At 70.6% G+C, this 55,123-nt stretch carries 60 protein-coding genes and 1 pseudogene (1 of these 61 running past the window's edge); 34 read left to right on the forward strand and 27 right to left on the reverse strand.

The window, feature by feature from the left end:
• Window positions 1-30: 30 nt before the first annotated feature.
• Window positions 31-270 (reverse strand): annotated as a pseudogene (locus FCN18_RS19480) (NAD(P)H-binding protein); the annotation flags it as partial.
• 48 nt (window positions 271-318) lie between these two features.
• Between FCN18_RS19480 and FCN18_RS19485 the strand changes: the two are divergent.
• Window positions 319-690, forward strand: a complete 372-nt coding sequence (locus FCN18_RS19485) for a winged helix-turn-helix transcriptional regulator (protein ID WP_137095777.1) — start codon at window positions 319-321, stop codon at window positions 688-690.
• Between the two features lie 443 nt (window positions 691-1,133).
• On the opposite strand, the gene FCN18_RS19490 is transcribed toward FCN18_RS19485, so the two are convergent.
• Complete coding sequence (locus tag FCN18_RS19490) at window positions 1,134-2,423, reverse strand: bifunctional 3,4-dihydroxy-2-butanone-4-phosphate synthase/GTP cyclohydrolase II (protein ID WP_137095778.1); 1,290 nt, start codon at window positions 2,421-2,423, stop codon at window positions 1,134-1,136.
• Window positions 2,424-2,662: 239 nt separating this feature from the next.
• Here FCN18_RS19490 and FCN18_RS19495 point away from each other — a divergent pair, with 239 nt between their 5' ends.
• The gene (locus FCN18_RS19495) at window positions 2,663-4,228 is read left to right on the forward strand and encodes an acyl--CoA ligase family protein (protein WP_137095779.1); all 1,566 of its coding nucleotides are present in this window, start codon (window positions 2,663-2,665) and stop codon (window positions 4,226-4,228) included.
• A 44-nt stretch (window positions 4,229-4,272) separates the two neighbouring features.
• On the opposite strand, the gene FCN18_RS39780 is transcribed toward FCN18_RS19495, so the two are convergent.
• The 5 genes from FCN18_RS39780 to FCN18_RS19520 form a co-directional block, all read right to left on the reverse strand.
• The gene (locus FCN18_RS39780; RefSeq protein WP_228714043.1) at window positions 4,273-4,632 is read right to left on the reverse strand and encodes a MarR family winged helix-turn-helix transcriptional regulator; all 360 of its coding nucleotides are present in this window, start codon (window positions 4,630-4,632) and stop codon (window positions 4,273-4,275) included.
• A gap of 128 nt (window positions 4,633-4,760) precedes the next feature.
• The gene (locus FCN18_RS40570) at window positions 4,761-4,883 is read right to left on the reverse strand and encodes a hypothetical protein (RefSeq protein WP_267285369.1); all 123 of its coding nucleotides are present in this window, start codon (window positions 4,881-4,883) and stop codon (window positions 4,761-4,763) included.
• Between the two features lie 335 nt (window positions 4,884-5,218).
• Window positions 5,219-6,517, reverse strand: coding sequence for an MFS transporter (locus tag FCN18_RS19510; RefSeq protein WP_112268428.1), 1,299 nt, complete (start codon window positions 6,515-6,517; stop codon window positions 5,219-5,221).
• Between the two features lie 196 nt (window positions 6,518-6,713).
• Complete coding sequence (locus tag FCN18_RS19515; protein ID WP_112268431.1) at window positions 6,714-7,316, reverse strand: TetR/AcrR family transcriptional regulator; 603 nt, start codon at window positions 7,314-7,316, stop codon at window positions 6,714-6,716.
• 9 nt (window positions 7,317-7,325) lie between these two features.
• Complete coding sequence (locus tag FCN18_RS19520) at window positions 7,326-8,093, reverse strand: creatininase family protein (protein ID WP_206077943.1); 768 nt, start codon at window positions 8,091-8,093, stop codon at window positions 7,326-7,328.
• A gap of 146 nt (window positions 8,094-8,239) precedes the next feature.
• On the opposite strand from FCN18_RS19520, the gene FCN18_RS19525 reads away from it, so the two are divergent.
• The 6 genes from FCN18_RS19525 to FCN18_RS19550 all read left to right on the forward strand — a co-directional run bounded on the left by FCN18_RS19525 (window position 8,240) and on the right by FCN18_RS19550 (window position 14,442).
• Entirely contained in the window at window positions 8,240-9,421 is a 1,182-nt protein-coding gene (locus FCN18_RS19525; RefSeq protein ID WP_137095780.1) for an LLM class flavin-dependent oxidoreductase, read from the forward strand.
• Window positions 9,418-10,236 (forward strand): enoyl-CoA hydratase/isomerase family protein, encoded by an 819-nt coding sequence (locus FCN18_RS19530; RefSeq protein WP_112268435.1) that lies wholly within the window; start codon window positions 9,418-9,420, stop codon window positions 10,234-10,236. Before FCN18_RS19525 ends, FCN18_RS19530 begins: the two co-directional genes overlap by 4 nt.
• Before the next feature lie 12 nt (window positions 10,237-10,248).
• Window positions 10,249-11,028 (forward strand): enoyl-CoA hydratase/isomerase family protein, encoded by a 780-nt coding sequence (locus FCN18_RS19535; protein ID WP_137095781.1) that lies wholly within the window; start codon window positions 10,249-10,251, stop codon window positions 11,026-11,028.
• Entirely contained in the window at window positions 11,021-11,521 is a 501-nt protein-coding gene (locus FCN18_RS19540; protein ID WP_137095782.1) for a flavin reductase family protein, read from the forward strand. Before FCN18_RS19535 ends, FCN18_RS19540 begins: the two co-directional genes overlap by 8 nt.
• A 46-nt stretch (window positions 11,522-11,567) precedes the next feature.
• On the forward strand, window positions 11,568-13,397 hold the full coding sequence (locus tag FCN18_RS19545; RefSeq protein WP_137095783.1) for an AMP-dependent synthetase/ligase: 1,830 nt from the start codon (window positions 11,568-11,570) through the stop codon (window positions 13,395-13,397).
• A gap of 85 nt (window positions 13,398-13,482) precedes the next feature.
• Window positions 13,483-14,442: a LysR family transcriptional regulator gene (locus FCN18_RS19550; protein ID WP_158303138.1), complete on the forward strand. Its 960-nt coding sequence runs from the start codon at window positions 13,483-13,485 to the stop codon at window positions 14,440-14,442.
• Between the two features lie 104 nt (window positions 14,443-14,546).
• Here FCN18_RS19550 and FCN18_RS39785 read toward each other — a convergent pair whose 3' ends face one another.
• On the reverse strand, window positions 14,547-15,299 hold the full coding sequence (locus FCN18_RS39785; RefSeq protein WP_206077944.1) for an SDR family NAD(P)-dependent oxidoreductase: 753 nt from the start codon (window positions 15,297-15,299) through the stop codon (window positions 14,547-14,549).
• Window positions 15,296-15,613, reverse strand: coding sequence for a hypothetical protein (locus tag FCN18_RS39790; RefSeq protein WP_206077945.1), 318 nt, complete (start codon window positions 15,611-15,613; stop codon window positions 15,296-15,298). Before FCN18_RS39790 ends, FCN18_RS39785 begins: the two co-directional genes overlap by 4 nt.
• Before the next feature lie 70 nt (window positions 15,614-15,683).
• Here FCN18_RS39790 and FCN18_RS19560 point away from each other — a divergent pair, with 70 nt between their 5' ends.
• On the forward strand, window positions 15,684-16,538 hold the full coding sequence (locus FCN18_RS19560) for a LysR family transcriptional regulator (RefSeq protein WP_137095786.1): 855 nt from the start codon (window positions 15,684-15,686) through the stop codon (window positions 16,536-16,538).
• On the opposite strand, the gene FCN18_RS19565 is transcribed toward FCN18_RS19560, so the two are convergent.
• Complete coding sequence (locus FCN18_RS19565; RefSeq protein ID WP_228714044.1) at window positions 16,535-17,359, reverse strand: GntR family transcriptional regulator; 825 nt, start codon at window positions 17,357-17,359, stop codon at window positions 16,535-16,537. The genes FCN18_RS19560 and FCN18_RS19565 overlap by 4 nt on opposite strands.
• On the opposite strand from FCN18_RS19565, the gene FCN18_RS19570 reads away from it, so the two are divergent.
• The 8 genes from FCN18_RS19570 (at window position 17,352) to FCN18_RS19605 (ending at window position 26,700) form a co-directional block, all read left to right on the forward strand.
• Entirely contained in the window at window positions 17,352-18,209 is an 858-nt protein-coding gene (locus FCN18_RS19570) for a fumarylacetoacetate hydrolase family protein (protein ID WP_137095787.1), read from the forward strand. The two genes, FCN18_RS19565 and FCN18_RS19570, sit on opposite strands and share 8 nt — an antisense overlap.
• Window positions 18,206-19,135 carry a VOC family protein gene (locus FCN18_RS19575; RefSeq protein ID WP_112268451.1) on the forward strand — a complete coding sequence of 310 codons (930 nt, stop codon included), beginning with the start codon at window positions 18,206-18,208 and terminating at the stop codon, window positions 19,133-19,135. The genes FCN18_RS19570 and FCN18_RS19575 overlap by 4 nt, the downstream gene beginning before the upstream one ends.
• A complete protein-coding gene (locus tag FCN18_RS19580; RefSeq protein ID WP_113644776.1) occupies window positions 19,132-19,971 on the forward strand; it encodes an SMP-30/gluconolactonase/LRE family protein in 840 nt (279 codons plus the stop codon). The genes FCN18_RS19575 and FCN18_RS19580 overlap by 4 nt, the downstream gene beginning before the upstream one ends.
• Window positions 19,972-19,980: 9 nt before the next feature.
• Window positions 19,981-21,486 carry a bifunctional 3-(3-hydroxy-phenyl)propionate/3-hydroxycinnamic acid hydroxylase gene (locus tag FCN18_RS19585; RefSeq protein ID WP_137095788.1) on the forward strand — a complete coding sequence of 502 codons (1,506 nt, stop codon included), beginning with the start codon at window positions 19,981-19,983 and terminating at the stop codon, window positions 21,484-21,486.
• Window positions 21,483-23,057 carry an AMP-binding protein gene (locus FCN18_RS19590; RefSeq protein ID WP_137095789.1) on the forward strand — a complete coding sequence of 525 codons (1,575 nt, stop codon included), beginning with the start codon at window positions 21,483-21,485 and terminating at the stop codon, window positions 23,055-23,057. The genes FCN18_RS19585 and FCN18_RS19590 overlap by 4 nt, the downstream gene beginning before the upstream one ends.
• Window positions 23,054-24,247, forward strand: a complete 1,194-nt coding sequence (locus FCN18_RS19595; protein WP_137095790.1) for a lipid-transfer protein — start codon at window positions 23,054-23,056, stop codon at window positions 24,245-24,247. The genes FCN18_RS19590 and FCN18_RS19595 overlap by 4 nt, the downstream gene beginning before the upstream one ends.
• A 17-nt stretch (window positions 24,248-24,264) precedes the next feature.
• Window positions 24,265-25,272 carry an amidohydrolase family protein gene (locus FCN18_RS19600; RefSeq protein WP_228714045.1) on the forward strand — a complete coding sequence of 336 codons (1,008 nt, stop codon included), beginning with the start codon at window positions 24,265-24,267 and terminating at the stop codon, window positions 25,270-25,272.
• Window positions 25,273-25,392: 120 nt separating this feature from the next.
• Window positions 25,393-26,700 carry an MFS transporter gene (locus FCN18_RS19605; protein WP_158303139.1) on the forward strand — a complete coding sequence of 436 codons (1,308 nt, stop codon included), beginning with the start codon at window positions 25,393-25,395 and terminating at the stop codon, window positions 26,698-26,700.
• Window positions 26,701-27,605: 905 nt separating this feature from the next.
• On the opposite strand, the gene FCN18_RS19610 is transcribed toward FCN18_RS19605, so the two are convergent.
• Window positions 27,606-28,427, reverse strand: coding sequence for an MBL fold metallo-hydrolase (locus FCN18_RS19610; protein WP_137095792.1), 822 nt, complete (start codon window positions 28,425-28,427; stop codon window positions 27,606-27,608).
• 172 nt (window positions 28,428-28,599) lie between these two features.
• Between FCN18_RS19610 and FCN18_RS39795 the strand changes: the two genes are divergently transcribed.
• From FCN18_RS39795 to FCN18_RS19630, 3 genes are all read left to right on the forward strand, one after another.
• Window positions 28,600-28,815 (forward strand): hypothetical protein, encoded by a 216-nt coding sequence (locus FCN18_RS39795; protein ID WP_137095793.1) that lies wholly within the window; start codon window positions 28,600-28,602, stop codon window positions 28,813-28,815.
• Window positions 28,816-29,432: 617 nt separating this feature from the next.
• The gene (locus FCN18_RS19625) at window positions 29,433-29,900 is read left to right on the forward strand and encodes a nitroreductase family deazaflavin-dependent oxidoreductase (protein ID WP_113644768.1); all 468 of its coding nucleotides are present in this window, start codon (window positions 29,433-29,435) and stop codon (window positions 29,898-29,900) included.
• 84 nt (window positions 29,901-29,984) lie between these two features.
• On the forward strand, window positions 29,985-30,560 hold the full coding sequence (locus FCN18_RS19630; protein ID WP_137095794.1) for a dihydrofolate reductase family protein: 576 nt from the start codon (window positions 29,985-29,987) through the stop codon (window positions 30,558-30,560).
• Between the two features lie 10 nt (window positions 30,561-30,570).
• On the opposite strand, the gene FCN18_RS19635 is transcribed toward FCN18_RS19630, so the two are convergent.
• From FCN18_RS19635 to FCN18_RS19645, 3 genes are all read right to left on the reverse strand, one after another.
• A complete protein-coding gene (locus tag FCN18_RS19635; RefSeq protein WP_137095795.1) occupies window positions 30,571-31,662 on the reverse strand; it encodes a winged helix DNA-binding domain-containing protein in 1,092 nt (363 codons plus the stop codon).
• Window positions 31,663-31,666: 4 nt separating this feature from the next.
• Window positions 31,667-31,936, reverse strand: coding sequence for a hypothetical protein (locus FCN18_RS39800; protein WP_206077946.1), 270 nt, complete (start codon window positions 31,934-31,936; stop codon window positions 31,667-31,669).
• 163 nt (window positions 31,937-32,099) lie between these two features.
• On the reverse strand, window positions 32,100-32,522 hold the full coding sequence (locus tag FCN18_RS19645; RefSeq protein WP_137095796.1) for a VOC family protein: 423 nt from the start codon (window positions 32,520-32,522) through the stop codon (window positions 32,100-32,102).
• Window positions 32,523-32,617: 95 nt separating this feature from the next.
• Here FCN18_RS19645 and FCN18_RS19650 point away from each other — a divergent pair, with 95 nt between their 5' ends.
• From FCN18_RS19650 to katG, 3 genes are all read left to right on the forward strand, one after another.
• The gene (locus tag FCN18_RS19650; RefSeq protein ID WP_112268479.1) at window positions 32,618-33,577 is read left to right on the forward strand and encodes a helix-turn-helix transcriptional regulator; all 960 of its coding nucleotides are present in this window, start codon (window positions 32,618-32,620) and stop codon (window positions 33,575-33,577) included.
• 134 nt (window positions 33,578-33,711) lie between these two features.
• The gene (locus tag FCN18_RS19655) at window positions 33,712-34,167 is read left to right on the forward strand and encodes a Fur family transcriptional regulator (protein ID WP_137095797.1); all 456 of its coding nucleotides are present in this window, start codon (window positions 33,712-33,714) and stop codon (window positions 34,165-34,167) included.
• Window positions 34,160-36,400, forward strand: a complete 2,241-nt coding sequence (gene katG / locus FCN18_RS19660) for a catalase/peroxidase HPI (protein ID WP_137095798.1) — start codon at window positions 34,160-34,162, stop codon at window positions 36,398-36,400. The genes FCN18_RS19655 and katG overlap by 8 nt, the downstream gene beginning before the upstream one ends.
• 49 nt (window positions 36,401-36,449) lie before the next feature.
• On the opposite strand, the gene FCN18_RS19665 is transcribed toward katG, so the two are convergent.
• On the reverse strand, window positions 36,450-37,349 hold the full coding sequence (locus tag FCN18_RS19665) for an alpha/beta fold hydrolase (protein WP_228714046.1): 900 nt from the start codon (window positions 37,347-37,349) through the stop codon (window positions 36,450-36,452).
• Window positions 37,350-37,447: 98 nt separating this feature from the next.
• Here FCN18_RS19665 and FCN18_RS19670 point away from each other — a divergent pair, with 98 nt between their 5' ends.
• Both FCN18_RS19670 and FCN18_RS19675 read left to right on the forward strand, forming a co-directional pair.
• Window positions 37,448-38,056 carry a TetR/AcrR family transcriptional regulator gene (locus tag FCN18_RS19670; RefSeq protein ID WP_112269534.1) on the forward strand — a complete coding sequence of 203 codons (609 nt, stop codon included), beginning with the start codon at window positions 37,448-37,450 and terminating at the stop codon, window positions 38,054-38,056.
• A 41-nt stretch (window positions 38,057-38,097) separates the two neighbouring features.
• Window positions 38,098-38,769 carry a VOC family protein gene (locus FCN18_RS19675; RefSeq protein ID WP_137095800.1) on the forward strand — a complete coding sequence of 224 codons (672 nt, stop codon included), beginning with the start codon at window positions 38,098-38,100 and terminating at the stop codon, window positions 38,767-38,769.
• Here the strand turns inward: FCN18_RS19675 and FCN18_RS19680 are convergent.
• The 3 genes from FCN18_RS19680 to FCN18_RS19690 are packed head-to-tail and all read right to left on the reverse strand — an operon-like array spanning window position 38,741 to window position 40,470.
• Window positions 38,741-39,373, reverse strand: a complete 633-nt coding sequence (locus FCN18_RS19680) for a TetR/AcrR family transcriptional regulator (protein ID WP_112268490.1) — start codon at window positions 39,371-39,373, stop codon at window positions 38,741-38,743. The genes FCN18_RS19675 and FCN18_RS19680 overlap by 29 nt on opposite strands.
• 21 nt (window positions 39,374-39,394) lie before the next feature.
• Window positions 39,395-39,703 (reverse strand): nuclear transport factor 2 family protein, encoded by a 309-nt coding sequence (locus tag FCN18_RS19685; protein WP_112268492.1) that lies wholly within the window; start codon window positions 39,701-39,703, stop codon window positions 39,395-39,397.
• Between the two features lie 26 nt (window positions 39,704-39,729).
• Window positions 39,730-40,470, reverse strand: coding sequence for an SDR family oxidoreductase (locus FCN18_RS19690; RefSeq protein ID WP_137095801.1), 741 nt, complete (start codon window positions 40,468-40,470; stop codon window positions 39,730-39,732).
• Window positions 40,471-40,614: 144 nt separating this feature from the next.
• Here FCN18_RS19690 and FCN18_RS19695 point away from each other — a divergent pair, with 144 nt between their 5' ends.
• Window positions 40,615-41,058, forward strand: a complete 444-nt coding sequence (locus FCN18_RS19695; protein WP_228714047.1) for an ester cyclase — start codon at window positions 40,615-40,617, stop codon at window positions 41,056-41,058.
• Between the two features lie 128 nt (window positions 41,059-41,186).
• Window positions 41,187-41,597 (forward strand): hypothetical protein, encoded by a 411-nt coding sequence (locus FCN18_RS19700; RefSeq protein WP_137095802.1) that lies wholly within the window; start codon window positions 41,187-41,189, stop codon window positions 41,595-41,597.
• Here the strand turns inward: FCN18_RS19700 and rraA are convergent.
• Window positions 41,555-42,034 (reverse strand): ribonuclease E activity regulator RraA, encoded by a 480-nt coding sequence (rraA, locus tag FCN18_RS19705; protein WP_113644758.1) that lies wholly within the window; start codon window positions 42,032-42,034, stop codon window positions 41,555-41,557. The genes FCN18_RS19700 and rraA overlap by 43 nt on opposite strands.
• Here rraA and FCN18_RS19710 point away from each other — a divergent pair.
• Complete coding sequence (locus FCN18_RS19710) at window positions 42,024-42,287, forward strand: hypothetical protein (RefSeq protein WP_113644757.1); 264 nt, start codon at window positions 42,024-42,026, stop codon at window positions 42,285-42,287. The two genes, rraA and FCN18_RS19710, sit on opposite strands and share 11 nt — an antisense overlap.
• The gene (locus tag FCN18_RS19715) at window positions 42,284-43,459 is read left to right on the forward strand and encodes an MFS transporter (protein ID WP_137095803.1); all 1,176 of its coding nucleotides are present in this window, start codon (window positions 42,284-42,286) and stop codon (window positions 43,457-43,459) included. The genes FCN18_RS19710 and FCN18_RS19715 overlap by 4 nt, the downstream gene beginning before the upstream one ends.
• Window positions 43,460-43,465: 6 nt before the next feature.
• On the opposite strand, the gene FCN18_RS19720 is transcribed toward FCN18_RS19715, so the two are convergent.
• A complete protein-coding gene (locus tag FCN18_RS19720) occupies window positions 43,466-44,815 on the reverse strand; it encodes a glycoside hydrolase family 1 protein (RefSeq protein ID WP_112268517.1) in 1,350 nt (449 codons plus the stop codon).
• Window positions 44,816-44,868: 53 nt separating this feature from the next.
• Here FCN18_RS19720 and FCN18_RS19725 point away from each other — a divergent pair, with 53 nt between their 5' ends.
• Window positions 44,869-45,441 carry a TetR/AcrR family transcriptional regulator gene (locus FCN18_RS19725; protein WP_137095804.1) on the forward strand — a complete coding sequence of 191 codons (573 nt, stop codon included), beginning with the start codon at window positions 44,869-44,871 and terminating at the stop codon, window positions 45,439-45,441.
• 32 nt (window positions 45,442-45,473) lie between these two features.
• A complete protein-coding gene (locus FCN18_RS19730; protein WP_137095805.1) occupies window positions 45,474-46,949 on the forward strand; it encodes a glutamate--cysteine ligase family protein in 1,476 nt (491 codons plus the stop codon).
• A 16-nt stretch (window positions 46,950-46,965) separates the two neighbouring features.
• On the opposite strand, the gene FCN18_RS19735 is transcribed toward FCN18_RS19730, so the two are convergent.
• The 5 genes from FCN18_RS19735 to FCN18_RS19755 form a co-directional block, all read right to left on the reverse strand.
• Window positions 46,966-47,439 carry a hypothetical protein gene (locus FCN18_RS19735; protein WP_137095806.1) on the reverse strand — a complete coding sequence of 158 codons (474 nt, stop codon included), beginning with the start codon at window positions 47,437-47,439 and terminating at the stop codon, window positions 46,966-46,968.
• A 296-nt stretch (window positions 47,440-47,735) separates the two neighbouring features.
• Complete coding sequence (locus FCN18_RS19740; RefSeq protein ID WP_112268525.1) at window positions 47,736-47,987, reverse strand: PspA/IM30 family protein; 252 nt, start codon at window positions 47,985-47,987, stop codon at window positions 47,736-47,738.
• 188 nt (window positions 47,988-48,175) lie between these two features.
• Complete coding sequence (locus FCN18_RS19745) at window positions 48,176-49,642, reverse strand: protein kinase domain-containing protein (RefSeq protein WP_137095807.1); 1,467 nt, start codon at window positions 49,640-49,642, stop codon at window positions 48,176-48,178.
• A 79-nt stretch (window positions 49,643-49,721) separates the two neighbouring features.
• Window positions 49,722-49,931 carry a hypothetical protein gene (locus FCN18_RS19750; protein WP_137095808.1) on the reverse strand — a complete coding sequence of 70 codons (210 nt, stop codon included), beginning with the start codon at window positions 49,929-49,931 and terminating at the stop codon, window positions 49,722-49,724.
• Between the two features lie 140 nt (window positions 49,932-50,071).
• Entirely contained in the window at window positions 50,072-50,908 is an 837-nt protein-coding gene (locus FCN18_RS19755) for a methyltransferase domain-containing protein (RefSeq protein WP_112268535.1), read from the reverse strand.
• Window positions 50,909-50,997: 89 nt separating this feature from the next.
• Here FCN18_RS19755 and FCN18_RS19760 point away from each other — a divergent pair, with 89 nt between their 5' ends.
• Window positions 50,998-52,200, forward strand: a complete 1,203-nt coding sequence (locus tag FCN18_RS19760) for an alpha/beta fold hydrolase (RefSeq protein WP_170200576.1) — start codon at window positions 50,998-51,000, stop codon at window positions 52,198-52,200.
• A 248-nt stretch (window positions 52,201-52,448) separates the two neighbouring features.
• Complete coding sequence (locus FCN18_RS19765; protein WP_137095809.1) at window positions 52,449-54,587, forward strand: MMPL family transporter; 2,139 nt, start codon at window positions 52,449-52,451, stop codon at window positions 54,585-54,587.
• On the opposite strand, the gene FCN18_RS19770 is transcribed toward FCN18_RS19765, so the two are convergent.
• Window positions 54,570-54,947, reverse strand: coding sequence for a class II aldolase/adducin head domain-containing protein (locus FCN18_RS19770; RefSeq protein WP_137095810.1), 378 nt, complete (start codon window positions 54,945-54,947; stop codon window positions 54,570-54,572). The two genes, FCN18_RS19765 and FCN18_RS19770, sit on opposite strands and share 18 nt — an antisense overlap.
• A gap of 15 nt (window positions 54,948-54,962) precedes the next feature.
• Between FCN18_RS19770 and FCN18_RS39125 the strand changes: the two genes are divergently transcribed.
• Window positions 54,963-55,106 carry a hypothetical protein gene (locus FCN18_RS39125; protein WP_158303140.1) on the forward strand — a complete coding sequence of 48 codons (144 nt, stop codon included), beginning with the start codon at window positions 54,963-54,965 and terminating at the stop codon, window positions 55,104-55,106.
• Between the two features lie 7 nt (window positions 55,107-55,113).
• Here FCN18_RS39125 and FCN18_RS19775 read toward each other — a convergent pair whose 3' ends face one another.
• Window positions 55,114-55,123 carry the 3' portion of an APH(3'') family aminoglycoside O-phosphotransferase gene (locus tag FCN18_RS19775; RefSeq protein WP_137095811.1) on the reverse strand. 770 nt of this gene lie beyond the right edge of the window, so the window shows 10 of its 780 coding nt (coding positions 771-780); its start codon lies beyond the right edge, outside the window; it ends in the stop codon at window positions 55,114-55,116.

Raw genomic sequence — 55,123 nt, forward strand, 5'->3', positions numbered from 1 at the left:
GGTGCCCTCGCCGTAGACGGCGACCGCGTGGATCGCCGCATCGTGCCCGGGCGCCAGCTCGGCCACCGACACCGCATCGGTGACGTCACCGGCGACGACCCGGACCCCGTCGGACGCCAAACCGTTCTGGCGCGCCGGTTCGCGCACCACCGCGGTGACGTCGTGTCCGCGCCGGCGCGCCTCGGCGACCACCGCCCGGCAGCCTGCCCCGAACCACGATCTTGACCATGCTCGGAATACCTCCCACTGAGTCGTCGCTCTGGAAGGCATCCAGCAGGCCGGTTACCGCTTGGATACCGCGAGAGGGAGGACGCCTCGATGACCGACACCGGGCAGCCATTGCCTTCCGGCCTGTTCGGCGAGCTGTGCCCGTCGTCGCTGGTGCCGTTCCGCTTCGGCGACAGCAAGTGGTCGGCGCTGGTGTTGCGGTGCCTCGAGGACGGCCCGCGCCGGTTCTCCGAGCCGCGCGTGCCACTGCACCGCGTCACCCCGAAGGTCCTCACCGAGACGCTGCGCGGGCTGGAGCGCGACGGGTTGGTCTCGCGCACGGTGCACGCCGGGCCGAGACCGCGCGTCGAGTACGCGCTGACGCCGCTGGGCCGCGGCCTGCTGGTGCCGCTGGCCGTCGCGTGCGCGTGGGCGGCCCAGCACTGGGACGAACTGCTGGACGCGCGCGAGCGAGCCAGTTAGTCCGCCGGTGGCAGGAGTTGTGCAATTCCGGCCGTTCTGCTGTGGTGCCGAAACCACGTTCGCGCGACACAGTGCATTGTGGACGACTATCTGATTTTCCCTTTGTTCACAGCAGGATTCTGTCGCTTCTGAGGAATCGAACTGGGAAAGGCAGAGCGTTCATGGTTTCCGTTCTGAGGCGTGCTGTGTCCGTGGGTGCGATCGTGGTGGGCGCCACGGTGGGGCCGGCCTTGCCCGCCGGCGCGGCGGCGGCCGACTACTCGTGCCCGCCGGGTAGCGCGGCCGCGTGGAACCGCACCGCCGAGATCGCTCCGGTGTACGAGTTCCCCGGCAGCGGCGAGGCGTTCACCTCGATCTATCCGAACGCGCAGCTGTGCAAGGACCACAACCGGGCCAACGGCCCCGGCGGGGTCTACTACCACCTGACGGCGGACGGCAGCTCGTCACGAGCTCATCTGCTGCCGCGGGCTGGTTTCGAAATCCGCCAGGGCGCCGAAATTGTGGCCCATGCGGTCACGCTTCGTCCGGAGGTAGCGCAGGTTCTGCGGGGTCTCGACGGTCTGGAGTGCGACGCGTCCCACGATCTCGAGCGCGTGGTCGTCGAGAGCGCTGTACTTTGCCGGGTTGTTGGTGATGAGCCGGAGCCTGCAGATCCCCAGGTGCCTCAGGATCTGAGCCCCGGCACCGTAGGAGCGGGAGTCCACGGGCAGCCCCTGGGCGACATTGGCGTCGACGGTGTCGAGGCCGGACTCCTGCAGGGCGTAGGCACGGATCTTGCGGGCCAGTCCGATTCCGCGCCCCTCGTGGCCGCGGAGGTAGACGATCGCGCCGCAGCCCTCATCGGTCACCGCGCGCATCGCCTGCTCGAGCTGGGCGCCGCAGTCGCAGCGCACCGAGCCGAGAATGTCGCCCGTGAGGCACTCGCTGTGCACGCGGACCAGAGCGCCCCGTTCGGTGTGCCCCGCGGACGCCACGTCGCCCATGACGAGGGCGAGGTGTTCTGCGCCGTCCAGCCGTGACCGGTACGCGATGGCGCGGAAGTCGCCGAAGACGGTCGGCATCGCCGAGGACGCGACCGGCTCGACGAGCTGCTCCGTGGCGCGCCGGTGACGGACGAGGTCGGCGATGGCGAGGACCGGCAGGTCGTGTTCGGCGGCGAAGGCCGTCAGTGCCGCGCCGCGCAGCATTTCGCCATCGGGACCGATCAGCTCGCTGATGACGCCGACCGGTTCGCGACCGGCGAGCCGCAGCAGATCGACAGCGGCTTCGGTGTGCCCGGCGCGCACGAGTACGCCGCCGTCGCGCGCCCGCAACGGGAAGACGTGGCCGGGACGGCGGAGCTGCCCGGCCGTCGTCCGCGGATCGGCCAGCGCCCGGCAGGTCCGGGCACGTTCGGTCGCGGAAACCCCCGTGCCGGTGTCCCGCTGGTCGACGGTCACGGTGAAGGCGGTGGAGTGCGCGTCCTGGTTGTCCACGACCATCGCCGGAAGCTCGAGCGCGTCGGCACGGTCCGCGGTCATCGGTGTGCACACGATTCCGGTGGTGTGCGCGACGAGGAAGGTCATCTGCTCGGCGGTGACGCTGTCCGCGGGCAGGACAAGGTCGCCCTCGTCCTCCCGGTCGTGGTCGTCGACGACCACGACCATACGTCCCTCGGCCAGCGCCCGCACGGCGGCGCCCACACTCCGGGCCGGGTATGTCGCCGGGCCTGCGGCGCCTGACGTGGTGGTCATGGTGAACCTCCTGGGTCTCGAAGCATCGGCCCACACATGGACAAATGTTAGTTTAGATTAACGTCCCGGTCGTCGTTGACCAGGAACCGTGCTGCGCTATACGTTATCGGCCAATAACATTCTAGGGAAGGGGCCGACATGGACTTCATCCTCACGATCCGGGGCCACCGCGACCCGGAGCAGTGTGCTGCCGTAGAGCCGCCGACCCCCGCCGGCGCTCCGGCCGGGGGTGACGTGCGATGAGCCACGACCCGGCCTCGGTATCCTTCGAGCCGTTGACCCCGGTGTCCTTCTTGGACCGCGCCGCGGCAGCGCACGGGGATCGGGTCGCGGTGGTCGATGGACGTTCCCGGTGGACGTACGCGGAGTTGCGTGACCGTTGTCAGCGTCTGGCGGGAGGGTTGGCGCCGGTGGCCGACGGGCACCCGGTGGCGGTGCTCGCGCCGAACACGCACGAGTCGCTGGAGGCACATTTCGGGGTGCCGTGGGCGGGCGTGCCGCTGGTCGCGGTCAACACCCGGCTGGCGGTGGGCGAGGTCGCCTACATCCTCGAGCACTCCCAGGCCGCCGTGCTGATCCACGACCCGTCGTTCGACGCGCTGGTGGACGAGGTCCTCGGCCGGCTGGACGCCCCGCCGCACCGGATCCGCCTGGGGCGGGAGTACGAGGACCTCCTCGCCGCGGCGGAGCCGCTGCACCTGACACCGGCGGACGAGCGGTCGTTGCTGTCGGTCAATTACACCTCGGGGACCACGGGCCGTCCGAAGGGCGTCATGTACCACCACCGGGGCGCGTACCTGCAAGCATTGGCCATGGTGGGCCACGCGGGGCTGACGCCGTCGAGCGTGCACCTGTGGACCCTGCCGATGTTCCACTGCAACGGGTGGACGTTCCCGTGGGCGGTGACCGCGGCGGCCGCGACGCACCTCTGCCTGGCCAAAGTGGATCCGGCCGAGATCTGGCGCCTGCTCCGGGACGAGGGTGTCACGCACCTCAACGGGGCGCCGACGGTGCTGTCGATGATCGCCTACGCCCGTGAGGCCGCGCCGCTGGACCGCACGGTGCGGATCGCCACCGGCGGGGCGCCCCCGTCGCCGGCGATCCTGCGGCGGATGGCGGAACTGGGGTTCGAGGTCACGCACCTCTACGGGCTGACCGAGACCTACGGCCCGGCGATGCTGTGCGACTGGCGTCCGGAGTGGAACGACCGCGACGCCGACGCGCGGGCACGACTCAAGGCGCGCCAGGGCGTCGGGAACATGATCGCGTGCGTGCCGCGGGTGATCGCCGACGACGGCACGGACGTCCCCGCGGACGGCGTCACCACGGGGCAGATCGCGTTGCGCGGCAACAACCTCATGCTCGGTTACCTCGACGACCCGGAGGCCACCCTGGCCGCGGTGCCGGACGGGTGGTTCCGCACCGGCGACATCGGCGTCGTGCATCCGGACGGGTACGTGGAGCTTCGGGACCGCTCCAAGGACGTGATCATCTCGGGCGGGGAGAACATCGCCTCGGTCGAGGTGGAGCAGACGATCATGGATCACCCGGCGGTGCTGGAGGTGGCCGTGATCGCGGTGCCGGACGAGCGCTGGGGTGAGGTCCCGGCCGCCTACGTGACGCTGCGGGACGGCGCCACGGCGACCGAAGCGGAGATCATCGAGCACGTGCGGGGCAGGCTGGCGCGGTTCAAGGCGCCGAAGAAGGTCACGTTCACCGAGTTGCCGAAGACCTCCACCGGGAAGATCCAAAAGTTCGTGCTGCGGGACGAGGCCTGGGCCGGGAACGAGATCCGCATCCGGTGAACGACGTGCACGGACCGGTGACCGGGAGCGCCCCGGTCATCGGTTCAGCCGCGTTGCGCGTCCCCGTCGTGCGTGCGCTGGAGGTCGCTGGCGAAGCAGCCGAGCATCTCGGCGAACCGGTCACGCGATTCCGGCGTCCAGCCGGCCAGGGCTTCGGTGATTCGAGCGGCCCCGCGCCGGCGTTCGGCGTCCCGTGCCCGGTGGCCAGCGATGGCCACCGCGAGCAGGCTGGCGCGACCGTCCCCGGGATCGGCGCGGCGTTCGACGAGCCCGGACCGGACCAGGTTGGCAACCTGCCTGCTGCCTGTCGACGGGTTCACGCCCATCGCCGCGGCGATCTCTCCCGAGCGGTGCGGGCCGGGCACGTGGCTGCGGATCACTGTGGGCAGCAGGACGTTGCGCACCGCGATCGTCGCCGAGCGAAAACGGCACCGGCGAACAGGAACGCGATCGACGGAAGCGATCGGATCACCGTGCCGGTCGCCAGCACCACGAGGGCGGCCACGAGGAGACGGGCGGTGCCGACCCGGTTCTAGACGCGCCCGACGAAAGGTGAAGTGGCCGCGAGCACCCGCAGCGGCAGAGTGCTCAGCACGCCACCCGCGGACGCGGCCGGCCCGGTGTCCTGCTCGATGGCCGGCAGCAGCGTGCCCACACCGTCAAGGTCGCGTGCAGGTTCTCCGCCACCAGGATCGCCATCACGAGGCCGGCGGAAAGCCGAGGCGGGACAACCGTTTCGGCCGCGGCGCGCTCGGCGTGTGAGGTCCTCGAGCCGGTCACCGCCCTCGCTCCGTCCCGGTCTCGGTGAGCTTCACGATCTCGCTGGCGTGGTGGCGCGCGCCGACCTCGTCCCGGGCGGCGATCGCCTCGACCAGGCGCCGGTGCGGCAGGGCGCGTTCGGTGGCTGTCTCGGTGGGCCAGAGTAGTGGCCGGCACCCGTGATCTCCTGCCCCGCGGGTGCTCGGGCTGGAGATCACGGGCGGCGACGGTTCAGCGAGGCAGCGGTTTCGACGCGGTCTTCGGCAGCCGTGCGACGGTGATCACGCCGATCAGCGTCACGGCGAGGATCCAGTAGACGGGACTGGTCCGGCTCCCGGTGGCGGCCACGAGCGAGGCGGCGACGAGTGGCGTGACACCCCCGATGATCACCCCGAGGTTGTAGCCGATCGCGATGCCCGAGTAACGCACGTTCGCCGGGAACAGCTCGGTGGCCAGCGGCCACGCGGGCACCTGCGCCCACCCGGTGAAGAACATGAAGACCAGGTAGACGGCCCCGACGACCCAGAGGCTGGTCGCCGCGATGAGCACTGCGAAGATCGGCCAGGCGAGGACGGCGAAGGCGACGTAGGACGCCAGGAGGACGGGCTTGCGGTCGTAGCGGTCCGTCAGCTTGCCCACCCAAGGGTAGGTCAAGGTCGCCAGTGCGATGCACGACGCCGAGGTCCAGACGACGCCCGTGGCGGAGAATCCCTCCTGCTGCAGGAAGATCGCGAAGTAGGCCACGCCGAAGTAGCCGGTGCCGTTGAACGCGATGGCCAGGCCCGCCACACGGGCGACCGACAGCGGGTGGCTGCGCAGGGCGGCCAGCAGCGGGCTGCGGACGATCGCGGCCTTCTCCTTCAGTTCCCGGAACTGCGGCGACTCTTCGACCCGCAGGCGAGCCCACAGGCACACCACCGTGAGGACCAGCGAGAGGAGGAACGGGATCCGCCAGCCCCACGTGGACATCTGGTCGGCGGGAACCAGCAGCCGGACCAGCCCCACGACGGCGGCAGCCACCGCGAACCCGAGCGTGGAGCCGATCGAGATCGTCGAGCCGTAGAACCCCCGCCTGCCCGGCGGTGCCAGTTCGGCGATGTAGGTCGCCGCGCCGCCGATCTCACCCCCGGCGGCGAGCCCCTGAGCCAGTCGCGCGACGATGATCGCGATGGTCGCGGCGACTCCGATGTGCCCGTAGGTGGGGAGCAGGCCGATCACGCCGGACGCCACACCCATGGACACGATCGTCGCGACGAGGGCTGTCCGGCGGCCCCGGCGGTCGCCGAGCCGGCTGAACACCCAGCCGCCGAGCGGGCGGACGATGTAGGACGAGGCGAACACCGCGAGTGCGGACAAGGTCGAGATCGTCGGGTTGTCGCTGGGGAAGAACAACGGTCCGATGGTGAGCGCCAGGAACCCGTAGACGCTGAAGTCGTAGTACTCGATGAGCGTTCCGACACCGCCGGCGAGCGATGCCCGCCGGGCAGACCTCGAACTGATCGTCGCGTCGGTGTTTCGAGCAGTCGTCATTGACTCTCCTAGTCACAACAGAGCGAAGTCGTGATCGGCGGTAGGGCAACGGGCAGCGATCACGCGGAAGGTTCGGCGTCACTGACGCCGGCGCATCCACTGACTCTGAACTGCCGTGCCCGGACACGCAATGCGCTGAGATGACTGGACTTTTGCGAATCTCACAAGAATGGGCCCGGAACGGGCATGGCCCGTCTCAGACGGTGTCCGGCGGAACGAGCAACGCGTTTATGGCGGCGGTGCGGATCGTCTTCCCGACGCTCTCGGGATCGAGGCCGCTGTTGAACTGCGGGACCGAGTTGATCATCGAGAAGACGGCGTGGGTCAGGACGCGGTTCTGGGCGTCCGACAGGTCGGGCCGGAGCCGCTCCACCAGCGCGCTCCACTCCTCGGCGTAGAGGCGCATCAGGCGGCGCATTCGGTGTCGTTCGTCTTCGGGCACGTTGTGTTCGTTCTTCAGGAACACCAATGTGGACGGAACGTTCCGCAGACTGCGGGTGACGTGGTAGTCGATCATGGCTTCGAGCGCCTCGCGCGGGTCCTTGACCGCGGCCGCCGTCTCGCGCGCGTTCGCCAGCAGGTCGTTGAGGGGATCCTCGAGCACCGCGATGAGCAACGCCTGCTTGCTCGGGAAATGCCGGTAGAGCGCCGGCCCGGTCACCCCGGCGCGCGCGCCGATCATCTCGGTGGTCACCGCGTCGAAGGCGCGCTCGTGGAATAACTCGCCGGCGACTTTGATCAGCGTCTCCCGCCGGGACGATCGCGGCGATGCGGGCCGAGGAGATCGTGCGCTCGTCATGGGCGCAGTCTAGGTGAGAGGCCGATAACGTGTTGTGGCGTGTTCAACCAGCAGGTCGGCGACCGCGTTCAGGCACTCGAAGCCCAGCTCGGGGGACATGCCGTCCGGGTTTCCGAGCACGCCGTTGGGGGCGACCGCCGCGACGCCGTTGGTGAACACCCGAGCCAGGAGCTGGACGGTCATGGGCCCCGGGAAGCCGGCGGCGGCCCGCTCGCTGCGGACGGCGTCCGGCCGGACGGCCAGCATGATCGACGTTTCGGCGATGTCGGCGTGGCCCCCGACGTGGCCGGCGAGGCCGGCGACCCGGTGAGCGGCGTCTCGCCACGCGGCGAGGACCGCCGCTGAGTCCGCGAAGGCGATGACCTCCACGCCGGCGGGCAACCGCGCGGCGAGCTTCGGCTCGATGCCGGCGAGCAACGGGTAGTTGCCGATGTGGGCCGAGAAGATGAGCACCCGGCGGAAGCCGTGCCCGGCGAGGCTCGTGCAGCAGTCGAGGCACACCGCTTCGAGTGTTTCGGCCCTCAGTGAAAGCGTGCCGGCGAAGCCGAGGTGGTGCGACGAGCAGCCGATCCGGATCGTCGGCGCCACGAGCGCGTCGCCGAGCCGCTCGGCGACCAGCACACCCAGCCGGTCGGCGTGGTCGCTGTCCACTGACAGCGGGAGATGCGCGCCGTGCTGCTCGGTGGCGCCGAGAGGCAAGACGGCCGTGCGCATGCCGTTCGCGATGGCGTCGGCGATGTCGGGCGAGGTCAGGTGCTCGATCCGCAGCTCGCTCACGGGCGACCGCACCTCCTCCGGTGCCCGCTCGGCCGCCGCCAGGCAAAGTTACTGACGAATAACACAACTTCCTCCCTCTCGAGTCTTGACCAGGACGAATCCGCGCCCTACGTTATCGGCTAATAACATTCGATGGAAGGGGCGGCATGGACTTCATCCTCATGTCCGAAGGTGACACCCCGGTGGGTCTCACACATGAGCACCGCTACCGGGAGCTGATCGACGAGGTGCTGCTCGCCGAGCGGGTCGGCTTCGACGCCTTCGGCAGCTCCGAGCAGCACGTCGCCATCGGCACGGCCACGGTCTCCGCTCCGGAGGTGCTCTACCCGTACCTGATGGCGCTCACGAACCGCATCCGGTTCATCCACCTGGTGACGCTCCTGCCGACCCGGATGAACCACGCGCTGCGCGTCGCGGAGCGCATCGCGACCGCGGACATCCTGTCCAACGGCCGGGTCGAACTAGGGACCGGACGCGGGAACACCACGCTCGCGCTGCGCGCGTTCGAGGTCGACCCGACCGAGAACAAAGCGCAGTGGCGGGAAGGCGTCGAGCTGATCCGCCGTGCGTTCCTCGACGATCCGTTCTCCTTCGTGGGCGAGCACTACAAGATCCCGCCCCGCAGCCTGGTGCCCAAGCCCCTGCAGTGGCCCCACCCGCCGATCTCCGCCGCCACCGGCAGCCCGAGCTCGGTCGAGACCGCCGCCGAGCTGGGCATCGGAGCCATCATGGGCGGCTTCTACCTCGGTTTCGACCTCGTGGAGAACCTGCTGAAGCTCTACGACGAGACCCTGGCCGCCACCAGCCACCCGCACCCGATCACGCCGCGCAAGATGGTCACGATCAGCGGTGGCATGCACTGCGCCGAGACCACGGCGTCGGCGCGCCGGGAGGCGAAGCCCTTGTTCGACATGGCCAAGCTCTCGACCGATGCCTACGAGCGGCTTTCCACGCTCTCGAAGGACTACGCGTACATGGGCGCGGTCAAGGACGTCGACTTCGACGACGAGGAGTACATGTTCGAGCGCTCGCAAGGCTTCCTCGTCGGCGACCCCGACCACTGCATCGAGCACGTGCAGCGGTATGTGGACATGGGCGTCGACGCCCTCGTGCTGCGCGTCGACAGCCTTCCCCACGAACAGCTCCTGCGCTCGATCGAGCTGTTCGGCAAATACGTGATCCCTCAGTTCAAACACCCGCGCAACGTGGTGCGCCCCGCCGACGACGTGCTCGCCGACATTCGTGCCGCGCGCCCCGCGCACGAAGAGGCGCTGCGCAAGTTCCAGGCCGAACAGAACCTGTTGATCGAGAAGGAGTCCGTGCGATGAGCGACCTGTACAACCACGGCACGGGAAACGTCCTCGTCGAGCGCCACGACGACGGCGTCCTGCTGATCACGATCAACCGCCCCAGCCGCTACAACTCGCTCACCCTGCCGATGTTCGAGGAAATGAACCGGATCTGGGCCGACGTCGAGCGCGACGACGACACGCGGGTCGTCGTCATCACCGGAGCAGGCAAGGCCTTCTGCACCGGGATGGACGTCGCCCAGCCCGATCCCACACCCGAACAGGCGCTGGCGATGCTGGAGACCGAACGCAAGCGGGTGACGACCGTCCTGCGCATCGAAAAGCCGATCATCTCCGCGATCAACGGTCCCGCCGTCGGCTACGGCCTGTCCACGGCACTCCTCGCCGACATCAGCATCGCCGCGGACGACGCGGTGCTGATCGAAGGCCACACGAAGGTCGGCGTGACCGCTGGCGACCACGCCGCGCTCATCTGGCCACTGCTCGTCGGTATGGCCAAGACCAAGTACTACGTGCTCACTTCCGAGAAACTGACCGGCGCCGAGGCCGAGCGGATCGGGCTCGTCAGCCTGTCCCTGCCCCGCGAGCAGGTCCTGCCCCGCGCCCTCGAGGTCGCGTCCCAGCTGGCACGCGGTTCCCAGCAGGCCCTGCGGTTCACCAAACGCGCGCTCAACACCTGGCTCACCAACGCGGTGCCCCAGCACGAGCTGTCCGCGGCGCTCGAGATCCTCGACTTCGCCGGCGCCGACTACGCCGAAGCACGCCAGGCGTTCCGGGAAAAGCGTCCCGTCGACTTCCCCTCCGCTCGCCCCGCCGGCGCGCCGGCGAACTGATCGGACAGGAGCATGACCTCAGCCTCGCGCGACGCGGCGCTCGCCGCTGTGCTCGCCTCCGACGAAGTGGACGGTGTGGTGGTCCTCACCCTGGACCACCCGCCCGCGAACGCGCTCAGCAACACGGTCGTCAGCGAACTGACCTCGACGCTGGAAAGCCTCGCCCGCCGCCCGGACGCCCCCGCTGTGGTCCTGACAGGAGCCGGCGAGCGGTTCTTCTCCGCAGGCGGCGACATCAAGGAAGCCGTTGGCTACGACGCCGGGTCGATGGCCGAGCGGATGAGCTCGTTCCACGCGCTGCTCTGCGCACTCGACACCTTCCCGCGGCCGCTCGTGTGTGCGGTCAACGGGTGGTGCGTCGGCGGGGCCATCGAAATGGCGCTCTTCGCCGACGTGGTGTACGCATCCCGGCACGCCCGGTTCGTCTTCCCCGAGATCAACCACGGGATGTTGCCTGCGGTGAAGGGGATCGCCCGGGTGCGCGCGGCGCTCGGTGAGCGTGCCGCCCGGCGTCTCCTGCTGGGCGGCGAGCCCGTCGACGCGTCCCGCGCGGCGACGCTCGGCATCGTCGACCACGTTGTCGAGCAGGAGGACCTGCTGTCGATCGCGACGGCGGACGCGCGCGCGGCGGCGGCGAAACCACCCGCCGTGTTCGCCGCGCTGAAACGGACCCTCCGGGCGGAAACGGCCAGTTGGACTCCCGAAGAGCAGCTCCGCGTCACGGTTTCCGACGCGTGCACGGTCTTCGCCGACCCCGCCGCCCGTGCCGCCAGGGAGGCGTGGAATGGCTGACCCGGTTCCCGGGCTGGACCCGGCCGCCTTCCGCGCGGCGCTGGCCCGCTTCCCCTCGGGCGTGACGATCGTGACGACGCGGAGTGAGGCGGGCACGCCGCACGGGTTCACCGCGAGCTCCTTCGCGGCACTGTCACTGGACCCGCCTCTGGTGCTGGTGTGCCTGGACCGCGGCGCCGACTGCTTCCCCGTCTTCACCGCGGCTCAACGGTTCGTCGTCAACATCGTGACGCCGGCGCACGCCGCGCTCGCGGTCAGGTTCGCGACGAAGGGGGAGGACAAGTTCGCGGACGCGGGATTCGAGTTCGACGACCAGGGCATCGCGCTGCTGCCCGACGCGGCGGCAGTCATCCGGTGCGAACTGGAGCGAGCCGTACCGGGCGGAGACCACGTGATCCTCATCGGCCGTGTGCACGACGCGCGGACGGGGGACGGCGAGCCGGTGATGTGGTATCGGGGTGACTTCCTCCGCATCGGGGAGAGTGCTGCGTGAACGCCATCGGGCCCGGGCGCCCCGGGTCTGCGAGAGAGGCCGTGTCATGGATCTGACCAACTTCGAACCGACCCGGACGCTTCCGGGGCTGCTCGTCGACCGCTCGGGCAGGGAACCCGACACCGTCGCGATGCGCTACTCCCGCGAGGGGGTCGTGCAGTCGATCACGTGGCGGTCCTACGCGAACCGCGTACGCGATCTCGCACTCGGTCTCGCCGCGCACGGTGTGCGGCGTGGTGACCGGGTCGCGGTGATGAGCAGCGCCCGGCCGGAATGGGTGTTCGCCGCGCTGGCGGTGCAGAGCGTCGGCGGCGTCGTCATCGGCGTGTACCCGACCAACTCGGCCGCGGAAATCGAGCAGCTCCTCGTGCACAGCGAGGCGGTCGCCTTCCTCGGCGAGACGGCGACGGAGCTCACCAAGGTCGCGGCCATCGCCGCGCGCACACCGTCGTTGCGCCTCGTGCTCGGCATCGACGACGCCCCGCCGGCGCTACCCGAACCGGTAACCGCGATGACCTGGGACGCGCTGTGCGACGACGGAGCTCGGCACGCCGGCGAGAACCCGGACCGACTGTCCGAACTGGTCGCCGCCGGATCACTCGACGACGCTGCCGTGCTCTTCTACACGTCGGGGTCCACGGGAGCTCCGAAGGGCGTCACGCACACGCACCGGACGCTGCAACACGCGATCCAGAGCTTCGCCGGCTTGTACCCGGACATCGCCGACCGCCGCTACGACGTCGTGGGTTTCCTGCCGCTGGCACACGTGGCGCCGGCGCTGGTGCTGGTCTTCACCCCACTGCTGACCAAGCTGGTGGTCACCTACTGCCGCATCGAGGCCTACGAGGACGTGTTGCGCTCCGTGCGGCCGACGTCGGCGCTCTGGCCGCCACGGTTCTACGAGAAGCTCGCCGGCGAGCTGATCGCGCGAACCAAGTCCTGGCCCTGGTTCCGGCGCCGCGCCTACGACGCGGCCATGTGGGTCGGCCGCCGGGTGGCCGAGCGCCGCTGGTCCCACCGCAGGCCGTCGGTGCCGATGCGGATCGCCTACGCCGCCGCGCTTCGCACGGTCTTCCTGCCGTTGCGGGCGACCGCCGGGCTGGACCGCCTCCGCGTCGCCTACACCGCGTCCGCCGCCATGCCCGAGAGCGTCCTCGCGATCTGGCAGATCTGGGGTCTCGATCTCCGCGAGAACTACGGTCTCACCGAGACGGCGGGATGTCCTGTCGCGCACTTCGGCCAGCCGTTCCCGCGTCCCGGCTTCATCGGCAGGGTCTTCCCGGACCCGCGCTTCCAGGTGAAGGTCGCGGACGACGGTGAACTGCTGATCAGCGCACCCCTGCTGTTCACCGGGTACTGGCGCAACCCGGCGGAGACCGAGGCCGTGCTGCGGGACGGCTGGTTCCACACCGGTGACCTGGTGGAACGCGCACCGCACGGGGACATCCGGCTCATCGGCCGGAAGAAGGACGTGATCATCACCCTGGGCGGCAAGACGATCAACCCCCAGCCCATCGAGACCCGATTGAAGGAGAGCTCGCTGATCGACGAGGCGATTGTGGTCGGCGATGCGCGCAAGTACCTCACCGTCCTGCTCGAGCCGAGCGCGAGCACGGACGCCCCGTCCCCTGACGCGGTGGTCGAACGGCTGCGGGCCGAGGTCGCCAGGGTCAACGCGGACCTCGCGCGGGTGGAGCAGCTGAAGGACTTTCGCGTGCTGCCACGGCCCCTGGACGTCGAGCGCGGCGAGCGGACCGCGAACGGCAAGATCAAACGCACGGCCGTCGTGAACTCGTTCGCGGCGCTGATCGAAGACATGTACGGCGCGAACGACGATGCGGCGATCGCGGATCACGTGCGTTCAAAGCCGAGCTAGGGCCAGGCCGGGCCGCGGCGGTGTCCCTCCCGCCACGGACGGCCCCCGTCACGCCTACCGAGCGTGGGCGGCAGGAGGTGAAGCCATGCCGGTTCCCGACTTGACCCTGCAGCAGCTTCGAGCGGTCCAGGCCGTCGCCGAGTCCGGCAGCTTCACCAAGGCGGCCGCAGCCGAGCACATCTCCCAGTCCGTCCTGAGCCGGAGGATCAAGGAGGTCGAGCGTCTCCTGCGGGTGCGGTTGTTCGACCGCACCACCCGGCAGCTCGACACCACCTCGGCGGGACGGGCCTTCCTGCTCATGACCGGCACGGTCCTGGACGAGCTCGACACCCAGCTGCGACGTTTCCTGACCTTCGTGGCGGCGCAGTCCGGAACCGTCGCGCTGGCGGCACTGCCGTCGCTGACAGCGGTGGTGCTGCCGGACCTGATCCGCGAATTCATGGCGGATCACCCCGAGGTGACGTTCGAGATCAGGGACGCGGACGCCGCCGAAGTGCGCGGGAACCTCGAAGCGGGCACCGTCGAACTCGGCCTGAGCGACGGCGGGGACCTGCCGGACGGCTTCTGCTTCGCGCCACTGCTGCGGGAGCAGTTCTACGGCGTCGCGCACCACAGCCATCGCTGGTCGGTGCGGGATTCCCTCTCGTGGGCGGACTTCGGGGGCGAGACGGTGGTCGCGACGCCGCCGGGAACCAGCATCCGCGCGAGGACCGATGCCATGTTCGGCGAGCGCTCGATCCCGGTGAGCCGGCATTTCGACGCCCCGTGCGTGGCGGCGATCGGCGGGCTCCTGCGGGCGGGTGTGGGTGTGGCGGCGTTGCCCGCGCTGGAGTTGCGGGAGTTCAGCCTGGACGGTCTCGTGGCGATACCCCTGGAATCACCGGACGCGACCAGGGTCACCGGTGTCGTGTACCGCCGCGGCCAAGCTCTCTCGCCCGCCTCGGCTCGATTCCTGGACTTCGTGCGCGCGGCCGAGGTCGACACGCCTCGCGGAGTCTCCCGCGTTCGCGGCGAAGCGGCCGGCTGTGCACCCGGGACCGTCTGAAGAGGACGGCCCCGGGCCGGGGGTTCTCTCGCTTGACAGCTACCGCGGTCCGTACACGACGAGGCAGCGCCGCAGGATGAGCCAGCCGTACACCTTGTCGACGCTTATGCCCGCCGGCCGCCGTCGACCGACAGGGCGATGCCGGTGACGTAGGAAGCCTGTGTGGAGCAGAGCCAGACCGCGGCGGCGGCGACTTCGTCCGGGATGGCGAGGCGTCCGAGTGGGGTGAGTGCTTCCTGTTGGGCGGTCATGTCGGTGCCTGCCGCGACACTCTCGTACATCTCCGTGCGGGTGAGGGCGGGGCAGAGGGCGTTGACGCGGATGTTGTCCGGTGCGTAGTCGACCGCGGCGGCCTTGGAGAGTCCGACGATGCCGTGCTTGCTGGCGACGTAGGCCGGGGCGCGCGGGATCGCGTACAGCCCGCCGTTGGAGGCGGTATTGACGATGGCACCACCGCCACGGCGCCGGAGGGCGGGTAGCTCGTACTTCATGCACAGGAACGTGCCCGTGAGGTTGACGCGGATGACGTGCTCCCACTCGTCGCTTGGCATGGCGGTGAGCTGCCGGTTGGTGGACGGAACACCCGCGTTGTTGAAGGCGAAGTCCAGCCCACCGTAGGCCGCCGAGATCCGGTCGACGGCCGCCCGCACGGATGGTTCGTCGCCGATGTCGACGGTGATCGCTTGGGCCGTGCCGCCGGCTTCGGTGATGAGTCGTGCCGTCTCGGCGGCTGCGTGCTCGTTCAGGTCGAGCACGCCGACCGCGGCCCCGCGCCGGGCGAACTCGAGCGCGCTCGAGCGGCCGATTCCGCTGCCGGCGCCAGTAACCAGCCCGACCAATCCCGCGAAGTCCCTCACGACAGGGCCTCGTGATTGATCCAGACGACCTTGTAGGAATATCGCGACTGCCAGCGTTGGATGAGGTCCTCGGCGCCGGGCACCGTGAAGACCGCGTTGAGCGCGTCGAGGTCGCCGACTCCGAGCTGAACAATCGCGCTGGCGACGAAGACGGGACTGTGGTCGTCCGTGGGCACGCGGATGTGGCGCCGGGCCGAGAAAGTCTGGACGTGGCCGGAGCCCAGCATCAGATTTTCGATGTCTTTCAGGTACTGATCCAGCTCGGCATCGGGGATGGGCTGGTCGAAGGAGACAATCATCGTGTGGTTGAGCACGAACCGATTCAATCAGCGACAACCGCACGGAGTCCAAGACCGACTCGACATCCGGCGATAACCTATAGGCATGGTTGAGGTCGAAACGCGCGAGCTGGCCTACTTCGTCGCCGTCGCGGAGGAGCTGCATTTCGGTCGTGCCGCGGTCCGCTTGTCGATCGCTCAGCCGGCGCTGTCGAAAGCGATCCGGCGCGTCGAGGAGCGGCTGGGGGTGCAGCTACTCCTGCGTTCGAGCAGACGAGTCTCGCTCACGGCGGCGGGAGAAGCCCTGCTGTATCACGGCCGCCACGCGCTGAACGCCGTCAGCGTCGCGGTACAGCAGGCGCGGCAGGCTGGTGACGCCGACGCGCAGCTGCGGCTGGTGATCAAGCCCGGCGGCGACGCGAACCTGCTGTCGGGGATACTCACCGCATACGCCCAGCAGCCTGATGCCCGCCGGGTCGACATCCTCTTCGGTGGTGCCACCGACCGCGCTGACTATCTGCGCGACGGCCGGGCCGACTTGGCACTCCTGTACGCGCCGTTCGACGACCTCACGGGGCTGGCGTATGAGGCGCTCCATGTCGAGGACCGCGTGGCGATTCTCCCAGCCGATCACCGGCTGGCCTCGCGCGACGAGGTGCGGCTGGCCGACCTAGAGCACGAGACGATGCCGCGCTGGAAAGGCGTGCCCGGCGGCGGAACCGGGCCGGAGCTGGTGGACGTGCCCCAGCTGATTCAGCTGATCGCGCTCGGCCGCACGATCGCGATGCTGCCGCGCTCTCTGGTCGAACCCGTGCCGCCGGGAATCGTCTGCGTCCCGGTCGCCGACGCCCCCGCCAGCCAGGTCGTCCTGGCCTGGGCAGAGCTGGACCGCCGTCCCCTCGTCGCCTCGTTCGTGGCGGCGGCGCTCACCGCGAAGGGCGAGCGCCGCCCGGCGCTCTAGTTTGCGGAGAACTCGGGCTCGTCATCGGCGCCCAGCCGGCTCAGCAGCATCTGCGTGGTGAACGCGATGTGATCGCGCAGCAGTGTCACGCCCTGGTCGACGTCACGGGCGAGGGCGGCATCGGCGAGAGCCTGATGTTCGGCGGCCGGGTCACGATCGTGCTCGGCATTCAAGGGAGCCGCCCAGCGCCGGTACAGCTCCGTCTCGGCGCGCAAGCCCTGGGCGATCGCGATGAGGCGCCTGTTGCCGCAGCCCGACACGAGCGCGGCGTGGAACGCCTCGTGCGCGAGATACCAGGCGTCCCCGCGTACGCCGCCCTCGGCTTCGCGCTCGCGGAGGCACAGCAGGTGGTGGGCGGCCACCACCTCGGCCTCCCACCGGTCGTCGCCGGAGATCATCGACTGCCGGAACGTGAGCGCTTCGAGCTCCACGCGTGCCGCCGTGAGATCGGTCAGTTCGCCCACGGACAACGATGCGACCGCGTACCCCTGATGGGGCTGCGGTGTGACCAGCCGTTCGGCCGCCAGTCTGGTGAGTGCTTCACGGAGGACCCCCGCACTCGTCTCGTATTCGGCGCACAACGCGGGGAACTTGAGCCGCTGTCCCGGCTCCAACCGCCCCATGAAGATGTCCTGCCGCAGCCGCTCGTATGCCTCGGTCGCCCGGGTGCCGGACCCGCCCCGCTTCACCATGCGTGAAACCTTACCCGGTCTGCGACGATCGGCAAAACTTTTGAAACTTTGCTTGACATGAGAATCTGCGCCACGCAGAGTGGCTGTCACCCAACGAAGCAGCGACAGCAAAGGAGCGACGTTGCGCATCGGAAACGTTCGGGGACGGCCGTGGTTGATCACGGGTGATGCTGAAGGCATCGATATCCACGAGGCGAGCGGGCACCGCATCGGGTGTGACTTTCCCGGGTTGTATGAGCAGTGGGACGACCTTGTGGACTGGGCTGCTTCCGCGGCCGGGGACCGGGCAGGCTTCGCGCCTGAGGAGCTGGGGGCACCCTCGCCGCATCCGCGGCAAGTCTTCGCCGTCGGGCTGAACTATCTCGATCACATCGAGGAAGCCGGGCTGGCGGTGCCGGAGGAGCCGGCGGTGTTCACGAAGTACGTGTCCTCGTTCGCGGGGGCCGACTCCGCGGTCGAGCTACCACCGGGAACGGTGGACTGGGAGGTCGAGGTCGTCGTCGTGATCGGCCGGACGGCCCGACACGTCGCGGCCCGTGACGCCTGGGGACATGTGGCTGGTTTGACGGTCGGTCAGGACCTGTCCGAACGCGGCCTGCAGCTGGTGGGGTCACCGGCGCAGTACAGCCTCGGCAAGTCGTTTCCAGGGTTCAGCCCGACCGGGCCGTATCTGGTCACTCCAGACGAGCTTGCCGACCCGGCCGACCTGGAGATGGGCTGCCTGCTCAACGGCGAGCCGGTCCAGAAAGCGCGGTCGTCCGGCATGGTTTTTCCCATCGATGTCCTGATCGAGAAACTCTCCCGGGTCACCACGCTGTTTCCCGGGGACGTGATCTTCACCGGCACGCCCGCGGGCGTGGGTGCCGTCCGCACACCACCACAGTTCCTGGCCCCAGGGGACGAGCTCGTCTCCTACATCGAGGGAATCGGAAGCATCCGGCAGAGCTTCGTCGCCGCCGCGGAAAGGAGCGCGTCATGAGCTTGCACCGGCTCAACTCGGTCACGATCGGGGTACCGGCGCTCGAACAGACCGGCGCCTACTACGAGGAATTCGGACTGGCCAGGGAAGGCGGCGGTTGGTTCGCGACGAGCGACGGTGGCCGCCAGCTGCGGCTCGTGCACGCGCCGACGCGGCGGCTGCTCGAACTGTCGATCGGCGCCGACAGTCCCGACGATCTACGCGGCATCGCCTCCAGGCTGGCGCGCCTGGGCATCGAGGCGGTCGTCGACGACCATCGGCTGGTGGCCGCTGAGCCGACGACCGGTGTCCGGGTCGAGGTCGCCGTGACGGCGCGGATGATACAACCGGCGGCGCCCGCGACTCCGTACAACGGACCCGGCCGGGACGACCGCGGCGCGACCCGGGCGCCGAGCGTGCTCCGCGAAGGCCGCGTTCGTCCTCGCAAGCTCGGTCACGTGGTGATCGGCTCCACCGACCAGGCAGCGAGCCAGCGGTTCTTCACCGACGGTATCGGGCTCAAGGTCAGCGACGAGATCACCGGTGTCGCCACCTTCATGCGGTGTTCCACCGATCATCACAACATTCTCATCCAGAGCGCGCCGGTGAACTTCGTCCACCACACCTCGTGGGAGGTCGACGACGTGGACGAGGTCGGGCGGGGCGCCATGCAGATGCTGGAAAACAATCCCGAGCGGCACGTGTGGGGACTCGGCAGGCACACCGTCGGATCCAACTTCTTCTGGTATCTCCGGGATCCGGCAGGCAACTTCTGCGAGTACTACTCGGACCTCGACTGCGTCGTCGACGACGCGCTGTGGAAGCCCAGCGTCTGGGACGGGACCCGCGCGCACAGCTTCCTGAGCTGGGGGCCGCCGCTCCCGCCGTCCTTCATCGAACCGGAGGACCTCGCGGCGCTGATGATCGGCGCACACGACGCACCATGACCATGCGGCAGTACGCGACGGGCATGGCCTGGGGCGAAGGCCCCCGCTGGCATGACGGAGCGTTGTGGCTGTCGGACACCCTGGGCGCGCGGCTGTGGACGGACGCCTCCGGCGAATGGCGTTCGGCCGGTCTCGACTCGCCGTCCAACGGGCTGTGGTTCCTGCCCGACGGCCGGCTCGTGGGTGCGATGACGCACGAACGCAGGGTCGGGGAGTGGGCAGACGGCCAGTGGCGGTCCTATGTGGACCTCGGCGGTATCGCGGCCGGTCCGCTGGGCGACATGATCGGTGACGCCCAGGGCAATCTCTACGTCGACGACGTCGCCTTCAACGCCGCCGCGGGCGAGGCGCCGGTACCGGGTCGCATCATCCTGGTCCGGTCCGATCACAGCGCCGCGGTCGCGGCCGAGGACGTTGAGTTCCCGAATGGGCTCGCGCTCATCGACGGCGGCCGGACCCTGGTCGTGGCCCAGACGGCGGCCCGATGTCTGACCGCGTTCGACGTGCTCGCCGACGGAACGCTCGGTGGCCGGCGAACCTATGCCGACCTGGCCGCGCTGGTCGGCCCCGGAGCTCACCCGGACGGGCTCTGGCCCGCCGAGCACGGCGTGTGGGTGGCGACGACCAGCGCACAGGCGATCGTGCGAGCCGGTGAAGGCGAGATCCACGAGACGGTGTCCACCGCGCCACTGCTGCCCATCGCCTGCTGCCTGCGCGACGACGGCGCACTGATCGCGACTGTGGCCGACACCCACGGAGCACCGCTCCTCGACGCCGTGAAATCCCGGACGGTGACGACCTCGGTCGTCGTCATCACCAAGAACGAGCAAACCTGAGGTGAGGAAATGACCAGGCACACCACCGACGACGTTGATGTAGCGGTCATCGGATGCGGAACCACGGGTCTGGCGCTGACCCGGCTGCTGGCCATGGAAGGGCTGCGGATCGCCGCGATCGACCCCGCTCGGGTCCCCAGAGCGTTTCCCCGCGCGACACACCTTGACGACGAGACGATGCGTGCCTTCCAGACGCTCGGCCTCGGGCACCTCGAAGAGCGGTTCTCGCTCTCGGGCGTGTACCGGTTCTATGACCCGCAGTGGCGGCCGGTGATGGAATTCCCCTTCAACAAAGGGATAACGGACCAAGGCTGGCACTCGGACTACATGTTCCACCAGCCCGACTTCGAGGCGGTGCTGCGCGGGCACGCGCACAACCATCCGGAAACCACCAGCTTCTTCGGCTGGGACGCGATCGAGCTGACCAGCTCCGCCGACGGCGTACGGGTTCGGCTGCGCGAGAGGGCGACAGGCGAGGAACATGAACTCACGGCGTCGTTCCTCGTCGGCTGTGACGGCGCGAATTCGTTCGTGCGCGAGCAGCTGGGTTGCACGCAGACCGACTACGGGGCAACGCATCGCTCGCTGATCGTAGACATCCTGCCTTTCGTGCAGAAGGAGAGCCTCGCCGGGCGCGACGCGTTCATCCAGGGCGGAATTCGCAACCCGTTGACTTTCCTCGCCACCGCGGAACCGCTGCTGCGTTTCGAGCAGCTACTTCGCCACGACGATGACACGGCGGCGTTCGAGCGGCTCGATCATGTGTACGAGCTGTTGTCGCCGTGGCTGAGCGCGGACGAGTACCGGGTTCTCCGCGCGGACGTCTACGAGTGGGACGCCGTGGTCGCCGAGCCGTGGCGGTCCGGGGCCGTTTTCCTGGCGGGAGACGCCGCGCACGAGATGCCGCCGCATCTCGGCCAGGGCATGGCCTCCGGCATCCGGGACGCCATGAACATCGCGTGGAAGCTCGGGCGGGTCGTCCGAGGTGAGTCGCCGCGAGAAATCCTGGACACCTACGAGACGGAACGCAAGCCGCACATGACCGAGTTCGTCAAGCTCGCGGCGCAGATGGCGAACGAGATCGAGGCGATGCAACCGCAGGCGCCGGAGGAGGGCGCCGACGTGCCTGTCACGGAGCGCGAGACTCTGCGCCCGCAGCTCGGGGCCGGCATCTGGGCCGGCGACGACGAGTTCGCCGGACGGCTGAGCGCGCAACCGAGACTGGCGAGCGGTCAGCGCATCGACGATGTGGCCGGCTACCGGTTCGCGGTGGTGGCCGCCGAGGACTGCGTCGCTCAGCTTGGCGAGGCGACACAGGCGACGTTGCGGTCGCTGAACGCCGAAGTCATCGTGGCGGACTCCGACGAGTCGAAGAGCTGGTTGAAGAGCCTCGACACGGTCGCGATCGTCATCCGGCCGGACCGCTACCTCTTCGGCACCGCGGCGACCGCGGCGCAGCTCGATGCGCTGGTCGCCCGCCTCGACACCGAGCTGACGGAGCGGGCACAGCCGTGAGGTACGTCGGTGACCCGGACGAGGCGACAACCCTCCCGGACATCCTTCGCGCCCGGGCGGAGCTGAGCCCCGGATCCCGGTGCCTGACGTTCGACCGGGAGACCCGGACCTTCGCGGCGATGCTCGCCGCGGCCGAACAAGCGGCGGCCGCGCTGGCGTCCCTGGGGATCGAGCGGGGAGCCAAGGTCGCCACGCTGCTTCCCAACTCCACCGAGCTCCTCGACATCTGGTTCGGGGCATCCCTTCTCGGTGCCGTGTTCGTTCCGATCAACTCCGGGCTGCGGGGCGACGGCTTGCGCTACATCGTCGAGCACAGCGAGGCCGAGTTCATCGCGGTGGACGAACCGTTGGTGCAGACGCTGAGCGCCGCGGTCCCCGTCGGCCGCGGGCCACGGCACCGATATGTCCGCGGTGAGGACGATCCACCGTCCGGGTACGGATCTCTGACCGCACTGCTGACCGGCGCCCATCCTGCTGCCAAGCCCGGCGCGGTGGAACCGGCCGACCTCGCGTCCATTTTGTACACCTCGGGCACCACGGGACTGCCCAAGGGCGTGATGAACTGCCACAACTCCTTCGCCGTCGCGGCGCACGAGTTCACCCGGCGGTACGTGCGGATCCGGCAGGACGACGTCCTGTACACGAGCCTTCCGCTCTTTCACGCGAACGCGCAGTCGCTGACCGTAGTCGGCTCGCTGGTCTCGGGACGGCCCATGGTGGTGGCTCCGCGCTTCTCGGTATCGGCGTTCTTCGACGACATTCGAGAGCACAACGCGACGGTGTTCAACTACATCGGGGCCATGCTGACCATGCTCTACAAACAGCCTGAGCGCCCCGACGACGCACGGAACCCGCTCCGGCTCGCGATCGGCGGGGCCGCGCCCGCGGAGCTCTGGCGTCGCTTCGAGAAGCGGTTCGACCTCACGATCCTCGAGATCTACGGGCTCACCGAGAGCGCGACATTCTGCCTGGCCAACCCTCCCGAGGACATCAGAGCCGGCACGATCGGAAAGGAGACGAGCTGGTCAGAGGTCAAGATCGTCGGGCCGGACGGCATGACACAGCCAGACGGAGAACCGGGAGAGATCGCGATCCGCAGCAAACGACCGGCCACGATCTTCCTGGGCTACTACAAGAACGAGGAGGCGACGCGCACGGCGATGAACGGCGGTTGGTTCCACACCGGGGACCGCGGCCGCCGCGACGCGGACGGGTACGTCGTCTTCCTCGACCGGCTCAAAGACTCCATTCGCCGGCGCGGCGAGAACATCTCTTCCTTCGAGATCGAGCGGATCGTCAACGCGCACCCGTCGGTGCGGGAGAGTGCGGTCATCGGAGTTCCCTCCGAACTGGGGGAGGAGGACGTCATGGTTGTCGTCGTCCAGAACGGAGACGACCTCGACTGCGCTGAGCTCATCGAGTTCTGCGAGGAACGGATGGCCGCGTTCATGGTGCCCCGTTACGTCCGGCTCGTCGAGCGGCTGCCGAAGACCGCGACACAACGGCTCCAGAAGTACTCCCTCAGAGAGATCGGAATTCAGGACGCATGGGACCGGCAGGAGATGGGATGATGCGCACTTTCGTGATCGGGGTCGGCCTGACGAAGTTCGAGAAGCCCGGGACCAAGCCGGGCGACTACCCGGACTGGGTACGCGAGGCGGCGACGGCCGCGCTGCGGGACGCCGGGGTGAGCTACGAACAGGTCGAGCAGGCCTACGCCGGCTACGTCTATGGTGACTCCACAGCCGGCCAGCGAGCCGTCTACGAACTCGGCGTATCGGGTATCCCGGTCGTCAACGTCAACAACAACTGCGCGACCGGGTCCACAGCGCTCTTCCTGGCTCGCCAAGCCGTCGCGCACGGCGTTGCCGACTGCGCGCTGGCGGTCGGGTTCGAAAAGATGAAGCCCGGCTCGCTCGCCGCCATGTACACGGACCGGACGAACCCGCTCGGGCGTCACCTCGACCGGATGGCGGAGATCCATCCTCGCGAGGCCGTGCCGTTCGGCCCCGAGATGTTCGGGAACGCGGGCCGCGACCACATGGCCCGATACGGCTCGACACCCGATCATTTCCTCTGGGTGGCCTGGAAGAACCACAAACACTCGGTCGACAACCCGTACGCTCAGTTCCAAGAAGAGTACACAATGGACGAGATCGCCGACTCGCGGACGATCTACGATCCACTGACCAAGCTCCAGTGCTCGCCCACCTCCGATGGCGCGGCCGCCGCGGTGATCGTCTCCGAACGCTTCGTCGAACGCGCGCACTGCTGGGACCGGGCGGTCGAGATCACCGGCCAGTCCATGGTCACCGACCTCGAGTCGAGCTTCAGCGACGATACCGACTGCATGCGCATCGTGGGCTCCCACATGTCGCGGGAGGCGGCGAATCGCGCCTACCGCGAGGCCGGCATCGGGCCTGAGGACGTCGATGTGTGCGAGTTGCACGACTGCTTCAGCACGAACGAGGTGATCACCTACGAGGCGCTCGGGTTCGCGGAGGAGGGGAAGGGGCACCTGCTCGTCGAGCGTGCGGCCACCACCTACGGCGGCGACGGGCCGGTCGTCAACCCATCGGGCGGCCTTATCGCGAAAGGGCATCCCCTGGGCGCCACCGGTCTCGCCCAGTGCGCCGAGCTGACCTGGCAGCTGCGCGGGGATGCCGGCAGGCGTCAGGTCGAGGGCGCCGACGCGGCTCTCCAGCACAACCTCGGGCTCGGTGGAGCTGCCGTCGTGACCGTGTACCGCCGCGTGTCCTGATCCGAAGGAGTGGGACCGTGATCGCCGGAAACCGTGTCATCGCTGTCGAGGAGCACTTCACCACCGCGACCTTCCTGCGGGCCGCGCACGAAACCGAGGTGCTACCGGGCGACCGCACCGAGATGGTGCTCATGCGTGGTGTCGAGCGGGCCGAACCCATGCGGTCCCGACTTGTCGACCTCGACGCGCGCGTGAAGGAAATGGACGCTCTTGGCCAGGACATGGCGGTGCTCAGCCTCAACCCGCCCGGGGTCCAGCCGTACCCGGCCGCGGTCGCCGCGGAGCTCGCCCGCGAGTTCAACGACTCCCTCGCCACCATCGTGCGACAGCGACCGGCGCGATTCGCCGGTCTGGGCACGGTCGCCCCGCAGGATCCGAAAGCCGCCGCCGAGGAGATCGAGCGGATCACGGGACCGCTCGGCCTGAGCGGCATCATGATCAACTCGCATACAGAGGGGCGGTACCTCGACGAACCGTTCTTCGCCCCGTTGCTCGACGCCGCCGAAGCCAACCGGGCACCCATCTACCTCCACCCGCGGATACCCAGCATGGGCGGTCCATACCTGGACCACGGCATGTCGGGAGCGATCTGGGGCTACCAGGCCGAAGCCGGGCTGCACGCCATGCGGCTCATCCTCAGCGGCACCCTGGACCGCAACCCGGACCTGACCATCGTGCTCGGGCATCTCGGCGAAGGCATCCCGTTCTGGCTCCGGCGTATCGACAACCGGCACGCGTTCGCGCAACAGGTCTCGGGCGCTGCCACTCCCATGCCGAAACTGGACCTCACGCCCAGTGAGTACTTCCGGCGCAACTTCGTCCTCACCACGAGCGGGATCGACGACGCGGACGTCCTCGGCCTCGGACTTCGCGCGGTCGGCGACGACAACATCATGTTCGCCATCGACACCCCGTACGAGGACCCAGGGCACGCGGTCGCCTTCCTCAGGGACGCCCCGCTCACCGGAACCCAGCGCGCGAACATCAGTCACCGCACCGCGGAGCGGGTGTTCGCACTCTCCTGACCGACAGGTAGTCCGGGCCCAACGAAGGGAACCGATATGAGCACTGCTCCGAAACCCAGACAAACCTGGCAGGAGTTCCTTGATTCCGCGGGAGGCATGAGTCGCCGGCAACGCGTCGTCGTGCTGCTCACCTTCCTCGCGATGGTCACAGAAGGGCTCGACATCAGCATCGCCAGCTTCGTCTATCCCGAGATCGTCCGCGATTGGGGTACCTCGCTAGGTGCGATCACCGCCACCGTCACCTCCGGCGTGCTGGCCATGGCGATCGGCAGCGTGCTCGCCGGGCCGTTCGCGGACCGCTACGGCCGAAGAAGCACCGTCGTCGTCGGTATGGTCTTGTTCGGGACGACCACAGCGGCGATGGGGCTCACGACGTCGATCGAGCCGTTGATGATCCTTCGCGTCGCCGCGTGTGTCGGTCTCGGTGGCACGGTCCCGGTCCTGCTGGCCGTCGTCGCCGACGCCGTTCCCAGCGGGCGCCGCGCGCAAATGGTGTCCTTGGCCTTCTGCGGCGTCGCCGTCGGCACCATCGTGGGCGGATTCCTGGCCTCGGCGATCATCCCGGTGTGGGGCTGGCCCGCCCTGCTGGTTTCCTGTGGTCTCGCTCCGCTCTTCCTGGTGCCGCCGATCGTGTTACTGGTGCCGGATTCACCCGGCGTACTCATCGCCCGAGGGCGTCCGATCGCGGAGGTCAGGAGTGCACTGGCAACCCTCGTACCCGGTCGTGACCTGTCCACAGTGTCTTTCGCGGCACCGGCCGGAACAGGATCACTCCGCCGCGTCTCCGGCGTTGCCACCGTGTTGTCGCGGCGTTTCGCGCTCACCACCGTGCTGCTCTGGCTCGCCTTCTTCATCGGGTTGGGCGTTGCCTTCCTGATCCTCAACTACCTACCGCTCATGGTCCGGCAGCAGAACTTCAGCGCCGCGCAGACCGGAGTCATCATCGGCACGTTCGGCTGGGGTGCTTTCATCGGCCAGGCGCTGGTCTCCTTCGCGCTCAAACGGTTCGACCGCTTTCTGGTCGTCGCGTCGTTGTGGGCGCTCGGCCTGGCCGGCATTTTCGTGGTCGCCGCCTTCACGTTCGGGTTCGCCGGCCTGCTGCTGGTCGTCTTCGGGCTCGGTCTGTCTCTCGCGAGCGTCAGCGCCGCACTGAACGCCATCGGAGCGCTCGCCTATCCGCCCGCCGCTCGGGCAACCGGCATGGGTTGGGCGAACGGAGCGGGCCGACTGGGGACCCTGGCGAGCGGTCTTCTCGGCGGGCTCATGCTGACCGCCGGCTGGACCATCGACATGATCTTTCTCGCGATGGGCGCACCGGTCGCCGTCGGTATCGCCGCCGCGTTCCTGCTTCGCGCCGACGATCGCCGCCGACTGCGTCGCGACACAGCACCGCCGGCCGTACGGCGACCGGCGCGGACAGCTGAGTGAGTACCTCGTTCACCGAAAATGAGCTCGGCTCTCTGCCCGGACACCTTGGATATTGCCCCGGTTCACGCTCTTGCCGGGAGGAGACCAGACCTGACTGGCGAGCGGTGGTTTCGAACTCTACGGGACTCATCCAGTCCAGCGCGGGGTGTGCGCTGCCGGTCGACTAGCTCAATCTGCATGCCGGGCCAGAAAACTTCGGCCACGGCGTTGTCACAGAAGTCGCAACCCAAGGTGCCGAAACGACTCGTCCCCGTCGTGCCCGACGACGCCGTCTGCGCGTTGCTCGCCACGTGCTCCGGAAAGTCCTTCGTGGACCGACGTGACACGCGACCTCAAGGTGGACCTGTTCCGCGTCATCGGCAAGGGCGACAAGCAGCGCGCTATCCCGTTCGGGCCGTTCAAGAGGCTACCGAGATCCATCTCGCCTCTGAGTCCGCCGACATCGGCCCACCGCTAGTCGTCGGCGGATGACTCGCCCACCCGTCCGTGATCAGGTCCGGCGAGCTGCCGGGCTGCGGCGGGCGGATGGCCGAGTCGTGGACGATCGCCCGGGTCGCGGCCGAGGTGTCGGTGCCATCGGCACCAGAGTCCTGGGGGCCGCGGGCGAGGATGGTCCCAGCTGACAGTTCACTCCATCTCCGCCGCGATGGCCGCGCTGAACACGCTCGGGCCGGCAGATCGCCGGAGAGGTCGCGCGCATCGCGGTCACGGTCAACACCGTGGCTGCCGGCGCGACTGACACCGAAGCGACCGCGGGAGTGCTCACGGAGGACACCCGGCGCCAGCTCGGGAACCGTTCGGTGCTCGGCAGGGATACCCCCCACGGGTCGACATCACCCGGATGATCGCGCTGGCCGCCGATGACGGTGTGACGGTTGCGCCGGGTCCTCTGAGGACTCCACGTTTCAGTGCGCGGCCGGTTGCTGGGCGGCGGGTTCGAAGCCGGCCAGCATCTCCCGGAGCGCGAGCTGGTCCGGCCCGACGAAGGGGTCTGCCTCTGGGGCTCGCGCGATCGTGTCGAGCAACTCGGCGGAACGTCCGATGGCGGGAGGCAGGTGGGTGCTGAGGATCGCGTGCGGATTCAGGTCGTGCAGCGGGCGCAGGGTGGCGAGGAAGCGGTCGCGGTCGACGTTGTGTACCCACGGGCTGTCGACGGTCGCCCATAGCAGCTGGCCCGCCCGCAGCGCGTCCGCCGAGATGTCGCGGACGTCGGGGCAGGCCGCGAGGTCGGCCGTGGGGAGGGGTGCGCCGAAGCAGTCGGAGCTGAAGCAAATCCCCGAGCTGTCGTCGTAGAAACCGACCGTCGCCGGGCTGTCGAAAAGCGGTGGCCGGAACCCGGTGAGCGTCCGGTCGCCCACGTCCAGTGACTGGCCGGGGTTGAGCAGGTAGACGCGATCCAGTGGAACAGGGTGTTCCGTGGACATGATGCCGACGCCGAGGTAGGTGGTCACCAGACGTGCGTTCGGCGCGGCCTCGAGCAGGCTGAACAGCCCTCCGGTGTGGTCGCGGTCGGGGTGCGTCAGCCAGATCCACTTGACGTCGGCGGGGTCGATCACCGTGCCGAGGTCGTTCAGGAAGTCCCGGTCGGGCAGTCCGAGGCCGGTGTCGACGACAACCGGTTCGCGGGCGTGCAGGACGAACGAGTTGACGTCGAGGAAGCCGATGCCGGGCACTTCGAGCTGGTCCCCGAGCACGGTGACGGCTGAGCCGATGCGGTGAATGTTCATGTCTCGCTCCCTGTGCTGAGTGCCAGTCCAGTGTGAGCGCGGGGAAGCGCGCTGGCCGCCACCCACCGCCCGGCACATTTGAAGTAGTGACCCGGGAATCGGCTGCTTTGGTGAATGCCTGACCAACGCGGCGGGGCGCGATCCGAGGTGACGGGCTCGGTTCTGGTTCCCCGTGAACGGGCCGTGGTGTTCCCGTGACCCTGGCGCCGAGGCGGGGGGCGACCGCCTCGGGCGGCCACAACCGCTGGCACATCCCACCGGGACCGCGCCGCGACGGGCGATCCTGGACCGGCAGGACAAGGGCGGGCAACTCACCGACGCGGGCTGGCTGGAGCGCGTGCTCGACACGACCTACGCCTCCTGCTCGGTCGCCCGCACGGTGACGTAGAACCGGATGCCGAACCTGATCTTGTCGGTCCCGTCGTGCTCGGCAAGGGAATGAACGCCGAGCCCCGCACCCACGCGTGGTGCGTGCCCGTCGTGAGCAGTGCGGACACTGTGGACGGTCTGGTCGACGAGGGTATGCGCCGAGTTCCTCGGCCGCGAGGTCGGCGCGTGGGTGGCCAGCGATCCCCAGCCAAGCAGTAGGCCGACCTGGCGGGATCTTGCCGAGGTGAGGGCTCATCGGGAGAAGCGTTGCGCTCGGCCTCGCTGAACCTGCCAGCTTGTCCTGCTGTCGGCGGACGATCTCGTTGATCCAGGTCGGCGCGAACGGGGGTGCAGTTCGGCGGGATCGGGTAGTCGTTGAGCACTTCCAGGCGTTCGCCGATGTCGATCGCCGAGGGGACACGATGGGGGACCGGCGTGACACCCGGCACCCGCGCTGCTCGGCCTCGATCGCCGGCCGTGCCGCATTCGCCTCCTTGCGGGCGGGCGTCCCCTTGCACCGGGAACGACGACCAGACCGGCGACTACGGCCACCCGCCCGAGGTGGGGACCTGAGACCCTATTGCGCGCTGGTCGAGGCTGGCTACGGTCGGCCCGACCACGAGCGCCGGGGGTGCCATGTCCGACGAACGCGAGCGATCGCCACGCCTGCCACCGAGGTGGTTCATCCGGCTGGCCTGGAAGGTCCACCGCGCGGTCTACCGCGTCACCCGCGGCCGGAAGGGACTCTGGCCGCCCAAGCCCGGCCGGTGGGGCACCATGCGGCTCACCACCATCGGTCGCCGGACCGGCGAGGAGCGCAGCGTGATCCTCGCCTACCTGCCCGACGGTCCGAACGTCTACACGCTCGCGATGAACGGCTGGGGCGCGGCCGAGCCCGCGTGGTGGCTGAACCTGCAGGCCAGGCCCGAGGCCACCGTCAGGCTGGTCGACGGGCCGCGCCGCGTGCGGGGGCGGGCGGCCGCGGGCGAGGAACGCGAGCGGCTCTGGGCCCGCTGGCGCGAGCTGGACGAGAAACTGGACGCCTTCGCGGCGCGGCGACCAGGAGAAACAGCGGTGGTCATCCTCGAGCCCGCCCCGGAGTGAACTTTCCGGGCGGAAGGTGTCGAATTCGGCGACTGGTGTTCGATGCACTGACGAAAGCACGTCAACCGGACCAAGGAGCAATCCATGCGCACCCTGATCTCCACCGCGTTCGTCTCGCTCGACGGCGTGGTCGAGGCACCCGGCGGGGAGCCGGGCTACCGGAACTCGGGCTGGACCTTCCAGGAAATCGAGTTCGACCCGGCGGCCTACGAGCTGAAGGGCCGCGAGCAGGGCGAGGCCACGGCCATGCTGCTGGGCCGGGTCAGCTACGAGGCGTTCGCGCCGGTGTGGCCGACGATGACCGAGGAGTTCCCCGGCTACAACGCGATGCCGAAGTACGTGGTGTCGAGGACGCTGAAGGAGGAGGACCTGGTGACCAACTGGGGTGAGATCACCATCCTCCGCTCGCTCGACGACGTCGCCGCGCTCAAGGAGACCGAGGGCGGGCCGATCAGCATCCACGGCAGCGCCAACCTGAACCGCAACCTGTCCGACGCCGGCCTCATCGACCGCTACCACCTGCTCGTCTTCCCGGTGCTGCTCGGCGCCGGCAAGCGGCTGTTCAGCGACACCGACAAGGACAAGCAGAACCTGAAGCTCCTCGAGAGCGAGTCCTACGGCAACGGCATCCAGAAGCTGGTCTACGACGTCGTCCGCTGACCGGCCCCCGTCACCCGCCGACCCGGACGCGCCGGGATTCGCCGTCGGAGAGGAACGCCGCCAGCTCCCTTCCCTCTTCGGCGACCTCGGTGCGTTCGGCGCGCGAGAACCGGCGCAGTGGCGTGACGACCACGGTGAGATCCTCGGCGTCCCACGTCGCGGCGACCCGGCCGTCCACGAGCACCACGCGCGCACCCGCGACCGACAGTCCGCGGTGGGCGTCGTCGATGATCCGTCCGCGGTCGTGGTAGCCGAGAATCGCGTTGTCGAACGCGGGCAGGAACCGCACCGGGGCGGGGGTATCGGGATCCGGGCGCGGAGCGCCGGGAAGGTCGAGCAGCTCGCGGCCGCGTTCGTCCCGGAAGGACACCAGCTCGTCGCGGATCGCGGCGACCGCGGCAGGCAGCCCGGCGAGACCGCACCAGCCCCGCAGGTCGGCCGAGGCCGCGGGGCCGAACGCGGCCAGGTACCGCCGCACCAGCGCCACGCCGACCGGGTCGGTGCCGTCCGGGGCGGGCGGGGCGACCTCCCGGCCGAGCCACGCCGACAGCGGTAGGTAGCGCACTCCGGCCGTGGTGCGCCACAGCCCGCGCGGCGGCAGCTGCGCCACCGGGATCAGGGCGCCGACCAGCATCTCGCCCAGCGCCCTGTGCCCGGGCTCCGGCCAGCGGTCGGCGAGCGCCCGCGCCAGCTCGGGCATCGAGCGTGGCTCGCCGTCCGCCAGCACCGCCCGCCCCGCCGCCGCGAGCTCGGAGAGGTCCGCCCCGTCGAGCTCGCGGCGGTAGACGCCGAGCACCCGTTGCCGCAGCATGGCGTCGTGCCGGGACCGCCAGGCGAGGACGTCCTCGGTCGCGAGCAGGTGCACGGTGCGGCGCATGAGGTGGGTCCGCACCACGCGCCGCCCGGTCAGCAGCTCATCGAGCGCCGAGGGGTCGAACGCGCGCAACCGTGACCAGAGCCCGGTGAACGGTTCCTGGGGTTCCTGCGCCTGCAGCCCGCACAGGTGCGCGACGGCGTCGAGCACGGGCAGCTCGCTGCGCTCCAGCAGCAGCTGCCGGGCCAGTGTCGCGCGATTGAGGGCTCGCCTGTCCAGAACGGTCATCGGATCACGCCGCCGCCCGCTCGCCGGCCGGGCGCCTGCGCAGCGAGGCCTCGGTGAGGGCGGGGTGCAGGCCCAGTCGACGGGGCCGAGGTCGGTGCCCTGCGCCAAGGTCTCGTCGATCCTCCTCGAGGAGGTCGTCCAGGGTGACGGTCGCCAGGTGGGTCACCGGCAGGTGCCGGGGCACGCGGCGCATGCGGGCGCTTGGCGTCGTGGGCCGCCCCTTGCGGTTGCGGCAGGGGAGCAGGCACGACGCCAGCGGACTCCAGACGCGCACACCCATACCGTAGCGCCGGCAGGTGGACAGGACCTCCCGTTCGATGCCGGGGGCTGACCTGGGAGCCCGTGCGGCCCAGCGGGGTGGCTTCATGGTGGTGGGTTCCTCCGTGGTCGGGGCCGGGCGGCCGGGTGGGAGCGGCTCCCGCCCGCCGCCCGCGGTGTCACGCGCTGTGCTCGCTGACGACGTCGAGGACCCACACGACACCGAAGCGATCCTTCAACATCCCGTAGGCGGGCGCCCAGCTCGCCGGGCCCATGGGGACGACGATGTCCGCCCCGTCGGCGAGCTCGTCCCAGTGGGCGGTTACCTCCTCGACGGTCTCGCCGCGCACGGAGACGAAGAACGAGTTCTCGCCCCGGTCGTGGCGCAGGTGCGACGGCACGTCGTAGGCCATGACGTGGAAGCCGTTGCCTGCGAGCACCTGGCCCCACATCACCTGGTCGGCCTCGGACCCGTCGCGGACGGCGCCGGCGTCCTTGTGCGTGACGACGGCCAGGTCGCCGCCGAAGACGGACCGGTAGAACTCCAGCGCCGCGCGGGCGTCGCCACGGAAGTTCAGGTGTGTCGTGGTCGTGAGGGACAAGGTCGACTCCTTGGCTGGTTTCCTTTTCGGGTACGGACCCACGATCGCAAGGGAAGAGGTCAGGTTGTGTCCTCTTCTTCGAGCAGGATGGAGGCATGCCGAAGACCTCAGCCCGGTTGCTGGCGCTGCTCTCATTGCTGCAGGCGCGGCGGGACTGGCCCGCGGCGCTGCTGGCCGAGCGGCTCGACATCAGCCCGCGCACCGTGCGCCGCGACGTCGACCGCCTGCGCGAGCTCGGCTATCCCATCCGGGCCACCAAGGGACCCGACGGGGGCTACCGGCTCGACGCGGGCACGCAGCTGCCCCCGCTGCTGTTCGACGACGACCAGGCCGTCGCCCTGGCCGTCGCGCTCCAGCACGCCGCGAGCGCGGGCGGCGGCATCGGGGAGGCCTCGACGCGGGCGCTGACCACCGTCCGGCAGGTCATGCCCGCACGGCTGCGCCGCCGCATCGACACCCTCCGGGTGACCGTCGCCGAGCGGGCCCCGGATTCGCCGGTGGACAGCGGCGTGCTCGTGGCGCTCAGCGCCGCCGTCCACGCCCGCGAGGTCCTGCGTTTCGGCTACGGCCCGGCGGACGCGCCGCGCCGGGTGGAGCCCCACCACCTCGTGACCCGTGGCGGTCGCTGGTACCTCCTCGCCTGGGATCTCGACCGCGGTGACTGGCGCACCTTCCGCGCCGACCGGATCGCCCCGCGCATCCCCACGGGACCGCGCTTCCCGCCGCGCGACGTGCCCGGAGGGGACGTGGCGGCGTTCGTCGCCGCCAGGTTCTCCGGCTCCGACGGCACGTCTTTCGGCTGGCCCTGTGCGGGCGAGGTGATCCTGAGCCTGCCCGCCGCCGAGGTGTCGCGCTTCACCCGCGACGGCGTGGTCGAGGAGCTGGGTCCCGGCCGTTGCCGCCTCGTGCTGGGCTCGTGGTCGTGGACCGGTCTCGCCGCCGCGATCGGCAGGTTCGACGCGGACATCGAGGTCGTCGGGCCACCCGAGCTCGAAGCCGCCTTCGCGCGCCTGGCCCGCCGCTACGCCGCCGCGGTGTCCGTCCACAAAGGATGACGCTCACCACGTCGCGGCGGCATGCAGGCGGACCCGCCTTCCGCGCCACCCGCTACTCTCCGTGCGTGATCCGGTGCTCGACGCGCCGGGGACCCAATCTTGATTGATTCCAGAAAATAGGGCAGACTGCGGGCGTGCCAACGAACACGGACTTCGAGCGCATGCTGCGCGGGGTTTCGCTGCGGGTCACGCGTCCCCGGGTGGCGGTGCTGTCCGCGGTGCACGACCATCCGCACGCCGACACCACCTCGATCATCGGTGCGGTGCGTGCGGACCTCGGCGAGGTGTCCCACCAGGCCGTCTACGACGTGCTGAGCGCGCTGACCACCGCCGGGCTGGTGCGCCGCATCGAGCCGAAGGGCTCGGTGGCGCGCTACGAGGCGAGGGTCGGGGACAACCACCACCACGTCGTGTGCCGGTCGTGCGGCGCCATCGCCGACGTCGACTGCGCCGTCGGCGCGGCGCCCTGTTTGACGGCTTCCGACGACCACGGCTTCACGATCGAGGAGGCCGAGGTCATCTACTGGGGTCTGTGCCCCGAATGCTCCACCGCAATTCCATCTGACTCCCGGAAGGATTCCCGTGTCTGACAGCCCGAACGCCGAGGTCGGCGAACTGAACGTGGAGAGCGCCGGCGGCTGCCCGGTCCACACGGGGCGCTTCGCGCACCCGACCGAGGGTGGCAGCAACCGTGACTGGTGGCCCAACCAGCTCAACCTCTCGATCCTCCGGAAGCACGCCGCCGCGTCGAACCCGATGGAGGAGGACTTCGACTACGCGAAGGAGTTCCTGACCGTCGACCTTGACGAGCTGGCCAAGGACGTCGACGAGGTGCTGACGACCTCGCAGGACTGGTGGCCCGCCGACTTCGGCCACTACGGCCCGCTGATCATCCGCATGGCGTGGCACAGCGCGGGCACGTACCGCGTCGACGACGGTCGCGGGGGCGCGGGCGCCGGCATGCAGCGCTTCGCGCCGCTGAACAGCTGGCCGGACAACGGCAACCTGGACAAGGCGCGCCGGCTGCTGTGGCCGGTCAAGAAGAAGTACGGCCGCAAGATCTCGTGGGCCGACCTGATGATCTTCGCGGGCAACCGCGCGCTGGAGACGATGGGCTTCAAGACCTTCGGCTTCGCCGGCGGCCGCGCGGACGTCTGGGAGCCGGACCAGGACGTGTACTGGGGTCCCGAGCGCACCTGGCTCGGCGACGAGCGCTACAGCGGTGACCGTCAGCTGGAGCAGCCGCTCGCGGCTGTCCAGATGGGCCTGATCTACGTCAACCCCGAGGGCCCGAACGGTAACCCGGACCCGCTGGCCGCGGCTCGCGACATCCGCGAGACCTTCGGCCGCATGGCGATGAACGACGAGGAGACCGTCGCGCTGATCGCGGGCGGGCACACCTTCGGCAAGACCCACGGCGCGGCCGACGCCGACGTCCACGTCGGGCCCGAGCCCGAGGGCGCGCCGATCGAGGACCAGGGCTTCGGCTGGAAGAACAGCTTCGGCACCGGCAAGGGCCGCGACGCCATCACGAGCGGCCTCGAGGTCACGTGGACGCCGACGCCGACCAAGTGGAGCAACTGGTTCTTCCACAACCTGTTCACCTACGAGTGGGAGCTGACCAAGAGCCCCGCGGGTGCCAACCAGTGGAAGCCGAAGAACAACGCCGCCGCGAACACCGTGCCGGACCCGGAGACCGGTGAGCTGAACCGCGCTCCGTCGATGCTGACGACGGACCTCGCGCTCCGCTTCGACCCGGTCTACGAGCAGATCTCGCGCCGGTTCTACGAGAATCCGGACCAGTTCGCGGACGCGTTCGCCCGCGCCTGGTTCAAGCTGACCCACCGCGACATGGGCCCGATCCAGCGTTACCTGGGCCCGCTGGTGCCGCAGGAGACGCTGATCTGGCAGGACCCGGTCCCGGCTGTCGACCACGAGCTGGTCGACGACGCGGACGTCGCCGCCCTCAAGGCGAAGATCCTCGAGGCGGGCCTCTCGGTCTCGCAGCTCGTCTCCACGGCGTGGGCGTCGGCCTCGACGTTCCGCATCGGTGACAAGCGCGGTGGCGCCAACGGTGCTCGCATCCGCCTCCAGCCGCAGCGCGACTGGGAGGTCAACGAGCCCGAGAAGCTGAACCTGGTGCTGCGCACGCTGGAGGGCATCCAGGAGTCCTTCAACAGCTCCCAGACCGGGGGCAAGAAGATCTCCCTGGCCGACCTCATCGTGCTCGCCGGGGCCGCCGGTGTCGAGCGGGCCGCGAAGAACGCGGGCCTCGACCTCACGGTGCCCTTCACCCCGGGCCGCACGGACGCGACGGAGGAGCAGACCGACGCCGAGTCGTTCGCCCCGCTGGAGCCGAAGTCGGACGGGTTCCGCAACTACCGCGGCAAGGGCAACCGGCTGCCCAGCGAGTACCTGCTCGTGGACCGCGCCAACCTGCTGAACCTGAGCGCGCCCGAGATGACCGTCCTGGTGGGCGGCCTCCGCGTCCTCGGCGCGAACTACCAGGGTTCGAAGGCCGGCGTGCTCACCGACAAGCCGGAGTCCCTGACCAACGACTTCTTCGCCAACCTGCTCGACATGGGCATCGAGTGGAAGTCCACGTCGGAGGACCAGGAGACCTTCGAGGCTCGCGACCGCGCGACCGGCGAGGTCAAGTGGACCGGCACCCGCGCCGACCTGGTCTTCGGCTCGAACTCCGAGCTGCGGGCCGTCGCGGAGGTCTACGCGAGCGACGACGCCAAGGAGAAGTTCGCGCGTGACTTCGTGGCCGCGTGGGACAAGGTCATGATGCTGGACCGGTACGACCTGGTCCGAGGCTGATCAACCCGGCTACGGGCCGGCCGCCACCGGCGGCCGGCCCGTAAGTCCATTATGGACCCGTTTCGCGGTCCACGGCGCACGCCGCGATGAGCTTCGCGGCCTGCGCCGGCTGGTCCTCGGTGACGTAGGTGTAGGAATCCGCCACGGTGTGCAGCGGCGCTCCCAGCTTCGTGGCGTACCGCTTCGCGTGCTCCAGCGGGAACACGTGGTCCTCTGCCGCCCAGACCAGCCGGACCGGGACGGGGCGGCGCCGGATGAGCCGCTCCGCGGCGTCGCGGGTGTAGCGGGCCGACACCGCGCCGATGGCCTTGCGTCCGTCGAACCGGATCTCCGGCCGGGTCAGCACTGGTCGCACGTAGCTGTTCATCACCCGGTCGTCGACCGGGTACTTCGCCAGCCAGCCGTAGGTGTTGCGCCACCGCCAGGTCCGCCGCAGCCGCAGTGGCTGGTAGAGCGCGCGGTAGGTCACCGCGCTCGCCGCCGTCGCCTTGAGCAGACCGAACCCGCCGGGGCTCGGCGGCCACGTGTCCTCGGGCGTCTCGCACGAGCTGAGGACGAGACGGCCGAGGACCTCCGGATGGTTCGCCGCGACGAGCTGCCCGTACGCGCCACCGGAGTCGTTGCCGATCAGGGTCACGTCGTCCAGCCCGAGTTCCCGGACCAGGTCCGCGAGCAACCGGGCGATCCCGGGCGGGGAGAGGTCCGCGGCGCGGTTCACCGGCACGACATGCGCGCCCAGCGGCAGATCGGGTGTGACGCACCGGAAGTCCTCCGCCAGCAACGGCACCACCTTGCGCCACAGGTTCGCGTTGACGAGGTACCCGTGCGCGAACACGAGCACCGGGCCGGTGCCGCGGTCGTGGTAGCGCACGGGGCCGGACGGCAGGCGCACCTCGTGCGGCTCACCGAGGGCGGGGTCCCGCCAGGTGTTCGTCGGATCAGCGGCCACGGCACGACCTCCGGAACTTTTTGCAATCATTGCAAGAACTCTGCCGGGTACCGTAGCGGCCGCCCCGATTTTTTGCAACGATTGCAGGAATGGTCGCCATGGATCCGCGGAAACAGCGCACGATCGAGGCGCTGCTGCACGCGGCCGAACAGATCTTCGCGGCGCGCGGGGTGGATGACACCACCGTCGAGGAGATCGCGACGAAGGCAGGCGTCGCGGTCGGCTCCATCTACAACCACTTCGGCTCGAAGGCCGGGCTGCTGGCCGCCGTCGTCGAACGCGCGCTGGGCGCCGACCGCGACCACATGGACCGCGCGTACACCGCCGACCGCACGCCCGTCGAACAGCTCTACGCCGCCGCCGACGAGTACCTGGAGTTCTACCTGCAGCACCCGGAGTACTTCCGGATGCTGGCGTTCCCCAGCGCGCCAGGGCAGTACGCGGCGGGGCAGGACCTCGCCGCGCGGCTGGCCCGCTCGGTCGAGGCGCAGAACCAGCGGATGGTCGACGCGCTGCGCGCCGGGATCGCTGCCGGCGTGCTGCGGGAGGTCGACGCCGGGCAGGTGGCCACGGTCCTCTGGGCCTCGTGGAACGGGGTGATCAGCCTCGGCTGGCGCCAGGACGGCCTGCGCCGCACCGAGAGCGAACTGCGCACACTCCTGCGGACGGCGACCGACGTCGTGGCGAACGGCCTGCTGGTTCGCTGATCGGCACGGGTTTCGTCGGTGCCCGGTGCGACGATGCGGCCGTGAGCGAAACCCTGAGCCACCACGCCGTTTCCGCGGCGGTCACCGACCTCGGCTGGCGCTACGTCCTGGACGGTCTCCGCGCCGGGGTGCCGGTGGAGTCCCTGCGCGCCGCCACCGACGTCGCGGCGCGGATCGTGGCCGGACTCGGCGCCGAGGCCGACGAGCACGTCGTGGTGGACTGCCGCCCCGGCGGCGTGATCTTCACCGTGCGGTCGCGGCGCACCGGGTCGGTCGAGCCCGGCGACCTCGACCTCGCCCGGCGGATCTCCGAGCTGGTGACCGGTCTCGGCCTGCGGATCACCGCCGACGCCGGCCCGTCGAGGTCCGTGCAGGCGCTGGAGATCGCCATCGACGCGCTCGATACCGCCGCCATCCGCCCGTTCTGGCGGGAGGTCCTTGGCTACACCGACGGCGCCGGGGACGCCCTCGTCGACCCTGCCGAGCAGGGCCCTGCGGTGTGGTTCCAGCGGATGACGGCCCCGCGCCCGCAACGCAACCGCGTGCACCTGGACATCTCCGTGCCGCACGATGAGGGGCCCGGGCGCGTCGAGCGGGCGCTCGCCGCGGGCGGCGTGCTGCGGTCGGACCGGTTCGCGCCCGCGTTCTGGGTGCTGGCCGACGCCGAGGGCAACGAGGCGTGTGTCAGCACGTGGCAGGGCCGCGACCCGTGACGCCGTCCAGGAGGTTGCCGACGAGCGCGGTCACGAAGTCGTCGGTCACCGGCTCGTCGGGGATGAGCAGCCGGTGGTAGACCGCGCCCCAGAGCTGGTCGACGAGCACCTGCACGTCGACGTCGGCGCGGAGCTGGCCCGCTTCCCTTGCCCGTTCCAGCCGTTCGCCGGCGAGCCGCCGCCGTTGCGAGGAGTACAGCGCCCGGTAGGCCGCGGCCAGCTCCTGGTCGGTCTGGGACTGCCCGATCAGCTCGGCGAGGATGCGTCCGCCCGGGGTCTCGGTCAGCACGCGGGCGAAGGCGCGCAGCTGGCTGAGGAGGTCGGCGCGGATGTCACCGGTATCCGGGAACGCGAGCGTCTGCTCGACGGCGTGGAAGTAGCCGTCCAGGGCCAGCGCGCCCTTGGACGGCCACCATTTGTACAGCGTCGTCTTGCTGACGCCTGCCACACGTGCCACGCGTTCGAAGGTCAGCTCCGCGATCCCCTCGGCGAGCAGCAGATCGCCGACGGCGCGCAGCACGTCCGCCCGCACCTCGTCCGCGGGCCTGCGCCCTCGGCCCCGGCCTTCCCTGACGGCGGCGGGGGTCTTCGCCTCGTGCGTCATGTGTCGATCCTCCCCGGTCGCTCAGCCGATGCGCAGTACGGCGATCAGTCCGTCGCGCGTGCCGTTGTAGCCGTCGCCGGTCACGGTGAGCGCGACGACGTGGCTGTCGGGGGAGGGGCCGGCCTCGGTCCCGACGAGCTTGAACCGGGACCGCACGCCGATGTCGTCGGTGCGGTCCCGGTCGCGCACGCCGTCCCGGCCGTTGTGCTCGCGGCCGCAGTCGTGGAGCTGGGCGTCCTCGGGGAACGTGGCGGCGAGCGCCTCGACGTCGCCGCGGTCGGTCCCGTCGATGAACGTCCGGATCGCCGCGGGCGGCTCGATGGTGGTCATGGTCGGCTCCCTCCCGCCGGTGATGGTCAGGCGAGGCCGCCGTTGGCGAAGAGGACCTGGCCGTTGACCCAGCGCGCCGGGCCGGCGAGGAAGGCGACGGTCTCGGCGATGTCCCCTGGCTGCCCGAGCCGCTCCAGCGGGGTGGCCTTGGCGAAACGGTCGACGGTGTTCTCGTCCTTGCCGTCGAGGAACAGCGGGGTGGCGGTCGGCCCCGGGGCGACGGCGTTGACGGTGACGTCCCGGCCGCGCAGTTCGCGGGCGAGGATCAGGGTCAGGCTCTCCACGGCGGCCTTGCTGGCGACGTAGGCGCCGTAGGTGGGCAGCTGTGTGCGGGTCACCGACGTCGAGAAGTTGACGATCGCGCCGCCTTCGCGGACGCGGCGGGCCGCCTGCTGGTCGACCACGAAGGTGCCGCGGATGTTGGTGCGGTGCACGCGGTCGAGGTCGTTCAGGTCGAGCGTCGCGATCGGAGAGAGGACCATGATCCCGGCCGTGTGCACGACGACGTCGAGGCCCCCGAAGGCGGACTCGACGGCGTCGAACGCCGTGGCCATGGCGGCCTCGTCCGCGACGTCACCGCCGACCGCGATCGCCCGGCCGCCCTCGGCGGTGATGGCCTGCACGGTTTCGTCGGCCTTCTCCTTGCGGCCCGCGTAGTGGATGGCGACCGCGATGCCGTCCCGCGCGAGCCGTTCGGCGACGGCCCGGCCGATGCCCCCGGAGCCGCCGGTGACCAGGGCAACGCGGTTGGTGGTGGGACTGCTCATGTTGTGCCTCCTATATGAACTATGCGTCCATATAAGCAGCTAATGAACGAGCTGTCCATATCTTTCGCCCACAAAACCCGGGCTGGACACGTCCGCTCCGCCGGGTGTCCAGTGTGCGGAGGGGTAGTCGCGAAGGAGGTCCTGATGATGACACCGGAGGAGCGCAGGGACGCGATGCGCCGGCTGGCGGACGAGCTGTGGAACCGGGGCAACCTCGACGTCTGCGACGAGTTGTTCGCGGCGCACTGTTCCTTTCACGACCCGAGCTTTCCCATCGACGGAGTCGCGGGAATGAAACAGCAGGTCGCCGAGCTCAGGCAGGCCCAGCCCGACCTGCACATGGACGTGCACGACGTCCTCGTGGACGGAGACCTCACCTGTGCCCGCTGGACCATGGGCGGCACCGCCCGCAACGAGTTCCGCGGCCTGCCCGCCACGGGCAGGAGCTACGTGATGACCGGCATGACGTTCGACAAGTGGGAGGGCGACCGGATCGTCGAGGAATGGGTCAACTACGACCTGCTCGGGGCACTCCAGCAGGCGGGGCTCATCCCCGAGACGGCCAGTCCGCCGTCCGCCACGGAGTGAACCGGAGCCCTGGTGCCGCGGCACCGGGGCTCCACTGTGGACGAGACCGGCGCGGTTGACTCCGTTCGGCGGCGGGGGCGGCCGGAGTTTCGCGCTAGCGTTGGGGAACCGTCGGCCGAGGGGGACTCGTGGACTTACCGCGCCGGGACCGAGCCGCCCTCGCCTTGCTGCTGGGCCATGCCGCCCTGCTCGCGGGCCCCATCCTGTGGACGGCGTTCCATCCGCTCGCGACCGTCAGCGCCACGGCCTGGGCGGGGCTGGTCCTGGGGGTCGTCCTCGTCGCGGCCGTCGTGCTCCGGCGACAGCGGGACTTCTGGGTCGCCCTCGTCGCGCTGGACGCGATGTGGCTCCTCGCGCACGCCATCTCCGCCGTCTCGCAACTGCCCGGAGTTCCGCTGCTGGCCGCCTTCACGGCCACCGGCCTCGCCCGGCCGCTGATCCTGCTGTCCGCTCCCGTACGGCGTCTCGTGCCGCCCGCCGCGACCTCGGAGCGGGGTCAGCCCGCCGCCAGCAGCACCACCCCGTCGTCGTCGGCGTAGAGCCGATCTCCCGGCAGGAAGGTCACCCCGCCGAACCCGACCGGCACGTCGAGCGCGCCGTGGCCGGCCTTCGAGCTCTTGCGCGGGTTCGTGCCGAGCGCCTTGATGCCGAGCGGAAGCTCCGCGAGCACGGCGCTGTCGCGTACGGCTCCGTTGACGATCAGGCCGGCCCAGCCGTTGTCGGCGGCGGAGCGAGCGATGAGATCGCCCGTCAGCGCGGTGTGCAGCGAGCCCCGGCCGTCGATCACCAGCACACAGCCCTCTCCCGGCGTGCGCAGCAGCTCGCGCACCAGGCCGTTGTCCTGGTAGCACGACACGGTCCGCACGCGGCCGCAGAACGACCGGTGCGCGCCGAACTGGCGGAACTGCGTGTCGCATACGCGGAGGCGGTCGCCGTGCTCGTCCACGAGGTCGGCGGTGGCGAAGGTGTCGGTCACGTCGTGGGTTCCTTTCGTCCAGTGCGCCCAGCAGGCTATAACCTCTGGGCTCGGCGAATGGGAGCTGCCGCAGGCTCGCGCAGGGGGCGGGCGCGAGCCGGGGGAGCGGACGAAGGAGGACGAGGAACACCGGCTGCTGATGGAGAACGTGATCGTGCGGGACAGCGGCACCGCCGAGACGGTGCCGCGGGAGCACATCGGGACCAAGCCTCGGCGCGAAGGCGATGTGGCGGCGGCTCATGACGGCCCATGACTGAGGGCACGCGTGGTCGCGCCTGGGCGCTGCTCACCCACGCGGCGCTGACCCAGGCCGTGACGTTCGTGCTGCGTCCGGCGACGTCGTACCGCGCGCTGGAGCTCGACATGTCGCCCGCGTGGCTCGGGGTGCTCTCGGGGACGTTCGCGCTGGTGCCGTTGGTGCTGGCGCTGCCTGCCGGGCACGTCGTCGACCGGCTGGGTGAGCGCCGCGTGCTGATCGCGGGCGGGGTGCTGCTCACGGCGGCGGGCGGCGCCTTCCTGATCTTCGGCGGCTCCATCCCGGGGCTCGTGGTCGCGAGCATCGTGCTCGGCACGGCGCACCTGTGCGCCGTGGTGGGGCAGCAGGCGCTCGTTGCGAACACGACCTCCTCCGGCAGGCTCGACGCCGCCTTCGGCTACTACACCTTCGCGGCGTCGGCGGGGCAGGCCGCGGGACCGCTGCTCATCGTCCTCTTCGGAGGCTCAAAGGCCATTCCCGACACCACGCCGGTGTTCCAGGGCGCCGCGCTGATCGCGGTGGTCGTGCTCGCGTGCTCCTTCGCGATTCGCGACGGCGCACGCGCAGCCGAGCGCGATGCCGCCGCGCCCAGCGGGGTCGGCGGGCTGCTCCGCCTGCCCGGACTGGTGCGGGCGCTGCTCACGAGCTGCGTGGTGCTGGCGGCGGTGGACATCTCGCTGGTCTACCTTCCCGCGCTCGGCGCCGAGCGCGGCATCGCGTCCGGAGTGGTCGGTGCACTGCTCGGGCTGCGCGCCGTGTCGTCGATGACCTCCCGCCTGTTCCTCGGCAGGCTCACGCGCCTGCTCGGCCGCAAGCGCGTGCTGCTCGTGAGCATCGCGGCGTCGGCGGCCGGACTCGCGCTCGCGGCGGCCCCGGTGCCGGTGTGGGTACTGGCCGTGGCCGTCATGGTGGCCGGGCTGGGGCTCGGTGTCGGGCAGCCGCTGACGATGTCCTGGCTCGCCGAGTCGGCCCCGCCGGGGATGCGCGGCCGGGCGATGTCGCTGCGGCTCACCGGCAACCGTGCCGGGCAGGTCATCGTGCCCGGCACGATCGGGCTGGTCGCCGCCGGGCTCGGCGCGGCAGGGGTGCTGTGGGTGACCGCCGCGGGCCTCGCGTGGACGGGGTTCGCCGCGCGCAAGCTCGCCGTTGACCGCCCGCCCGACTCGTGAGCGCGTTCAGCCCGGCTGCGCCCACGCCTTGGCGCCGGCCGCCACCGGGAGCGGCGCGAAGCACGTGCGCAGATCGGCCAGGGCGCACCACGCGGGCCTGCGCTTCGGCAGGTAGCCCTCGGGCACGCCGTTGCCCGCGATCGTCTCGCGGTAGGCGGGCACCGCGTCGGTCGGCTTCCGCGTGAGCGAAGGATCCGTCAGCGCGTCCACTGTGTACAGCCCGAACCGGGGCCGGTAGCTGCCCCACTCGTAGTTGTCCGTGATGCTCCAGTAGTTGTAGCCCATGACGTTCACGCCCTCGGCCATCGCGCGTTGCAGCCAGTACAGGTGGTCACGCAGGTGGTCGGCGCGGGTGTAGCCGTCGGGCCTCGGCTGCCCGTTGTCCGTCGGCATCCCGTTCTCCACGACGTACAGCGGCAGCCCGGGGAACTTTCGCTGGTAGGTCTTGAGCGCGTAGTAGAGCCCGTCCGGCTGCGGGTCGATGCGCCAGAACTCGTCGGTCAGGCCGTGGATCGCCGTAAGGTTGTCGAGACTCGCGCCGTAGTAGTAGTCGACGCCGACGAAGTCGAGCTTGTCCTTGACCTTGTCGATGAACGCCGCGTCGTCGAACCACTGCAGCGGCGGCGGTTTCACCGCCAGGTTGCTGCTCACCCGCGCGCCGGGGTCGAGCTCGTGGATGAGGTCGTAGCCCTGGCGGTGGGCGCTCACCAGGTTGCGCATCATCGCGCCGGACTGGAAGGCGTTGAGCCCGCCGTTGCGCTCCTCGAACGACCGGTACACCGTCGGCTCGTTGAAGGTGATCCACAGCGCGCCCTGCCCCGCGTAGCGCTGCACCACCAGCCGGGCGAAGGAGAGCCAGCTGGAGACGGTCGACGGGTTGGTCCAGCCGCCGCGGTCGACGATCCACCCGGGGTGCGTGAAGTGGGTGAGCGTGAGCATCGGGGTCATCCCGGCGGCCTTGATCTCACGCACCATGCCGTCGTAGAGCGCGAGGGCCTCCTCGTCGATCTCGCCCGGCCTCGGCTCGATCCTCGGCCACTCGAGGCTGACGCGGAACGTGTTGACGCCCATCTCCTTCGCCAGCGCGATGTCCTCGGCGTAGCGGTTGCGGAAGTCCACCGCGTTCGCGTACGGGTCACGCACCGTCTCGGCTTGGGCGTCGACGTACCGCCGCCAGTTGCTGTCGGGTGCGGCGCCCTCCGACTGGAACCCCGCCGTCGCGACGCCCCAGTGGAACCCCGGCGGCACCGGGGGAACCGGCACGGGGGCGCTCGCGTGCGCCGGTCCGGACAGCGCGGTGGGCAGCGTCAGCGCGGCCACGACGCTCGTGACGGCCAGTCTCCGCTTGATCGACATGCCGGCCAGTATGCAAGGGTTCCCTTGCGCGGCGCAAGGCTATCCTTGCACCCATGTCCGGTGATACGCGTGCGCGCATTCTGGCCGAGGCGCTGCGTCAGTTCGCCGCGCGCGGATTCGACGGCACCACGATCAGCTCCATCGAGCGCGGCGTAGGGCTGGCCGAGGGAACGGGCTCGTTCTACCGGCACTTCCCGTCCAAGCGAGCGGTGTTCGACGCGGTCGTCGAGCACGAGCTCGCCCGGCTGCGCGCGATCCGCCCCGAGCGGGAACCCCGCACCGCCGAGGGCGGCACGCGCCCGCTCAGCGAGCGTCTCGCCGACGACCTGCGGTTCCTGCGCGAGGTCCGCCCGCTCGTCGAGATCCTGATCCGTGAGCGCGACGGCATGCCACACGTCGCCGAGCGCGTCCGCGACGTGCTCGTGGAACGGGGACTCGCCGGGATCGCCGGCGACCTCGCCGCCGACGGCGAGCCGGGCTGGGAGGACCCGGAGGCCGCCGCGACCGTGCTGCTGTGCGCCACGGTGGGCTACTTCCTCACCACGGAGTTCTTCGGCGACGTTCCCGGCGGGGTGAACGCCGGGCGCTACGCCCGCAGCCTCGCGAGGCTGCTCGGCGGAACCTGACCCGCGGCCCCCGGCGGGTTCAGAATGGGGGGATGGGTGAGGAAGTCGGTCAGCACACCTTCAGCCGCGCGGACCGGACACGGTACCGGGTCCGCGTCCGCCGCTGCCTCGACGCGTTCGCGCGGATGCTCTCCGAACCGCACTTCGAGTTCGACCGGCCGCTCACCGGGCTCGAGATCGAGCTGAACCTGGTGGACGACCGGCACGAGCCCGCCATGCGCAACGCCGAGACGCTGGAGGCCATCGCCGATCCCGCGTTCCAGACCGAGCTGGGGCAATGGAACCTGGAGATCAACGTGCCGCCCCGCCCGCTGCGCGGCGGCGGTGGCGCCGAGTTCGAGCGGACCGTGCGGGCCAGTCTCAACGCCGCCGAGGCGAAGGCGAGGGAGATCGGCTCGCACCTGATCATGATCGGGATCCTGCCGACGCTGCGCCAAGAGCACCTGACCGGGACGGCACTGTCGGTCAACCCCCGCTACGCGCTGCTGAACCAGCAGATCCTGGCGGCTCGGGGCGAGGACCTGCACATCGTCATCGACGGCGCGGAGCGGTTGCAGGCCACGTGCGACACGATCGTGCCGGAGGCCGCGTGCACCAGCACCCAGTTCCACCTCCAGGTCAGCCCCGAGCAGTTCCCCGCGTACTGGAACGCGGCGCAGGCCATCGCGGGCGTGCAGGTGGCGACCGGGGCGAACTCGCCGTTCCTGCTCGGCAGGCAGCTGTGGGCGGAAACCCGGATCGCGCTGTTCGAGCAGGCCACCGACACGCGCAGCGAGGAGCTCAAGGCGCAGGGCGTGCGGCCGAGGGTGTGGTTCGGCGAGCGGTGGATCACCTCGATCTTCGACCTCTTCGAGGAGAACGTGCGGTACTTCTCCGCGCTGCTGCCGATCTGCTCCGACGAGGACCCGATGGAGGTGCTCGACCGCGGCGACACCCCGGAGCTGGCGGAGCTGCGCCTGCAGAACGGGACCATCTACCGGTGGAACCGGCCGCTGTACGCGGTCGTGCGTGAGCGCCCCCACCTGCGGGTGGAGAACCGAGTGCTGCCCGCGGGCCCCACCGTGGTGGACACGCTGGCGAACGGGGCGTTCTACTTCGGACTCGTCCGCGCGCTCGCCGAGCAGGAACGTCCGATCTGGACCCAGATGTCGTTCAGCGCGGCCGAGGAGAACTTCCACGCCGCCGCGAGGTCCGGCGCCGACGCCCGGCTCTACTGGCCCGGCCTCGGCACGGTGCCCGCCACGGAGCTCGTGCTGCGGCGCCTGCTGCCGCTCGCCCACGAGGGCCTGCGGCGCTGGGACGTCGACGCCGCCGAACGCGACCGGCTGCTCGGCGTCATCGAGCAGCGCTGCCTCACCGGCACGACCGGCGCAGCATGGCAGGCGCGCGCGTTCCACCGGCTGTTCGACGCGACGTCGCTGAGCCGGTTCGAGGCGCTGCGCCGCATGGTGGCCGAGTACCGGGAACACATGCACACCAACGAACCCGTGCACGCCTGGCCGGAGTGACTCAACGAGCATTGACTCAGCGAGCCAGGAGCCGTTCGGCGCCCTCGGCGAGTTCCCGGACCACGACGGCCGCGCCTCGCACCTCGGTCACGGCCGCGACGGCCTCATCCGTGTAGAGCGCCATCGCCTCGATCCGCGTGCCCACGCGGATCCTCCGGCTCAGGCGGCTCCGGCGGTGAGCGCCGCGGCCACGCCGCGGGGCGGTGCCGACGCCGCCCGCGGCGAGCACCGGCACGTCCACCTCGTCGAGCACCGACTCCAGCGGCGGCGGCAGGGCCGTGTGCCCGCGCACGTACCCGCCCGCCTCGGCGCCGTGGACCGACGAGGTCGGCCCCGGCGTGGTCGCCGTCCCGTGCCTGGCGCGCCCGAGCACGGAGCCCACCTGCCAGCGCACGAGCACGCCGCCGGGGTGCGCGAGGGCCGCCAGCTCGGGGCCGGGGTCATGCCAGCAGAAGCCGACGGTCCGCAACCGCGCCGCCGCGACCTCCACGGCCGCCGGGTCGATGCCGGCGGAGGCGAGGTTCGCGGCGAGGACGCCGTCGGTGCGCAGCGCGGCGGAGTGGGCTTCGAGGTTCCCGGCGTCATACCCAGCGCCGCGACGGTGCCCACCCCGCCCGCGTCGGCGACCGCGGTCAGGAGCTCGGGCGAGGCGATCGGGCCCAGGGGAGAGCCTGCTGGATCGGGACCCGCCCCGCCAGTGCGGTGAACGTCGTCGTGAGCATCGCGGCCTCCCCGGTGAACGCTGCGCACGAGCGAAGTCGCGCGCCGGGCGTCACGGCGTTCCGCTCACTCCTTGCGCATGGACCTGCGGATCTGCTCCAGCCGTTCCTTGCCCGCCCGCTCGCGCTCGGCCAGCTGCTCGTCGAGCGTGCGTCCCTCCGGCGTGCTCTCCGCCAGCTCCGTGGAGCCAATCGAGGTCGCGAACCGGTTCTCGATGCGGTCGCGCACGTAGTCGAAGTTCGGAACCCCGCCCTCGGTGTAGTCGCCTTCCGGCACGGCCGGCGGCGTGTAGTCGGGTTCGTCCGGGGTGTTGCTCATGGTCTGCTCCGTCCCTGGTTCGTGGCGGGGGCTGACCCCACCGACAGTACGCGGAAAGCCGGGCGACCCCGCCGCCTGTTCACCCCGCCCTGTCCGGCGTGCCGATCGAGCCGGCAGCGTGCTCGGGCCGTGACGAAAGTCCAGCGCGGCCTGCGGCCGCCCGCCTGGCCCCTCTGGAACGGGGGTGGCTAGCCGTCGCCTCGCCGTGTGTTGCCGTGCTCGTCGCCCCGGCCCCGGCCGGGACCGTCGTCCTTGCGCGGCTCCTCGCGGCGCCCCGCCGGGTCCGGGTCCTCCTCGGTGTCCCGGCCGCCGCCGTCCCCGGTGCCGCCGCGGTCGCCGTCGTCGTCCTCAGCGGGCGTATCCGGCTGCGGTCGCGCGGGGGTCGGCGGTGCCGGTGCGCTGGTCGCGGTGTGCAGGACGGTGTCGGAGTCGAGGACGGCGGTCCCGTGGCGGTCGACCACCCCGAACTGGTGGAACTCGGTGACCGTCGATCCGTCGGGGAGTGTCAACTCGATGCCGACGTGGACGCTGTCCGCGGCGGTCACCTTCGGCGCGGACACCACGATGACCGCCGTGACGCCCGACCAGTACGCGTCGAACGCGTCCCGGCCCTGCGCTCGCAGGCCGGGGCCGAGCCGCTCCCACGCCTGGTCGGTTCCGCCGGGAAGGGGTGCGTAGAACGCGGCCACGGCCTGCCGCAGCTGACTCGCGGTGAGCGGGTCGCCCGGCCGCGAGGTGCCGGGCGCGGTGGCCTCGGCGGTGCCGTCCTCGGACGAGCGGATCGCGACGAGGAGCACCACGGTCGCCAGCACCGCGACGAGCAGCGCGAGCGCGGCAGGCCACCACCGGCGCCGCCGCGTCGTGGGCCGCGCGCGGGACCCCCGCTCCGCCGCCACCGTGGGCAGGGTCCTCGTGAACGCCGGTGTTCCGGCGAGGGGAACGGTCGCGTCGCCGGCCCCGACGAGCGCGGGCCGCTTCGCGGCGACGGTGAGCGAGCGGGCCTCGGCCACCGCGAGTAGGTCCTCCGCGGCCTCGGCGGCGGTGCTGCGCCTCGCGGGGTCCTCCGCCAGCATCGCGTCCAACAAGGGTGCGAGCGGCCCCGCCTGCGCGCCGGTTCCTCCGGGCAGGACCTCCGACAGCGTGGCACCGAGGGCGTGGACGTCGGCGCCCGGTGTGGCCCGCCCGCCCCGGTCTGCGGGCGAGACGAAGCCGCCGAGCTTCACGGTGCCGTCGTCGGCGACGAGTACCGTGCCCGGCGAGACGTCGCCGTGCACGATCCCGGCCTCGTGCGCCTCCGCGAGCGCCGACGCCAGTTGCGCGCCGACGCGGGCGGCCTCCATCGGCGGCAGCGGCCCGTCCTCGGCCACGACCTCGGCGAGGCTGCGGCTCGGGAAGTACTCCATGATCAGCAGTGGCGATCCGTCGTGGTGGTCGACGTCGTGCACCGACACGACGTGCGGATGGCGCAGCCGCATGGCCTCGCGCCCCTCGCGCACGGCCCGGTCCGCCTGCACGGTGTCCGGGAGCAGCTGTTTGATCGCGACCGGCCGCTTGAGCCGCTCGTCGACGGCCTTCCACACGGCGCCCGTCGTTCCGCCGCCCAGACGCCGCCGCACCCGGTAACGGCCCGCGACGAGCTTGCCGATCTCGCTCACCGGCCACCGCGTCTCTGTATCACCCGATCAGGTTATGTGCTTGCGTTGGGTATTCAGCGGTGCCCCGTGCCGTGTCGCGTCAGGCCCGGCCGTAACCGCCGGTCAGCGTCCTCCAGAGATCGGCGTCGAAGCCCTCCAACGGGAGCTCGGCGACCATGTAGCGCACCGCGTACTCCACCTTCGCCCGCCAGCGCGCCGCCGCGTCCTCCGGGGAACCGGCGCGCAGGGCGGCGAAGATCCCGGTGGCGTCGAGCACCATCCGGTCCGCCGCTCCGGGCCGCAGCCGCACCAATCCGCGACGGGTCTGTGCTCACCGGCCCTGGCCACGAGCGATCGACCACCGTCACGCGGTCGCAGGCGTGGGGCGGGCACGCGGGTCGCGAGCAGCCCGCCCCATGCCCGCTCCCAGGACGATGGCCGTGCCCGCACTCAGTGATCGCGGCTCTGTCCGATCGTCGTCCACGCGCCGACGAGCGTGGGTAGCCGGAAGACCAGCTCCAGGTCCGTCTGGTGCCGGTGGAAGCGCTGCTCCAGGGTGTCGAGTCCGAGCTCCTCCGGGGTCGCGGTGCCGGTCCGCACGAGCACCGGCTCGAGCGTGCGGAGGATTCCCGTCGCCATCCTGGCGCCCGTCGGATCCCCGGGCTGCCGGTAGCTCTGCAGCCCGAGCACGACGGCGGGCGCCAGCCCGGCCGCGCCGAACACCGCTTCCAGCCGGGCGCCGAGGAGCGGGTCGAGCCCGGACCGCTCGAACGCCTCAGTGATCCAGTGGGCGACCTGCTCGCCGAAGCGCGTGGAGGGCAGCATGCCGGCGGCACTCATCTCGTACTCCATCGCGACCACCACCCCGCCGGGGCGCACGAGGCCGGCGAACCGGCGCAGCACGCGCGCGGGCTCGGGCGTGTACAGCAGCACGAGGCGGCCCACCACCGCGTCGAACGGGCCGGTGAGGCGGACGTCGTGGAGGTCGGCGTGCACGAACGACACGTTCGTGAGCCCGCGCGCCTCGGTGCGGCCGGCCGCCCACGCCAGTGCCCGTGCCGAGGAGTCGATGCCGACGACCGAGCCTTCCGGGCCCACGAGGTCGGCGACCTCGAACGCGACGTCACCGGCGCCGGTGCCCAGGTCGAGCACGCGCATGCCGGGCCGGATTCCCGCGAGCCGCAGGATCGTGCGCGTCGCCGGGGCCAGTGCCGCGGCCTGTTCTTCCAGACGGCGCAGCTCGTCCGGTTCGTTGCGCAGCAGGTACGGGGTTTCCGTCGTGGTCATGGTGTCCCTCTCTCCCGAGTCGTCCGTCCAGGTTGGGCGCCCCGGGGGCTGGTGGCTTGGAGGAAACGTGGGGATGATGTGGAGATTCCGTGGCGGCGGCCTCGAAGCGGGGTGGCGGCGTGTACGTGTTCGAGGACTGTGAGGTCGACCCGCGGAGGTTGGAGCTGCGCCGCCGCGGCGAGCCGGTGCACGTCGAGCCGCAGGTGTTCTCGCTGCTGACCCACCTCATCCGGCACCGTGACCGCGTGGTCGGCAAGACGGAGCTGCTCGACGCGGTGTGGGGCTACCGCCACGTCACCGAGTCGGCGCTCACCAGCAGGGTCAAGGCGCTGCGCCGGGCGATCGGGGACAGCGGCGGAGCCCAGCGCATGGTCGCCACGGTGCACGGGGTGGGGTACCGGTTCGTCGCCGACGTGCGGGAGACCGACGGCGGCCCGCCGGCCGCGCACGGCCGCATCCCGCAGCGGATCCGCTACTGCCGCTCGGCCGACGGCGTGCGGGTGGCGTACGCGGTGTCCGGATCGGGGCCGCCGCTGGTGAAGGCAGCGAACTGGCTGACCCACCTCGACCTGGAGTGGACGAGCCCGATCTGGGCGCACTGGCTGGACGGGCTCGCCAGAAGGCACACGCTCGTGCGCTACGACGAGCGAGGCTGCGGGCTGTCCGACTGGGACGTCGGCGAGTTCCGCTTCGAGGACTGGGTGGACGATCTGGAGCTGGTCGCCGACGCGGCTGCGCTGGAGCGTTTCCCGTTGCTGGGCGTCTCACAGGGCGGCGCGGTCGCGATCGCCTACGCCGTGCGCCATCCCGAGCGCGTGTCCCGGATGGTACTCGCGGGCGCGTACAGCCGGGGCCGGTTCGCGCGCGCCGCCACGCCGGAGGAGAAGGAGGAGGCGGCGCTCGACCTGACCCTGGGCCGGATCGGCTGGCGGCACGACGACCCGACGTTCCGGCAGGTGTTCGCCAGCCAGTTCCTGCCGGGCGGCACCCGGGAGCTGTGGGACGCGTTCAACGACCTGCAGCGGGCGACGACGTCGATCGACAACGTCGTGCGGTTCCTCGACGTGTTCGCGCACATCGACGTGTCCGCCCTGGCGCCCCGGGTCGGCTGCCCCACGCTGATCCTGCACTCGCGCGGGGACCTGCGCGTGCCGAAGGCGCAAGCGCAGGAGCTCGCCGCGCTCATCCCGGACAGCAGGCTGTGCTTCCTCGACAGCCGCAACCACATCCTCACCGAGGACGAGCCCGCCTGGCCCGTGTTCCTCGCCGAGCTGGACGGCTTTCTCGCCTGACACGCCGCGGCGTCGGTAGCTCTGCCGTACCGCGCCGGCGATCAGGTCGTGGCGCTCGGCGCCGTCCCGCCAGTGCCTTCGTTCAAGATCGAGTTGATTGCACGGGACGGTCCGTGGCCGCACCGTCACCCAGGGGTCGCCGCGAGTGCGGAAAGCCCCGCCGCCGCAAGCCGATTGGGGACTTCCGGCCCGCGTCCCGCACCCCGTCCCCGGGTTAGCTTCGGGGTTTCCGGATGGGGGTGGGACCCATGGACGAGATCCCCAGCGGCGCGCGGCGGGCCGCGCGGCTTCCCTGCGGCCGGGTGGGCAAGTGGGTCGTGCTCGTGCTGTGGCTGGGTGCGCTGGCCGCGCTCGGCCCGCTCTCGGGCAAACTCACCGACGTCCAGGACAACCAGGCGTCGTCGTGGCTGCCGGAAAGCGCCGAGTCGACCGAGGTGCTGCGCGTGCTGGAGGGTTTCCGGTCCAGCGACGAGGTTCCCGCGATCGTCGTCTACGACCGGCCCGAGGGGCTGCGGCAGGCCGACCTCGCGCGCATCGCGGACGACACGCGCGCGTTCGCCGGTCTCGACGGCGTCGACCGCAGGGTGGCCGGGCCCATCCCGTCGGGTGAGCGGCCCCTGCCGGAGGCGGCGCAGGTGGTTGTGCCGCTCGACATCGGCGAGGACGGCTGGGACCGGCTGCCCGGGCTCATCGACGAGATGCGCCGCATCGCGGGCGACGGAGCCGACGAGGTGTCCGTGCACGTCACCGGCCCCGCCGGGTTCGGGGGCGACAGCGCGGAGGCGTTCGAGGGGATCGACTCCACGCTGCTCTACGCCGCGCTCGCCGTGGTGGTCACGATGTTGCTGCTGACCTACCGCAGCCCGTCGCTCTGGGTGCTCCCGGTGCTCGTCGTCGGGTCGGCGCTCGCGGTGGCACAGGGCGTCGTGTACCTGCTCGCCCGCTACGCCGACCTGACCGTCAACGGGCAGAGCGCGGGCATCCTGCTGGTGCTCGTGTTCGGCGCGGGCACCGACTACGCGCTGCTGCTCGTGGCGCGCTACCGGGAGGAGCTGCGCAGGCACTCCGACCGGCACGAGGCGATGGCCTACGCCCTGCACCGCGCCGGGCCCGCGATCTGGGCCAGCGGCGCGACCGTCGCGATCAGCATGCTGTGCCTGCTGTTCGCGGACCTCAACTCCACGGCAGGGCTGGGCCCCGTCGCGGCGATCGGCATCGGCATCGCCCTGCTGGCCATGGTGACCCTGCTGCCCGCGCTGCTGACGATCACCGGCCGCTGGGTGTTCTGGCCCGTGCGGCCCGCGTTCGGCTCGGCCGACCGGACCGAACGCGGCCTGTGGGCGCGCATCGGCAGGACGGTCGCCCGTGGCCCGCGCGTGGCGTGGGCGGTGACCGCGGTGGTGCTGGGAGTGCTCGCGCTGGGCACGCTGACACTCAAGGCCGACGGGCTCACCAATGCCGGTTCCTTCACCGAGACCCCGGACTCCGTGGTGGGGGAGCGGGTGCTGGCCGAGCACTTCCCGGCCGGGGCCGGGCAGCCCATCCAGGTCGTCTCCAACGCGGGACAGGCCGGGCAGGTGCGCGAGGCGTTCGCGGGCGTGCCGGGTGTCGTGTCGGTCGGGCAGCCGGAGGTTCGGGACGGGATCGCCTACCTGGAGGGGACCACCGAGGCCGCGCCGGACACGCAGGAGGGGCTCGCGACGCTGGTGAACGTGCGCGACGCCGTGCATGCCGTCCCCGACGCGGGCGCGCTTGCCGGAGGGCAGGCTGCGTTGCTGTACGACACGGCGCAGGCCAACACCCACGACCGCAACCTGATCATCCCGCTGGTGCTGGTGGTGGTGTTCTGCATACTGGCGGTGCTGCTGCGGTCGCTGCTGGCCCCGCTGGTGCTGATCGCGACCGTGGTGCTCTCGTTCTTCGCCACGCTCGGCATCAGCGCGTTCTTCTTCAACAACGTGTTCGGGTTCGAGAACGCCGATCCGTCGTTCCCGCTGTTCGTGTTCGTCTTCCTGGTGGCGCTGGGGATCGACTACAACATCTTCCTCATGACGCGCGTGCGCGAGGAGGCGTCGCGGGACGGCACCAGGCGCGGGATGCTGACCGGGCTCGCGACCACCGGCGGGGTCATCACCTCCGCGGGCCTGGTGCTCGCGGGCACGTTCGCGGTGCTGGGCACGTTGCCGCTGACCTTCCTCGCCGAGCTCGGCTTCGCCGTCGCGGTCGGCGTCCTGATCGACACGATGATCGTTCGCGGAGTGCTCGTGTGCGCGCTGACGCTCGACATCGGCAGGTGGATCTGGTGGCCGGACCGGCTGATGCACAAGCGCGACGAACAGCCCCGTGCCACCCGGCTCCAGGCGAGCGGCTCAGCCGCCCCAGGGTGAGCCGTAGCGCTCGCCGAGGCGCACCCCGCCGCTCTCCCCGAGTGTCCTGATCGGACGGTCGCCGAGGAGCAGGAGCAGTTTGCTCGCCTCCTCCAGCTCGATCGCGGCGTCGAGCGCCACCACGAGGCCGTGGTTGGCGAGCAGCGCGGCCCGGAACGGGAGCCCGAGCCGCTCGATGGCCTCGGCCTGCGTCGAGCACCGAGAGGCGCTCCGAGTCGAGCGCCGCGAGGTCGGCTCCGGTGGGGACATGACGATCGAGTCGCCCTCGCGCACGCTCACGTCGCCGGACGAGCCGGGGGAGAGGCCCAGCTCCGCGAGGCGTGCGGCGGCCGCGACGAGCTCGGTGCTCACGGTGCTCACCGGGTCCCTCAGGCGGTGGCGAGTGAGTCCCAGGCCGTGGTGAACATGTCGATCTCGCCGAAGTCGCCCGAGTTGAGCGCGAGGTTGAGCGGCACCGGCCTCGGCACGGACCTCGTGCTCGCCGAGGTCACCGGCATCGGGGACGCCGCGACCGGTTGAGCGGGGTTCAGCCCCAC

The sequence above is a fragment of the Prauserella endophytica genome (genome assembly GCF_005146945.1).
Lineage (GTDB): Bacteria > Actinomycetota > Actinomycetes > Mycobacteriales > Pseudonocardiaceae > Prauserella_A > Prauserella_A endophytica.

Bases quoted from the DNA above. Each gene is read 5' to 3' on its own strand.
- FCN18_RS19485 (WP_137095777.1), top strand. From the start codon at position 319: ATGACCGACACCGGGCAGCCATTGCCTTCCGGCCTGTTCGGCGAGCTG.
- FCN18_RS19490 (WP_137095778.1), bottom strand. From the start codon at position 2,423: ATGACCACCACGTCAGGCGCCGCAGGCCCGGCGACATACCCGGCCCGG.
- FCN18_RS19495 (WP_137095779.1), top strand. From the start codon at position 2,663: ATGAGCCACGACCCGGCCTCGGTATCCTTCGAGCCGTTGACCCCGGTG.
- FCN18_RS19510 (WP_112268428.1), bottom strand. From the start codon at position 6,517: ATGACGACTGCTCGAAACACCGACGCGACGATCAGTTCGAGGTCTGCC.
- FCN18_RS19515 (WP_112268431.1), bottom strand. From the start codon at position 7,316: ATGACGAGCGCACGATCTCCTCGGCCCGCATCGCCGCGATCGTCCCGG.
- FCN18_RS19525 (WP_137095780.1), top strand. From the start codon at position 8,240: ATGGACTTCATCCTCATGTCCGAAGGTGACACCCCGGTGGGTCTCACA.
- FCN18_RS19530 (WP_112268435.1), top strand. From the start codon at position 9,418: ATGAGCGACCTGTACAACCACGGCACGGGAAACGTCCTCGTCGAGCGC.
- FCN18_RS19535 (WP_137095781.1), top strand. From the start codon at position 10,249: ATGACCTCAGCCTCGCGCGACGCGGCGCTCGCCGCTGTGCTCGCCTCC.
- FCN18_RS19540 (WP_137095782.1), top strand. From the start codon at position 11,021: ATGGCTGACCCGGTTCCCGGGCTGGACCCGGCCGCCTTCCGCGCGGCG.
- FCN18_RS19545 (WP_137095783.1), top strand. From the start codon at position 11,568: ATGGATCTGACCAACTTCGAACCGACCCGGACGCTTCCGGGGCTGCTC.
- FCN18_RS19550 (WP_158303138.1), top strand. From the start codon at position 13,483: ATGCCGGTTCCCGACTTGACCCTGCAGCAGCTTCGAGCGGTCCAGGCC.
- FCN18_RS19560 (WP_137095786.1), top strand. From the start codon at position 15,684: ATGGTTGAGGTCGAAACGCGCGAGCTGGCCTACTTCGTCGCCGTCGCG.
- FCN18_RS19565 (WP_228714044.1), bottom strand. From the start codon at position 17,359: ATGCGCAACGTCGCTCCTTTGCTGTCGCTGCTTCGTTGGGTGACAGCC.
- FCN18_RS19575 (WP_112268451.1), top strand. From the start codon at position 18,206: ATGAGCTTGCACCGGCTCAACTCGGTCACGATCGGGGTACCGGCGCTC.
- FCN18_RS19580 (WP_113644776.1), top strand. From the start codon at position 19,132: ATGACCATGCGGCAGTACGCGACGGGCATGGCCTGGGGCGAAGGCCCC.
- FCN18_RS19585 (WP_137095788.1), top strand. From the start codon at position 19,981: ATGACCAGGCACACCACCGACGACGTTGATGTAGCGGTCATCGGATGC.
- FCN18_RS19595 (WP_137095790.1), top strand. From the start codon at position 23,054: ATGATGCGCACTTTCGTGATCGGGGTCGGCCTGACGAAGTTCGAGAAG.
- FCN18_RS19610 (WP_137095792.1), bottom strand. From the start codon at position 28,427: ATGAACATTCACCGCATCGGCTCAGCCGTCACCGTGCTCGGGGACCAG.
- FCN18_RS19625 (WP_113644768.1), top strand. From the start codon at position 29,433: ATGTCCGACGAACGCGAGCGATCGCCACGCCTGCCACCGAGGTGGTTC.
- FCN18_RS19630 (WP_137095794.1), top strand. From the start codon at position 29,985: ATGCGCACCCTGATCTCCACCGCGTTCGTCTCGCTCGACGGCGTGGTC.
- FCN18_RS19635 (WP_137095795.1), bottom strand. From the start codon at position 31,662: ATGACCGTTCTGGACAGGCGAGCCCTCAATCGCGCGACACTGGCCCGG.
- FCN18_RS19650 (WP_112268479.1), top strand. From the start codon at position 32,618: ATGCCGAAGACCTCAGCCCGGTTGCTGGCGCTGCTCTCATTGCTGCAG.
- FCN18_RS19670 (WP_112269534.1), top strand. From the start codon at position 37,448: ATGGATCCGCGGAAACAGCGCACGATCGAGGCGCTGCTGCACGCGGCC.
- FCN18_RS19680 (WP_112268490.1), bottom strand. From the start codon at position 39,373: ATGACGCACGAGGCGAAGACCCCCGCCGCCGTCAGGGAAGGCCGGGGC.
- FCN18_RS19685 (WP_112268492.1), bottom strand. From the start codon at position 39,703: ATGACCACCATCGAGCCGCCCGCGGCGATCCGGACGTTCATCGACGGG.
- FCN18_RS19690 (WP_137095801.1), bottom strand. From the start codon at position 40,470: ATGAGCAGTCCCACCACCAACCGCGTTGCCCTGGTCACCGGCGGCTCC.
- FCN18_RS19695 (WP_228714047.1), top strand. From the start codon at position 40,615: ATGATGACACCGGAGGAGCGCAGGGACGCGATGCGCCGGCTGGCGGAC.
- FCN18_RS19715 (WP_137095803.1), top strand. From the start codon at position 42,284: ATGACTGAGGGCACGCGTGGTCGCGCCTGGGCGCTGCTCACCCACGCG.
- FCN18_RS19720 (WP_112268517.1), bottom strand. From the start codon at position 44,815: ATGTCGATCAAGCGGAGACTGGCCGTCACGAGCGTCGTGGCCGCGCTG.
- FCN18_RS19725 (WP_137095804.1), top strand. From the start codon at position 44,869: ATGTCCGGTGATACGCGTGCGCGCATTCTGGCCGAGGCGCTGCGTCAG.
- FCN18_RS19730 (WP_137095805.1), top strand. From the start codon at position 45,474: ATGGGTGAGGAAGTCGGTCAGCACACCTTCAGCCGCGCGGACCGGACA.
- FCN18_RS19740 (WP_112268525.1), bottom strand. From the start codon at position 47,987: ATGAGCAACACCCCGGACGAACCCGACTACACGCCGCCGGCCGTGCCG.
- FCN18_RS19755 (WP_112268535.1), bottom strand. From the start codon at position 50,908: ATGACCACGACGGAAACCCCGTACCTGCTGCGCAACGAACCGGACGAG.
- FCN18_RS19765 (WP_137095809.1), top strand. From the start codon at position 52,449: ATGGACGAGATCCCCAGCGGCGCGCGGCGGGCCGCGCGGCTTCCCTGC.